Origin of the sequence: Streptomyces sp. NPDC088252 (genome assembly GCF_044740965.1) — a bacterium.
Classification (GTDB): Bacteria; Actinomycetota; Actinomycetes; order Streptomycetales; family Streptomycetaceae; genus Streptomyces.
Genome location: NZ_JBIURS010000003.1, coordinates 48,761 through 103,687 on the forward strand (window position 1 = coordinate 48,761; position 54,927 = coordinate 103,687).

Below are 54,927 nucleotides of genomic sequence, written 5' to 3' on the forward strand. Positions count from 1 at the left end.
TGGGGGCTGATTAATCACCGCTCCGGCTCAAACCTGCGGCCGCGCCGCCCATGGCCGCCGCGCCCGACTGTACGAGTACTGCGGGGTCTGCCTCTCAGGCCTTCTCGGACCCGAGAGCCTCCATCGCCCGCTCGGTCACCTCGGTGACCTTGCCGAGCGCGGAGATGGTGACCACCAGGTTCTGGGCCCTGTAGTAGTCGATGATCGGCTCGGTCTGCGTGTGGTAGACCTCCAGCCGGGTGCGGACCGTCTCCTCGGAGTCGTCGTCGCGCTGGTACAGCTCGCCGCCGCAGGTGTCGCAGACGCCTTCGGTCTTCGGCGGGTTGTACGTCACGTGGAAGACGTGCGCGCTGTCGTTGCGGCAGATCCGGCGACCCGCGATCCGCTTGACGACCTCGTCCTCGGGGACCTCCAGGTCGAGAACCGCGTCCAGCTTCACGCCCTCGTCCTCGAGCATCGCGTCAAGAGCCCCGGCCTGACCCACATTGCGCGGGAAGCCGTCCAGCAGGAAGCCGTTCACGGCGTCCGGCTGGGACATGCGGTCCTTGGCCATCGCGATGGTGACCTCGTCCGGCACCAGCTGCCCCGCGTCCATGTAGGCGCGGGCCTGCTTGCCAAGGTCGGTGCCCTGGCTGATGTTGGCGCGGAAGAGATCGCCCGTGGAGATGTGCGGAATCGACAGGTTCTTGGCAAGGTACGCAGCCTGCGTTCCCTTGCCGGCACCGGGCGGCCCGACGAGGACGATTCGCATCAGCGGAGGAACCCTTCGTAATTGCGCTGCTGGAGCTGACTCTCGATCTGCTTCACGGTCTCCAGACCCACACCCACGATGATGAGGATGCTCGTCCCACCGAACGGGAAGTTCTGGTTAGCGCCACCGAAGCCTGCCAACGCCATCGTCGGCACCAGAGCGATCAGACCCAGGTACAGCGAGCCCGGCCAAGTGATCCTGTTGAGCACGTAGCTCAGGTACTCGGCAGTAGGTCGACCAGCCCGGATACCCGGGATGAACCCACCATACTTCTTCATGTTGTCGGCGACTTCCTCGGGGTTGAACGAAATCGCCACGTAGAAGAAGGCGAAGAAGACGATCAACAGGAAGTACGCCGTGATGTAGTACGGGTGGTCGCCCTTGACGAAGTTGTCCTTGATCCAGGTCGCCCAGCCCGCGGTGGAGTTGGAGAACTGGACGATCAGGGCGGGGATGTAGAGCAGCGAAGAAGCGAAGATGACGGGAATCACACCCGCCTGATTCACCTTCAGCGGAATGTACGTCGAGGTACCGCCGTACGACCTGCGGCCGATCATGCGCTTCGCGTACTGCACCGGGATGCGGCGCTGGGCCTGCTCGACGAAGACGACGAGGCCCACCATCACGAAGCCGATCAGGATGACGGTGCCGAACTCGATCCAGCCGTCGGCCAGCTTGCCGCTGGTCTTGATGGCCCACAGGGCACCGGGGAAGCTGGCGGCGATCGAGATGAACATCAGGATCGACATGCCGTTGCCGATGCCACGGTCGGTGATGAGCTCACCGAGCCACATGACGGCGGCGGTGCCCGCGGTCATGGTGATCACCATGACGATGGTCGTGAAGATCGACTGGTTCGGCACGATCTGGTCGGCGACCGGGCAGCCGCTGAACAGCGCGCCACTGGTGGCGGTGGCCACCAGGCCGGTGCCCTGGAGGATGGCGAGCGCGACGGTCAGATAACGCGTGTACTGCGTGATCTTGGCCTGGCCGGACTGCCCCTCCTTCTTGAGCGCCTCGAGTCGGGGAATCACCACGGTCAGCAGCTGGAGAATGATGCTGGCCGTGATGTACGGCATGATGCCGAGCGCGAAGATCGTGATCTGCAGCAGTGCACCACCGCTGAACATGTTCACCAGGCCGAAGAGGCTGTTGTTGCCCTTGCTGGCCTGATCAACACAGGTCTGGACGTTCTCGTAGCTCACTCCCGGTACGGGGATGTGTGCCCCGAGCCGGTAGATCACGATGATGCCGAGCGTGAAGAGCAGCTTCTTGCGCAGGTCGGGCGTCTTGAACGCCCGGGCGAACGCGGTGAGCACGGTGCCTCCTGCGACCCCCGCGCAATGCGAAGAGGTGACGGTCTTGAGGATCGACGAATACGTAACAGTCAAAAGTCCCCGGGCGGGTGCCCGAGGGGGATACCACACAACAACGCACGCCACCTTACCGGCGACCATGCCCACCTAGGAACGACCAACCGGGGATGCCCCAAATGAGAGGCATCCCCGGTCGGATGTTCAGGCCATCGAGTTGTCTCAGACGAGCTCGGTGACGGTGCCGCCGGCGGCGGCGATCTTCTCCTTGGCGGAGCCGGAGACGGCGTCAACCGAAACCTGCAGAGCCACGGAGATCTCGCCCTGTCCGAGGACCTTGACGAGGTGGTTGTTGCGCACCGCACCCTTGGCGACCAGGTCGGCCACGGTGACCTCTCCACCCTCGGGGTAGAGCGTCGCGAGCTTGTCCAGGTTCACGACCTGGTACTCGGTGCGGAACGGGTTCTTGAAGCCCTTGAGCTTCGGGAGACGCATGTGGAGGGGCATCTGCCCACCCTCGAAGCGCTCCGGAACCTGGTAACGGGCCTTGGTGCCCTTGGTGCCACGACCGGCGGTCTTACCCTTGGACGCCTCACCACGACCCACACGGGTCTTGGCGGTCTTGGCGCCCGGGGCGGGCCGGAGGTCATGGGCCTTCAGCGGCTTGTTCTCCGCCATGTCAGTCGACCTCCTCAACCGTCACGAGGTGGCGGACGGTGTGCACCATTCCGCGGAACTCGGGGCGGTCCTCCTTGACAACCACGTCGTGCAGGCGCTTGAGCCCGAGCGAACGCAGGGTGTCGCGGTGGTTCTGCTTGCTACCGATGTACGACTTCGTCTGCGTGATCTTGAGGCGAGCCATTACGCACCCGCTCCCGCACGCGCACGAAGCAGGGCCGCGGGGGCGACGTCCTCGAGCGGCAGACCGCGGCGGGCCGCGATCTCCTCGGGACGCTGCAGGCCCTTGAGGGCCGCCACGGTCGCGTGCACGATGTTGATCGCGTTGTCGGAGCCGAGCGACTTCGACAGGATGTCGTGAACGCCGGCGCACTCCAGAACGGCGCGCACCGGGCCACCGGCGATAACACCGGTACCGGGGGAAGCAGGCTTCAGCAGGACGACGCCCGCAGCCTTCTCGCCCTGGATCGGGTGAGGAATGGTGCCCTGGATACGCGGAACCTTGAAGAAGTTCTTCTTGGCTTCTTCCACGCCCTTGGCGATGGCCGCGGGAACTTCCTTGGCCTTGCCGTAGCCGACACCGACGGTGCCGTCACCATCGCCCACCACGACCAGCGCGGTGAAGCTGAAGCGACGACCACCCTTCACAACCTTGGCGACGCGGTTGATCGCGACGACGCGCTCAACGTACGCGGTCTTCTCGGCGGCAGCTGCGCCGCCGTCACGGCCCTTCCGGTCCCGCCGCTCGCCGCCACCGGCACCGCTTCCGCGGCGCTGGGGTCCAGCCATTGGATTTACCTCTCTCTGTTACGTCCGCTGTGCGTAGGAACCGGGGCTTAGAACTTCAGCCCGGCTTCACGGGCGGCGTCAGCCAGAGCGGCAATCCGCCCGGCGTACTGGTTACCACCGCGGTCAAACACGACGGCCTCGACGCCTGCGGCCTTGGCGCGCTCAGCGACCAGGGCGCCGACCTGCTTGGCCTGGGTGCTCTTGTCGCCCTCGCCACCACGGATGGAGACGTCCAGGGTCGACGCCGACGCGAGCGTGTGGCCCGCGATGTCGTCGATGACCTGAGCCACCATGTGGCGGTTGGACCGCGTCACGACCAAGCGCGGACGCTCCGGCGAACCGGAGATGTGCTTGCGGACGCGGATGTGGCGACGCTTGAGGGCGGCACGCTTGTAGGCGTCGCCCTTGGCGATCTTCACGCCGTATGCCATGGCTACTTACCAGCCTTTCCGACCTTGCGGCGGATGACCTCGCCGGCGTACTTGACGCCCTTGGCCTTGTACGGGTCAGGCTTCCGCAGCTTGCGGATCTTGGCCGCGGTCTCGCCGACCTTCTGCTTGTCGATGCCCTCGACGGAGAACTTCGTGGGGGACTCCACCTTGAAGGTGATGCCCTCCGGGGCCTCGATCAGGATCGGGTGGCTGTAGCCCAGGGCGAACTCCAGGTTGGAGCCCTTCGCCTGGACGCGGTAACCGACACCGCTGATCTCGAGCGCCTTGGTGTATCCCTGGGTCACACCGGTGATCATGTTCGCCACCAGCGTGCGGGACAGGCCGTGAAGGGCCTTGTTCTGACGCTCGTCGTTCGGGCGGGTGACGCTGAGGAAGCCGTCCTCACCCTTGGTGACCTCGATCGGCGACGCGACGGTGTGCGTGAGGGTGCCCTTGGGGCCCTTCACCGCGACCGTGCGGCCATCGATGGTGACGTCCACACCGGCGGGAACCTGGATGGGGAGCTTGCCGATTCGCGACATGAGCTATTCCTCCGTTCCCGACTACCAGACGTAGGCGAGGACTTCCCCACCTACGCCCTTCTTCTGAGCCTGCTGGCCGGTCAGGAGACCGTGGGACGTGGAGATGATCGCCACGCCCAGGCCGCCGAGGACCTTCGGCAGATTGGTGGACTTTGCGTAGACACGCAGACCCGGCTTCGAGATGCGCTTGATGCCGGCGATCGAACGCTCGCGGTTCGGGCCGAACTTCAGCTCCAGGACGAGGTTCTTGCCGACCTCGGCGTCCTCGACCTTCCAGCCGGTGATGAAGCCCTCCTGCTGGAGGATCTCCGCGATGTGCGACTTGATCTTGCTGTGCGGCATCACGACGGAGTCGTGGTATGCCGAGTTCGCGTTACGCAGACGCGTGAGCATGTCTGCGATGGGATCAGTCATGGTCATGAATTGGCCTTCGGCCTCTCTCGCCGGGGTTTCCTGTATGCGCCATCCCTCTCCCCACTCAGAGGCAGGACGGGTGCGGTGCGGGGACCTACGGCGTAGTAAGTCGGTCTTGGGCGGCAGGCGCCCAACCCCACAAGCCTACGGCATGTGAGGCCGGGCCCCTGCCGACCAGATGCTTACCGAGAGCTTCCGTCAATTCCCAACGCCCGGAGGGCGAAGGAGAATTACCAGGAGCTCTTGGTCACGCCCGGCAGCTCGCCACGGTGAGCCATCTCACGAAGGCACACGCGGCACAGGCCGAACTTGCGGTAGACGGAGTGGGGCCGGCCGCAGCGCTGGCAGCGGGTGTACCCGCGAACGCCGAACTTCGGCTTACGGGCGGCCTTAGCGATCAGAGCCTTCTTCGCCACGGTCAGTTCTCCTTGAACGGGAAGCCGAGGTGACGAAGGAGGGCACGACCCTCGTCGTCATTGGTCGCCGTGGTGACCACGGTGATGTCCATGCCCCGGACCCGGTCGATCTTGTCCTGGTCGATCTCGTGGAACATGACCTGCTCCGTGAGACCGAAGGTGTAGTTGCCACGGCCGTCGAACTGCTTCGGCGACAGACCACGGAAGTCACGGATACGCGGCAGCGCGAGCGACAGCGTACGGTCCAGGAACTCCCACATCCGGTCACCACGGAGGGTGACGTGGCAGCCGATCGGCTGACCCTCACGCAGCTTGAACTGCGCGATGGACTTGCGGGCCTTGGTGACGGCAGGCTTCTGGCCGGTGATCGTGGTGAGGTCGCGCACGGCGCCGTCGATCAGCTTGGAGTCGCGGGCGGCGTCGCCCACACCCATGTTGACCACGATCTTGACCAGGCCGGGGATCTGCATGACGTTCTCGTAGGAGAACTCCTCACGCAGCTTGCCGGCGATTTCCTCGCGGTACTTCGTCTTCAGACGCGGAGTGGTGGTGGTAGCCATCAGATGTCCTCACCCGTCCGCTTGGCAACGCGGATCTTGTTGCCTTCGTCGTCGAAGCGGTAACCGACGCGCGTGACGACCTTGTTGCCGTCCTTCTCCACGACGAGCTGAACGTTGCTCACGTGGATGGGGGCCTCGGTCGTGACAATGCCACCGGTCTGCGAACCGCGAGCGGTCTGGCCGGCCTTGGTGTGCTTCTTGACCCGGTTGACACCCTCGACGAGGACGCGGTCCTGAGCGGGGTAGGCCACGATGACCTTGCCCTGCTTGCCCTTGTCCTTACCGGTGATGACCTGAACCAGGTCGCCCTTCTTGATCTTCATGCTTACAGCACCTCCGGCGCGAGCGAGATGATCTTCATGAACTTCTTCTCGCGCAGTTCCCGGCCCACCGGGCCGAAGATGCGGGTGCCGCGGGGGTCACCGTCGTTCTTCAGAATGACGGCGGCGTTCTCGTCGAAGCGGATGTACGAGCCATCCTGACGGCGACGCTCCTTGACGGTGCGAACGATGACGGCCTTGACGACGTCACCCTTCTTCACGTTGCCACCGGGGATCGCGTCCTTGACGGTGGCGACGATGACGTCACCGATGCCCGCGTAGCGGCGACCCGAACCACCGAGAACACGGATGGTGAGGATTTCCTTCGCACCCGTGTTGTCGGCGACGCGAAGTCGCGACTCCTGCTGGATCACGTCTATCTCCTGATCGTCTGCCGGTTCCCGGTGGGGGCCACTCCGTCACCGGAGCGGACCCCACCGAGCCTGGCGGAACCTGCCTGAGGGGAATGCCCCTCAGGAATTACTTGGCCTTCTCGAGGATCTCGACGACGCGCCACCGCTTCGTGGCGGACAGCGGCCGGGTCTCCATCAGGAGGACGCGGTCGCCGACGCCGGCGGCGTTCTGCTCGTCGTGCGCCTTGAGCTTGTTCGTACGGCGGATGACCTTGCCGTACAGCGCGTGCTTGACGCGGTCCTCGACAGCGACGACGACGGTCTTGTCCATCTTGTCGCTGACGACCAGACCCTCACGGGTCTTGCGGAAACCGCGGTCGGTGTTCGTCTCAGTCACAGTCTTCTCGCTCATCAGGCGCTCTCCACCGTCTCGATGCCCAGCTCACGCTCGCGCATCAGGGTGTAGATCCGGGCGATGTCCTTACGGACGGACTTGAGCCGGCCGTGGTTCTCGAGCTGCCCCGTCGCCGCCTGGAAGCGGAGGTTGAACAGCTCTTCCTTGGCCTCGCGGAGCTTGTTGAGGAGCTCCTCGTTGCCCAGCTCGCGCAGCTCGGACGCCTTGGTACCGGCCGACATCACGACTCACCTGCCTCGCGCCGAACGATCCGGCACTTCATCGGAAGCTTGTGAGCAGCGCGGGTGAGCGCCTCACGAGCAATCTTCTCGTTCGGGTAGGACAGCTCGAACATCACCCGACCCGGCTTGACGTTCGCGATCCACCACTCGGGAGAACCCTTACCGGAACCCATGCGGGTCTCGGCCGGCTTCTTCGTCAGGGGACGGTCCGGGTAGATGTTGATCCAGACCTTGCCGCCACGCTTGATGTGGCGGGTCATCGCGATACGAGCTGCCTCGATCTGGCGGTTCGTCACGTACGCCGGGGTCAGCGCCTGGATGCCGTACTCGCCGAACGCAACCTGCGTGCCACCCTTGGACATACCGCTGCGCTTCGGGTGGTGCTGCTTGCGGTGCTTGACCCTACGGGGGATCAGCATTTCGGTCAGGCCTCCGTTCCGGTGCTCTCGGCAGCCGGAGCGGCAGCGGCGGGAGCCTCGGCCTTGGGGGCCTCGGCAGCCGGAGCCGACTGCTGCTGCGGCTTGCGACCGCGACCGCCACGCTCGCCACCACGGCCACCACGGCCGGCCGGGCGGTCAGCGCCGCCACGGGCCGGGCGGTTGCCGGCGCGGGCAGCGGCGTTCTCGGCGCGGACCTCGGCGATGTTCTTGACGTCGCCCTTGTAGATCCAGACCTTCACGCCGATGCGGCCGAAGGTCGTCTTGGCCTCGAAGAAGCCGTAGTCGACGTTCGCGCGGAGCGTGTGCAGGGGCACACGGCCCTCGCGGTAGAACTCCGAGCGGGACATCTCGGCGCCGCCGAGGCGGCCACCGCACTGGATCTTGATGCCCTTGGCGCCGGCCTTCATCGAGCTCTGCATGCTCTTGCGCATGGCACGACGGAAGGAGACGCGGGAGGAGAGCTGCTCGGCGACGGCCTGGGCCACCAGCTGAGCGTCCACCTCGGGGTTCTTGACCTCAAGGATGTTCAGCTGGACCTGCTTGCCGGTCAGCTTCTCCAGCTCGCCACGGATGCGGTCGGCCTCGGCGCCGCGGCGACCGATGACGATGCCCGGGCGGGCGGTGTGGATGTCAACGCGGACGCGGTCGCGGGTGCGCTCGATCTCGACCTTCGAGATGCCGGCCCGCTCCATGCCCTTCGTCATCATGCGACGAATGGCGACGTCTTCCTTGACGTAGTCCTTGTACAGCTTGTCGGCGTACCAACGGGACTTGAAGTCCGTGGTAATGCCGAGCCGGAACCCGTGCGGGTTTACCTTCTGGCCCATTACCGGGTTCCTTCCTTGCTGCTGACGACCACGGTGATGTGGCTGGTCCGCTTACGGATCCGGTAGGCACGGCCCTGAGCACGCGGACGGAACCGCTTCAGGGTCGGGCCCTCGTCCACGTACGCCTCGCTGATGACCAGCGAAGAGGCGTCGGTGTGGTCGTAGTTGTGTGCGGCGTTGGCGATGGCGCTGTCCAGCACCTTGCCAACCGGCACGCTCGCGGCCTGCGGGGCGAAACGCAGGACCGCCTGAGCCTCCGTGGCGTCCATGCCACGGATGAGGTCCACCACGCGGCGGGCCTTCATGGGCGTGACGCGGATGTACCGCGCCTGGGCCCTGGCTTCCATGGTTGTCCCTTCGGTGTAAGTCATAGTCGTTTCCACCCCGCGGTTAGCGGCGCTTCGACTTCCGGTCGTCCTTGACGTGGCCGCGGAAGGTGCGAGTCGGCGAGAATTCGCCGAGCTTGTGGCCGACCATCGACTCGGTGACGAACACCGGGACGTGGATCTTGCCGTTGTGCACCGCGATGGTGTGACCCAGCATGGCCGGGACGATCATCGAGCGACGGGACCAGGTCTTGATGACGTTCTTGGTGCCTGCCTCGTTCTGTACGTCCACCTTCTTGATGAGGTGGCCGTCGACGAAGGGCCCCTTCTTGAGACTGCGCGGCATCTAAACCCGCTCCTAGCGCTTCTTGTTCGTCTTGCGGCGGCGGACGATGTACTTGCTCGATGCCTTCTTCGGCGAGCGAGTACGACCCTCCTTCTGACCCCACGGCGAGACCGGGTGGCGACCACCGGAGGTCTTGCCCTCACCACCACCGTGCGGGTGGTCAACCGGGTTCATCGCGACACCGCGGACGGTCGGGCGGACGCCCTTCCAGCGCATGCGGCCGGCCTTGCCCCAGTTGATGTTCGACTGCTCGGCGTTGCCGACCTCGCCGATCGTGGCGCGGCAGCGGGCGTCGACCAGGCGGATCTCACCCGACGGCATACGAAGGTGGGCCATGGTGCCCTCCTTCGCCAGCAGCTGCACGGAGGCACCCGCGGAACGGGCGAACTTCGCGCCGCCGCCGGGCCGCAGCTCGATGGCGTGGATGGTCGTACCGACCGGGATGTTGCGCAGCGCCAGGTTGTTGCCGGGCTTGATGTCGGCGGCCGGGCCGTTCTCGACACGGTCGCCCTGCGTCAGGCCACGCGGCGCGATGATGTAGCGCTTCTCGCCGTCCGCGTAGTGCAGGAGCGCGATGCGCGCGGTGCGGTTGGGGTCGTACTCGATGTGCGCGACCTTGGCCGGCACGCCGTCCTTGTCGTGACGACGGAAGTCGATCACTCGGTAGGCGCGCTTGTGGCCACCGCCCTGGTGGCGAACGGTCACACGACCGGCGTTGTTACGGCCGCCCTTGCTGTGCAGGGGGCGGACCAGCGACTTCTCCGGCGTGGACCGCGTGATCTCGACAAAGTCGGCGACGCTGGAGCCACGACGGCCCGGGGTCGTCGGCTTGTACTTGCGGATACCCATTTCTCAGTCCTCGTCCGATTCCGGACGATCCAGACCGCCCTCAGGCGGTCGGACCGCCGAAGATGTCGATACGGTCGCCCTCGGCGAGGGTCACGATGGCGCGCTTGGTGTCAGCACGCTTGCCGAAACCGGTGCGGGTGCGCTTGCGCTTGCCCTGCCGGTTGATCGTGTTGACCCCGGTGACCTTGACCGAGAAGACCGCTTCCACGGCCTGCTTGATCTGGGTCTTGTTGGAGCCGGGCGCGACGATGAACGTGTACTTGTTCTCGTCGAGCAGCGCGTAGCTCTTCTCGGAAACGACCGGCTTGACGAGAACGTCGCGCGGGTCCGAGTAGGTCTTGCTGGTAACGGTCGCCTCACTCATCAGGCGTCGCTCCCTTCGGTCTCAGCGGTCTGGGGGCCAGACACGAAGGACTCGAAGGCGGCCTGGGTGAAGACCACGTCGTCAGAGACGATCACGTCGTACGTGTTCAGCTGGCCCGGCTCCAGGATGTGCACCTGGGGCAGGTTGCGGGCGGACAGCCACGCGGCCTCGTCGGCACGGTCGACGACCAGGAGCAGGTTCTTGCGCTCCGAGATCTTGCCGAACAGCGTCTTGGCGGCCTTGGTGGAGACGGCACCCTCGACCACGCCGGTGACGACGTGGATGCGGGAGTGACGGGCCCGGTCCGAGAGGGCACCGCGCAGGGCGGCGGCCTTCATCTTCTTCGGGGTCCGCTGCGAGTAGTCACGCGGCTGCGGGCCGTGGACGACGCCACCGCCGGCGAACTGCGGCGCGCGGGTCGAACCCTGGCGCGCGCGGCCGGTGCCCTTCTGGCGGTACGGCTTGCGGCCACCGCCACGGACTTCGCCGCGGGTCTTGGTCTTGTGCGTGCCCTGGCGGGCAGCGGCCAGCTGTGCGACAACGACCTGGTGGATCAGCGGAACGCTGGTCTTGGCGTCGAAGATCTCCGCGGGGAGCTCGACGGTACCGGCCTTGTCGCCTGCCGGCGAAAGGATGTCAATGGTGCTCATTACCTCAAGCCCCCTTGGCCGCGGTACGGACCAGGACGAGGCCGCCGTTCGGACCGGGGACTGCGCCCTTGATGAGGAGCAGACCCTTCTCCGCGTCAACCGCGTGGATGGTCAGGTTCTGGGTGGTGACACGCTCGTTGCCCATGCGACCCGCCATGCGCATGCCCTTGAAGACACGGCCGGGGGTGGCACAGCCACCGATGGAGCCGGGCATGCGGTGCACACGGTGGGCACCGTGGGACGCCTTGCCACCCTTGAAGTTGTGACGCTTCATCACACCGGCGAAGCCCTTGCCCTTGCTCTTGCCCGTGACGTCGACCTTGACGCCGGATTCGAACACCTCGGCAGTGACTTCCTGGCCCAGCGTGTACTCGCTGGCGTCCGCGGTGCGGAGCTCCACCAGGTGGCGGCGCGGGGTCACGTCGGCCTTGGCGAAGTGACCCTTGAGGGGCTTGTTCACCTTGCGGGGGTCGATCTCGCCGAAGGCGATCTGGACTGCCTCGTAGCCGTCGTTGTCGTTGGTGCGGACCTGGGTGACGACGCAGGGCCCGGCCTTGACGACGGTCACCGGGACGACCCGGTTGTTCTCGTCCCAGACCTGGGTCATGCCGAGCTTCTCGCCCAGAACGCCCTTAATGTTCTTAGCCATCTCGCGCGTCACCTCAGAGCTTGATCTCGATGTCGACGCCCGCCGGCAGGTCGAGACGCATCAGCGAGTCAACCGTCTTCGGCGTGGGGTCGAGGATGTCGATGAGGCGCTTGTGCGTCCGCATCTCGAAGTGCTCGCGCGAGTCCTTGTACTTGTGCGGCGACTTGATGACGCAGTACACGTTCTTCTCAGTGGGCAGCGGCACCGGGCCCGCGACCGACGCACCAGTGCGCGTCACCGTCTCGACGATCTTCTTCGCCGAGGAGTCGATGACCTCGTGGTCGTAGGCCTTGAGCCGGATGCGGATCTTCTGTCCCGCCATGGCTACTAGTAGTCCTGTCTCTCATAACGCTCTGGAACCCGAGGGCTCTGGTAACTCCGTCTCCGACCCACGCGGTCGGGCGTGTCGCATCCCCTCTACGCAGAACTCCCGAAGGATTTCCCAACCAAGGGGGTGCGGGCCCGAGGACCGCGAGACCGGGGGCGGAACACCCACCGGGTGCCTGGCCGGCGCCCCACTGACGCTTCCCGGAAGATTCCCGTACGTCCGACCCGCAAGGGGTCGACGAGTACTGTGGGACTCGCTTCCGGTCCTCCCGGCGGGAGGCGCGCAGCATTGACACTCAACCGAGCAACCTGGTCAGTGTGCCATACGGGGTGTGAGCCTGGCCAATCGGGCCGAGGATCTTACCGCGCGCGGTCGCTCGGTCAAACGCGGGCGCGCAGCGGGAGCAATGCCGGGCGGCGCTCGCCGTAATTCGGTCGAGTGCCGTACGCCCCCGCCCCTACAGTGACCGGCCGGGCACGCCGTCGTCACCAGGGACACCGATCATGCGTACGCACTATCCACGTACCGCTCATCTGCCCTGGTCCCCTGGGGCCGCCTCGGACGACGTACGGATCGCGGATCTCTCCGGGCTGACCGGACGCGAGGTCGTCGTCACCGAGAAGCTGGACGGCGAGAACACCACCCTCTACGCCGACGGCCTGCACGCCCGCTCCCTCGATTCCGCCCACCACCCCTCGCGGGGCTGGGTGAAGGCGCTCCAGGGCCGGATCGGCGCCCGCATCCCCGAGGGGTGGCGGGTGTGCGGGGAGAACATGTTCGCGCGCCACTCCATCGCGTACCACCGGCTGGACTCCTTCTTCTACGGCTTCTCCGTCTGGGACGGGCGGCACTGCCTGGACTGGGACCCGACCGTATCGTTCCTGCGCGATCTGGGAATTCCGGTGCCGCCGGTGCTGTGGCGCGGAGTGTTCGACGCGCGGGCCGAGAAGACGCTGCGGGCGTTGCGGCCGGACACCGGACGGCAGGAGGGGTACGTCGTACGGACCGCGGACGGCTTCGACGCACCGGAGTTCGGGCGCCGGGTGGCGAAGTGGGTGCGGCCCGGCCACGTACAGACCGATACGCACTGGATGCACGCCCCCGTCGTGGAGAACGGGCTCGGTCCGGCCGCCGCCCTGTGGGCCGTACGCTCCGGGGCGCCCGTCGACTCGGCGGCACTGGCCGCCGCCGCGGGCACGGAGCCGGGGGATTCCGGGGCGGCCGTCGCGATGGGTGACACCCTCGACACGTCGGGGCGGACGGGCGACGACCGGCTGACCGGGGTACTGGCCGCGCTGCTGCACCGCGGACGGCGGACCGAGTTGGCGCCCGCTCTCGCACGGCCGCTGGGGATGCCGCTCGCCCGTCGCGTCGCGGACCTCGTCGGACTGCACCCCGCGCTGCACCGCCCGTACCCGGACGACGAGCGCCGGGCCGGACTGGCCCGGATGTCGTTCGCCGCCGATCTGTCGCTGCTGCACGCGCTGGCCGCCACGGTGGCGGAAACCGACGAGGCGCGCGAGCAGGTGGAGTGGTCGTCGCTGCACGCGCAGGAGGTACGGGAGCCGAACGGGCTGCGCGAGGCGTTCGCGGACCTGGAGCCGGCCGCTGCCGCCCGCTGCCGGGCACAGGCCCGCCAGGCCTACGCCGCGGGCCGGGTCGGCACCGCCGAGGAGGCCGTCGCGGCGACCTGGCGGTGGCGGGCCGGGGACTTCCCCCGCCTGGTCCATCTGGTCGGCCCCTCCGGCAGCGGCAAGAGCACCTTCGGCCGCGGGCTGCCCGGCGTCGACACGTATCTCTCGCTCGACGACCTGCGGCTGGCCCGGGGTTCACGCGCCGACCAGAAGGCCAACGGAGAAGTACTGCGCGAGGGCCTCGACCGGCTGGACACCGCGCTCGCCGCGGGTGGCACGGTCGTCTGGGACGCCACCTCGCTCAACGTGCACCAGCGTTCCCTGGTGCACGCCGTCGCCCGGCGCAGGGATGCTCTGCTGACCCACGCCGTGGCCCTGGTCGACGGGGCGGAACTCGTGCGCCGCAACGAACGCCGCACCCACCCGGTGCCCCCGGATGTGCTGACCTCGCAGCTGCACAGATTCGTGCCCCCGTACCCCGGCCAGGCCCACCGCACCTGGTACATCGGCGCGAGCGGAACCGTGGAGGACAGGGCGTAGGGCCTTCCGTCCGGGTCGGGCCGGATCGGAAAGCGGGGTCCGGTGGCGTGGATCGCAAGGCGGAGGAGGAAGTCGACGGGGGTCTCCCCCGCCCAAGCGGAGCCGAGAGCTTGGGGAAGGAGCCATGGCGAGCGACGACAACGCCGCGAGGCGCGGCACCGGGGCACGCGAGCCCGGCATGATCCAGACGGAAGGCCCTGAATGCGTACGAGCGAGGAGATCTACCACCGGGTCCGCTGGGACACCCGGTTCGACCCGGCGCGCTTCGTGATGGGCGTGTCGCAGCGCGGGGCCCCGCCCGAACGGATGCCACTGCCCCGGTTCACGCCCGGAGGGGAGATTCCCTGGCACCGGGTGCTGTTCTTCGAGGCGGACGGCGAGGTGGTGTGGGACCGGCCCTCGGGTGTGGACCGCATCGACGCGACGGACGCCGGGCGGGTACACGTCCCGCGCCGGCTGCCGTCCCCCTACTTCACCGCCCGCACGCCGCACATGTTCTCCGCGCCGAAGGACGTCTGGGCGCCCGTACCCGAGGGGGTCCCGGCATCCGTGCTGCCCGCTCCCTTGACGCTGCTGACCTGGAACACCCTCTGGGACCGCTACGACAGCGACCGCATCGACACCGCACGGCGCCGGCCGCTCCTCCTCGACGCCCTGCAGGCGGCGGACGCGGACGTCATCGCCCTCCAGGAGGCCGAGCCCGCCCTGCTCGGTCTGCTGTTGTCCACGCCCTGGGTCCGCGAGAGCTACACGTTCTGGGCCGATCCGGCCGGCCGGGACGTCGCCGACTGCGGTCTGCTGCTCCTCAGCAGACTCCCCGTGCGGGAGGCGGGCCTGCACGTCCTCGGCCCGCACAAGGCGGTCGCCGCCGTGGTCGTGGAGGGCGCGGAGGGACCCGTCACGGTCGCGGTCACCCATCTCAGCAGCGACCACTCGGCGAACGGCGCGGCCCGGCGCGAAGCCGAACTGACCGATCTGGCAACGGGGTTGGCGGCCATCGGGGGCGATGTGATGCTGCTCGGCGACTTCAACGACGGCGGGGACACCCCACAGGAGAGGCTGGGAATGCCCGATGCCTGGAGCCGGGTGCACGGCGCCGGCGACCGGACGCCGACCTTCGATCCGTCCGTCAACCCCCTGGCGGCCGTCTCCTCCCTGACGGGGCGGGCGTCCCGGCTCGACCGGGTGCTCGTCCGCCCGGGGCGGCTGCGTCCCGTGTCGGCGGCGCTGCTGGGCGACGTACCGACACCGGACGGGCTGTACGTGTCGGACCATTTCGGGGTGCGGGTGGAGCTGACCGGGGCGGCCGCGGCGGAGGCGGACGACGGCGGCACCGCGGCGGAGATCGTCCGCCGGGTGGCCGCCGCCCTGCCCGAGGGCCGCGTCCACCTGGTCGGTTCGCGACGGATGGGCTGTGCGCTGCCCGATGCCGACGTGGATCTGGTCGCGGCGCTCCCCGGGGACGGGGATCTCCCGGGGACACGGGAGCGGCTGAGCGCCGCCCTGCCGGACGCCGTCGACCTGCGCGAGGTGACCGGAGCCCGCGTGCCCGGACTGCGCCTCGGCCTCGCCGGCCTCCGGGTGGACCTGGTGACGGTCGCGACGGGCGGCCTCTCCCCCGCCGAGGCGGTCGCCCGCCGCACCGGACTGGGCGAGGCCGCGGCGACGGCGCTCGGCGCGGTGAGCGACGCGGACGCGGTGCTCGCGGCGGCGGACCCGCACCGGGACGCGTTCACCCGGCTCGCCCGCGAGGTCAAGGGATGGGCGCGGGCACGCGGCCTGGACTCCGCACCGTGCGGCGGACTGCCCGGCCTGGCGTGGACCGTGCTGGCGGCCCGTACCGCCCACGAGGCCGGGGATCTGCCGCCCCTGCCTCTCCTGCGGCACTTCTTCGCGACCTGGGCCGCGTGGGACTGGAACCGGCCGGTCGGCTCCGGTCCCACGCGGCCGGGCGGGTCCCCCCTCACCGTGCTGACCCCGACCGCCCCGGTCCGCTCCTGCACCGCGCAGGTCTCCCCCGCGGGCCGCGATCTCGTCGTCGAGGAGCTCTTCCGTGCCTGGGAGATCCTGGAGTCCGCCGCCGACACCGGGCCCGTACCGCACGCCCTGCTCTGTGCCCCGCCGCCGCTGCGTCTGCGGCATGCCGCCTGGGCGATCGTCTCCGTATCGCCCGGCCCCGACGAGGGACGCCTCCGGGGCCGGCTGCTGGCCCTGCTCGCCGCCCTCGCGGAAGCGGGCTCCCCGGACGCCCACGCCTGGCCCCGCCCGGTCACCGCCGACACCTCCCTCGTCCAGTACGCCATCGGCCTGGGCCGCACCCCGCCGGACGGGGCCCGGCTCGCGGAGATCGGCGCCCGGCTGCTGCGCGGCATCCCGGGAGCGGGGCTGCGCCGGGCCGGTGAGGCGGCCTCGCCGGAACTGCGGTGACGGGGACCGACGGCGGCCTGACTGCGAGAATCCTCCCGTGAACACGAGCACCACCGAGGCCTGGGCCCTGCGCCCGGCCGAGCCCGAGGACGTCGAGGTCATGGCCGAGCTGCGGGCCGTCGTGATGCGCCCCGACCTGGAGCGGCTCGGGCGCTACGACGATCACCGCGTACGGCAGCGGCTGCGGGACGTGTACGCACCGGAGCACACCTCCGTCATCCTCGCGGACGGCGCGTTCGCGGGCTGCGTCACCCTGCGACCGGTCGAGGGCGGGCTGTGGCTGGAGAACTTCTATCTCTCCCCCGCCCTCCAGGGACGCGGCATCGGCACCGGCGTGCTGCGCTCGCTGCTCGCGCGGGCCGACGAGGAAGGCGTGGCCGTACGCCTGGACGTGCTGCAGGGCAGCGCCGCCCGCGCGCTCTACGAGCGGCACGGCTTCACCGAGGAGCGGCAGGACCCGATCGACGTGTTCATGGTGCGCACCCCCGCGTACTGATCAAGGGGCGCCGGCGCCGTCCGGTGCCGCGCAGTCCGGCCCATACCCGCAGAAACCCAGGCAACCCGCTCTCCGGATTCCCCGTCTATCCCCCCGCGGCAGCGGCTCGCCCCCCTCCGCCGCCCGCATGGAACCGGCACGCAGCGCAGGGCCGCACAACCGCCCGCTGCGGGGGAAGTGGACGGAGCACGGTGTGACGGATCGACCTGCGTTGCGCACATCTCGTACGGAACTGTCGCGGCGCACCCTGCTGGCGGCGGCCGGTGCGATGGGCCTGACCACCTTCGCCGCCTGCACCGCCCCCGCACCGCCGCGCCGCCGCAGCCCCACCGCCGACCCGCTGCCCGGCCTGCCGATCAGCACCCCGCACCCTGCCCTGATGATGCAGGTCCTCGCACACCCGGACGACGATCTGTACTTCATGAACCCGGACACCCAGCAGGCCCTCGACGCCGGCACCCCGCTGGTCTGCGTCTATCTGACCGCGGGTGAGGACACCGGCGTCAACCGCGTCCCTGGCCGGCCGTTGCCCGCCCCCGACAAGGCGGCGTACTCCTCCTCACGTCACCAGGGGCTCCGCCAGGCGTACGCGACGCTGCTCGGCCTCGGCAGGTTCACCCGGTGGCAGAAGTCCGTCATCGAACTCCGTGGCAACCATCGCGCCGAGATCAACCGCCTGGGAAACGGCGACCACAGGGTCGAGCTGATCTTCATCAACACCGCCATGCACACCTCGTACGGGCGCCTCGGGCTGCCCAGTCTCTGGCAGGACCGGCGGCTCGTCCTGCCCACCGTCGTGGCCGACAACTCACCGCTCCAGAAGGCGGGTTCCTACACCTACGACGGGCTCGTCGACGTCCTGGACGGGCTGTTCGACCGTTATCGGCCGAGCATCGTGCACACCATGGACCCGGACCCCGACATCCAGCACAGCAGCGAGCTCGTCCGGCGACGGGACAGCGAGCAGAAGGGCTACTCCGACCACCCCGACCACACCGCGACGGCATTGTTCACCTGGACGGCGCTGATCCGGTGGGTGGCCCGGACCACCGCCGTGGGCGGCGGGGTGCCGAGCTTCGCCACCACGGCGTTCCGCGGCTACTACAACCGGCACTGGCCCAAGAACCTGCCGCCCGCCGTGCTGGCCGAGAAGGCGTCGAACCTGGTGCCGTACGGGGGCGCGGCCGACTGGCGGTGCGGCAATCCCGCGGGCTGCGGGGACTACAACGTGGGCGGCAACCGACCGCTGACCAACCGGAAGGGCTAGGTGCGGGCCACCCACTACCGCTACCCGGGCCCCCGACCCGTCGTCGCCACCGACACGGACGGCCGACTCGTCGCGTACGGGGTGCTGGGGCTGCGGGCGGTGCGCTGGCGCGAGAGCGCGCCGGGCAGCGGGATGTGGAACGCACCGGACGACCTCGGCGGCGGCCCGCTCGCACCGATCCTGGGCGGCGCGCTCCTGCCTGACGGGCGGCAACTGCTCTTCGGGCTGTGGTTCGCCGCGCTCAGCGGACACGGCGGGAACAACGAACGCGAGATCGTCGTGCTGGAACAACTCGCCCCCGCCGGCGACTTCCGTGCCTGGCAGGGGCTGGGCAACCCCGAGCGGAACGATGTGGACGGGCGCCGGATCGGCGTCCCGGTCGCGATCACCGCCCCCGACGGACGGGTCCACCTCTTCGTACGGAACGCGGAGAAGGGCCTCAGTACGCGGGTACGGGACACGGCCGGCCGGTGGAGCGGATGGCGGGACACGGGTGGCGGCGAGATCCAGGACGGGCTGAGTGCCGTGGCGGACGACGCGGGGTGTGTCCATGTGTTCGCGGCGGGCCGTTTCGCGGTGCACCACTGGACGCAGAACACGCCCGGGGACGCGGTCACCGCGCGCGCCCAGATCAGCGGCGTGCCGGTGCCCGGCGACGGCCCGGCCGCGCTGCCCGGGGCTGACGGGACCATCGAGCTGTACTACCGCGCGGCGGCGAAGTCCGGCCTGACGACCCTGCGGACCGGGGAGACGGCGGACGAGACCGGCATCGACGGGTTCGGACGGCTGATCACGGACCGGACGGGATTCGACGGGTACGGACCGGTCACCGCAGGCGGGTCGTCGCAACGCGCGGTACTGCTCGGCCGCACCGAGAAGGGCCTGATCCAGGTCCGCACCGCCGGAAAGCTCTTCGTACGACAGCGCGGCCCGGTGGCGCTGGACGGGCCCGCGCTGCACATCGGGAAGGGCGGGCGGCCGACGGTGGTGGCACTGGGAGCCGACGCCCACCCCTGGCTCTGGCACCCCCAGCAGGCCTGACGACGCGGGTCGGCGCATGCCGAAGGGCCCCGGCCCGCCGCGCAAGCGGTGGACCGGGGCCCTTCTTGGTGCTCTGTGCGGAGCAACCAGGTCAGACAGTCAGGTGATTACTTGACGATCTTGGTGACCTGGCCGGCGCCCACGGTCCGGCCACCCTCACGGATGGCGAACTTCAGGCCCTCTTCCATGGCGACCGGCTGGATCAGCGCGACGTTCATGACGGTGTTGTCGCCCGGCATGACCATCTCGGTGCCCTCGGGAAGGGTCACAACGCCCGTCACGTCCGTGGTACGGAAGTAGAACTGCGGGCGGTAGTTGTTGAAGAACGGGGTGTGACGGCCACCCTCGTCCTTCGACAGGATGTAGGCCTGGGCCTCGAACTCGGTGTGCGGCGTGACCGAACCGGGCTTGATGATGACCTGGCCGCGCTCGACGTCCTCGCGCTTGATGCCACGGAGGAGCAGACCGACGTTCTCACCGGCCTGGCCCTCGTCGAGCAGCTTGCGGAACATCTCGATGCCGGTGACCGTGGTGGTGGTCTTCTCGGTCTTGATACCGACGATGTCGACGGTCTCGTTGACCTTCAGGACACCACGCTCGATACGACCGGTGACGACGGTGCCACGACCGGTGATCGTGAAGACGTCCTCGATCGGCATCAGGAACGGCTTGTCGACGTCACGCTCGGGCTGCGGGATCGCCTCGTCGACGGCCTTCATCAGGTCGAGGACGGACTGGCCCCACTCCTTGTCGCCCTCAAGGGCCTTGAGCGCCGAGACCTTGACGACCGGAACGTCGTCGCCCGGGAACTCGTACTCGGAGAGGAGCTCACGGACCTCGAGCTCGACGAGCTCCAGGATCTCCTCGTCGTCCACCATGTCGGCCTTGTTCAGGGCGACGACGATGTACGGAACGCCGACCTGGCGGGCCAGGAGCACGTGCTCCTTGGTCTGCGGCATCGGGCCGTCGGTGGCGGCGACCACGAGGATGGCGCCGTCCATCTGCGCCGCACCCGTGATCATGTTCTTGATGTAGTCCGCGTGACCCGGGCAGTCGACGTGCGCGTAGTGACGCGACTCCGTCTGGTACTCGACGTGCGCGATCGAGATCGTGATACCGCGCTGGCGCTCCTCGGGAGCCTTGTCGATCTGGTCGAAGGCCGAGGCCTCGTTCAGGTCCGGGTACGCGTCGTGCAGCACCTTGGTAATGGCGGCCGTGAGGGTCGTCTTACCGTGGTCGATGTGACCGATGGTGCCGATGTTGACGTGCGGCTTAGTCCGCTCGAACTTCGCCTTCGCCACTGGGTCCTCCTGTGGAGTGGTTCTGTACGCCTTGCTTCATCGGCGCCAGGTGATCTTTGCTGGGATGCCGGGGCCGGGGGCAATCGCCGCATTGCTTGCGCTCCGCGACGAATGCCCCCCAGGCTCCGGTGACAAGCCTAAAGCGTGAGCTCGGGAGAGTTACTCGCCCTTGGCCTTCGCGATGATCTCCTCGGCGACGTTCCGCGGAACCTCGGCGTAGGAGTCGAACTGCATCGAGTAGCTTGCGCGACCCGAGGTCTTGCTGCGGAGGTCTCCGACGTAGCCGAACATCTCCGAAAGGGGCACGAGGCCCTTCACGACGCGAGCGCCGCTGCGCTCCTCCATGGCCTGGATCTGGCCACGGCGGGAGTTGATGTCACCGATGACATCGCCCATGTAGTCCTCGGGCGTGGTCACCTCGATGGCCATCATCGGCTCGAGGAGCACGGGGGACGCCTTGCGGGCACCCTCCTTGAACGCCTGCGAACCGGCGATCTTGAACGCCAGCTCGGAGGAGTCGACCTCGTGGTAACCACCGTCGAGAAGGATGACGCGGACGCCGACCATCTCGTAGCCGGCCAGGATGCCGAACTGCATGGCTTCCTGAGCACCCGCGTCCACCGAGGGGATGTACTCACGGGGGATGCGGCCACCGGTGACCTTGTTGACGAACTCGTACGAGGTCTCGCCGCTCTCGATGGGCTCGATCGCGATCTGCACCTTGGCGAACTGACCGGTACCACCGGTCTGCTTCTTGTGGGTGTAGTCGATGCGCTCGACGGCCTTGCGGATCGTCTCGCGGTACGCGACCTGGGGCTTGCCGACGTTGGCCTCGACGCGGAACTCGCGCTTCATGCGGTCGACGAGCACCTCGAGGTGGAGCTCACCCATACCACCGATGATGGTCTGGCCGGTCTCCTCGTCCGAGTGGACCTGGAAGGAGGGGTCCTCCTCCGAGAGACGCTGGATGGCGACACCCAGCTTCTCCTGGTCGCCCTTGGACTTGGGCTCGATGGCGACCTGGATGACCGGCGCCGGGAAGTCCATGGACTCCAGGATCACCGGGTTCTTGTCGTCGCACAGCGTCTCACCGGTGGTGGTCTGCTTCAGGCCCATGACGGCGATGATGTCGCCGGCGCCCACCGACTCGATCTCCTCACGCTTGTTCGCGTGCATGCGGTAGATCTTGCCGATGCGCTCCTTCTTGCCCTTGACGGAGTTCAGCACCGCAGTGCCGGACTCCAGGCGGCCCGAGTAGACCCGGACGAAGGTGAGCTTGCCGAGGTGCGGGTCGCTCATGATCTTGAACGCGAGGGCCGCGAGCGGCTCGTCGTCGGACGGCTTGCGCTTGACGACCTCCTCCGGGTCCTTGACGCTGTGGCCCTCGATGGCCTCGACGTCCAGGGGGGAGGGGAGGTAGCGCACGACGGCGTCGAGCAGGGGCTGGACGCCCTTGTTCTTGAACGCGGTGCCACAGAACACGGGGGTGACGGTCGTCTCGCCGCCCTTGCCCGAGTTGATGGTGATGCGACGGATGCCCTCGTAGAGCTGCTCCGCGGAAGGCTCTTCGCCCTCCAGGTAGAGCTCCATGAGCGCCTCGTCGTTCTCCGCGGCGGCCTCGATGAGCTTGGCGCGCCACTCGTCGGCAGCCTCGACCAGGTTGGCCGGGATGTCGACGATGTCGTACGCCTCGCCCTTGGTCGCCTCGGCGGGGTAGACGAACGCCTTCATCGTCACGAGGTCGACGACACCCGTGAAGTCGGCCTCGGCACCGATGGGGAGCTGCATCACGATCGGGGTCGCGCCGAGGCGGTCCGTGATCATGGTGACGCAGCGGAAGAAGTCGGCACCGGTGCGGTCGAGCTTGTTGACGAAGCAGATACGCGGCACGCCGTAGCGGTCCGCCTGACGCCAGACGGTCTCGGACTGCGGCTCGACGCCCGCCACACCGTCGAACACGGTGACGGCGCCGTCGAGGACGCGGAGCGAACGCTCCACCTCGACGGTGAAGTCGACGTGACCCGGGGTGTCGATGATGTTGATGGTGTGGTCAACATCATTGAGCGGCCAGTGGCAGGTCGTCGCGGCAGACGTGATCGTGATGCCGCGCTCCTGCTCCTGCTCCATCCAGTCCATCGTGGCAGCGCCGTCGTGGACCTCACCGATCTTGTACGAAACACCGGTGTAGAACAGGATCCGCTCAGTGGTGGTCGTCTTGCCCGCGTCGATGTGGGCCATGATCCCGATGTTGCGGACCTTGGCCAGGTCAAGCGAAGTGGTGGCCATAAGGCTCAATCTTCTCTCGGTCTCGATGTGGGTAGCGACTACCAGCGGTAGTGCGCGAAGGCCTTGTTGGACTCGGCCATCTTGTGGGTGTCCTCACGCTTCTTGACAGCAGCGCCAAGACCGTTGGAGGCGTCGAGCAGCTCGTTCATGAGGCGCTCGGTCATGGTCTTCTCGCGGCGGGCGCGGGAGTAACCCACGAGCCAGCGCAGCGCGAGGGTGGAGGCGCGACCGGGCTTGACCTCGATCGGCACCTGGTAGGTGGCGCCACCGACACGGCGGGACTTGACCTCGAGCGAGGGCTTGACGTTCTCAAGCGCGCGCTTCAGCGTGATGACCGGGTCGTTGCCGGTCTTCTCGCGGAGGCCTTCCATGGCGCCGTACACGATCCGCTCGGCGGTGGAGCGCTTGCCGTTGAGCAGGATCTTGTTGATCAGCGAGGTGACAAGAGGAGAACCGTAGACCGGGTCGATGATGACCGGGCGCTTCGGGGCGGGGCCCTTACGAGGCATTCTTACTTCTCCTTCTTGGCGCCGTAGCGGCTGCGGGCCTGCTTGCGGTTCTTGACACCCTGGGTGTCAAGGGAGCCGCGGATGATCTTGTAACGAACACCCGGCAGGTCCTTCACACGGCCACCACGCACGAGCACGATGGAGTGCTCCTGCAGGTTGTGTCCCTCACCCGGGATGTAGGCCGTGACCTCGATACCGGAGGTCAGACGCACACGCGCGACCTTACGGAGTGCCGAGTTCGGCTTCTTCGGGGTGGTCGTGAACACACGCGTGCAGACGCCGCGGCGCTGGGGCGAACCCTCAAGTGCGGGCGTCTTGTTCTTCTCGACCTTGTCCTGCCGGCCCTTCCGGACCAGCTGCTGGATCGTAGGCACTACTTCTCCGGTTTCTGTGTGCCGTTCGTGAAACTAACCTGGAACGTCACCGACCCACGCGGTCGGGTGTGTCGAATGCTGCAGGCTCCTGCCGCAAGGCAGAAGGGGGCGCAGATCGCGGTGGCCGTTTGGCGGACTCGCCATGCGGTTGAGGACACGCACACGAGCCCAGGCACACCCCAGGCACAAGGTCTGAGCGTACCTACCTCGTCGACTCCGGTCAAAACAAATCCTGTCCACGGCGACACGCCGTGCGGCGGCGGCCTCAGCGCGTGACGAGCACGGCTGCGATGAACCCTGCCAGGAGCAACGCCCAGCCGACGATCGAGACCCAGCCCAGCACGAGCCCGGCGACCGCCAGGCCGTCGCCCTGCTCGTCGCCGCGGCGTATCTCCTTGCGTGCCATATGCCCGAGAACCACCGCAGGCACGCCCGTCACCACAGTCACCGGAGCCAGTACGCCGAACATCAGCGCACCCTTGGCCTTGCCATTCGTCCTGGGCTGCGGTGCGGGCAGGAAGGTCGCCGGTACCGTGACGCCGGAATATCCGGCGGGCGCGGGCTGGGCGAACGCGGGACCCTGCGGCAGGTCTCCGACGAGAAGGGTCAACTCCCCCACCGTACGAGCCGCGTGGGCCCGCGCGACCCGCTTCTCCAACTCGTCGCTCTCAAGACGTCCCTCCGCGAAACCGGCCCGCAGCACATCGACGGCGCGCTCGCGCTCCGCGTGCGAGGCCAGCATCGACGGGCTCTGCCCGGACAGCCGGTCGGGCTGCCTCGACGGATACGACACAAACATCTCCCCCGGACGGTCGGAATCCCCCATGCTCCGTCACCCATGCGTGACGGGATCGACTTTACGCCTGCCCGCACACGCCGGAGGGCGGCCACCCCGTGCGTACGGGGTGGCCGCCCTCCGGTCGTTCAGGCGACTCGCTTACTGGTTGTACGGACCGTAGTCGTAGTCCTCCAGCGGAACGGCCTGGCCGGAGCCCGTGCCGAACGGCGAGTAGTCGATGTCGTCGTAGCCGACGGCCGAGTACATCGCGGCCTTGGCCTCCTCGGTCGGCTCGACCCGGATGTTGCGGTAGCGGGACAGGCCCGTACCGGCCGGGATGAGCTTACCGATGATGACGTTCTCCTTGAGGCCGATCAGGGAGTCCGACTTGGCGTTGATCGCCGCGTCGGTCAGAACCCTGGTCGTCTCCTGGAAGGACGCCGCCGACAGCCACGACTCGGTGGCGAGCGAGGCCTTGGTGATACCCATCAGCTGCGGACGGCCGGAGGCGGGGTGACCGCCCTCGGTGACCACACGACGGTTCTCGGTCTCGAACTTCGAGCGCTCGACGAGCTCGCCCGGCAGCAGTTCCGCGTCGCCGGACTCGATGATCGTCACACGGCGCAGCATCTGCCGGATGATGATCTCGATGTGCTTGTCGTGGATCGACACACCCTGCGAGTTGTAGACCTTCTGGACCTCGCCGACCAGGTGGACCTGGACGGCGCGCTGGCCGAGGATCCGCAGCACGTCGTGCGGGTTGGTGGCACCCACGGTGAGCTTCTGGCCCACCTCGACGTGGTCGCCCTCGCCCACCAGTAGACGGGCACGCTTCGAGATCGGGAACGCCGTCTCGTCGCTGCCGTCGTCCGGGGTGACGACGATCTTCTTGGTCTTCTCGGTCTCCTCGATACGGACGCGGCCGGCCGCCTCCGAGATCGGGGCGACACCCTTGGGCGTACGGGCTTCGAAGAGCTCGACGACTCGGGGCAGACCCTGGGTGATGTCGTCACCGGCCACACCACCGGTGTGGAAGGTACGCATCGTCAGCTGGGTACCGGGCTCACCGATGGACTGGGCGGCGATGATGCCGACCGCCTCACCGATGTCGACCAGCTTGCCGGTGGCGAGCGAGCGTCCGTAGCAGAAGGCACAGGTGCCGACCGCGGACTCACAGGTCAGGACCGAACGGGTCTTGACCTCCTCGACTCCGGCGCCCACCAGGGCGTCGATCAGGACGTCACCGAGGTCGACGTTGGCAGGCGCGATGACCTTGCCGTCGACGACGACGTCCTCGGCGAGCATGCGGGCGTAGACCGAGGTCTCGACGTCCTCCGTCTTGCGGAGCACGCCGTCCGCACCCTTGACGGCGATCTTCAGCTTCAGGCCGCGGTCGGTGCCGCAGTCCTCCTCGCGAATGATCACGTCCTGCGAGACGTCCACCAGACGACGGGTCAGGTAACCCGAGTCGGCGGTACGCAGGGCGGTGTCCGCCAGACCCTTACGGGCACCGTGCGTGGAGATGAAGTACTCCAGAACGGTGAGGCCCTCACGGAAGGACGCCTTGATGGGACGCGGGATCGTCTCGTTCTTGGCGTTGGACACCAGACCACGCATACCGGCGATCTGACGCATCTGCATCATGTTTCCTCGGGCACCCGAGTCAACCATCATGAAGATGGGGTTCGTCTTGGGGAAGTTCGCGTTCATCGCCTCGGCGACCTCATTGGTCGCCTTGGTCCAGATCGCGATGAGTTCCTGCGTGCGCTCGTCCTTGGTGATCAGACCGCGCTCGTACTGCTTCTGGACCTTCTCGTCCTGCGCCTCGTAGCCGGCGACGATCGCCTTCTTGGCCTCGGGGACCACGACGTCGGAGATGGCCACGGTGACACCGGAACGGGTCGCCCAGTAGAAGCCCGCCGCCTTCAGGTTGTCGAGCGTCGCCGCCACGATGACCTTGGGGTAGCGCTCGGCGAGGTCGTTGACGATCTCGGAGAGCTGCTTCTTGCCGACGGAGTAGTCGACGAACGGGTAGTCCTCGGGCAGCAGCTCGTTGAAGAGCGCGCGGCCCAGCGACGTACGCAGCCGGAACGTGTCGCCCTGCTGGTACTCCTGCTCGCCCTCCTCGGCGACCGGCGGCACCCAGCCGCGCGGCGGGATGGTGCCCACCGGGAAGCGGATGTCGACCTTCGCCTGGAGCGACAGCTCCCGGGCGTCGAAGGCCATGATCGCCTCGGCCGTGGAACCGAAGGAACGGCCCTGTCCGACGACGTTGCGCTCCTCCTCGTCCGTGGTGAGGAAGAACAGGCCCAGCACCATGTCCTGGGTCGGCATGGTGACCGGACGGCCGTCGGCCGGCTTCAGGATGTTGTTCGAGGACAGCATCAGGATGCGGGCCTCGGCCTGCGCCTCCGCGGAGAGCGGCAGGTGGACGGCCATCTGGTCACCGTCGAAGTCCGCGTTGAACGCGGTGCAGACGAGCGGGTGGATCTGGATGGCCTTGCCCTCGACCAGCTGCGGCTCGAAGGCCTGGATGCCGAGGCGGTGCAGGGTCGGTGCACGGTTCAGCAGCACCGGGTGCTCGGCGATGACCTCTTCGAGGACGTCGTACACCACGGTGCGGCCGCGCTCGACCATGCGCTTGGCCGACTTGATGTTCTGCGCGTGGTTCAGGTCGACGAGGCGCTTCATCACGAACGGCTTGAAGAGCTCCAGCGCCATGGCCTTCGGCAGACCGCACTGGTGCAGCTTGAGCTGCGGGCCGACGACGATCACGGAACGCGCGGAGTAGTCCACACGCTTACCGAGAAGGTTCTGACGGAATCGACCCTGCTTGCCCTTCAGCATGTCGCTGAGGGACTTGAGCGGGCGGTTGCCGGGACCGGTGACCGGGCGACCGCGGCGGCCGTTGTCGAACAGCGCGTCGACGGCCTCCTGCAGCATCCGCTTCTCGTTGTTCACGATGATCTCGGGGGCACCGAGGTCGAGAAGTCGCTTGAGGCGGTTGTTGCGGTTGATCACACGGCGGTACAGGTCGTTCAGGTCGGAGGTCGCGAAGCGGCCACCGTCCAGCTGCACCATCGGACGCAGGTCCGGCGGGATGACCGGCACGCAGTCGAGCACCATGCCCTTGGGCTTGTTGCTGGTCTGCAGGAACGCGGAGACGACCTTCAGGCGCTTGAGCGCACGGGTCTTCTTCTGGCCCTTGCCGGTACGGATGATCTCGCGGAGGCGCTCGGCCTCCTCGTCGAGGTCGAACGACTCCAGGCGCTTCTGCAGAGCGGCGGCGCCCATGCAGCCGTCGAAGTACGTGCCGAAGCGGTCACGCAGCTCGCGGTAGAGCAGCTCGTCGCCCTCCAGGTCCTGGACCTTGAGGTTCTTGAAGCGGCTCCACACCTCGTCGAGGCGGTCGATCTCGCGCTGCGCGCGGTCGCGCAGCTGCTTCATCTCACGCTCGGCGCCCTCGCGCACCTTGCGGCGCACATCGGCCTTGGCGCCCTCGGCCTCCAGCTCGGCCAGGTCGGTCTCGAGCTTCTTGGCGCGGGCCTCGAGGTCGGCGTCGCGGCGGTTCTCGATCTGCTGACGCTCGACGGAGACGTGCGCCTCCAGCGAGGGCAGGTCGCGCGTGCGGCGCTCCTCGTCCACGAACGTGATCATGTACGCGGCGAAGTAGATGACCTTCTCAAGGTCCTTCGGCGCGAGGTCGAGCAGGTAGCCCAGGCGCGACGGGACGCCCTTGAAGTACCAGATGTGGGTGACGGGAGCGGCAAGCTCGATGTGGCCCATGCGCTCACGGCGCACCTTGGCGCGCGTGACCTCGACGCCACAGCGCTCACAGATGATGCCCTTGAAGCGGACACGCTTGTACTTGCCGCAGTAGCACTCCCAGTCCCGGGTCGGACCGAAGATCTTCTCGCAGAAGAGTCCGTCCTTTTCGGGCTTGAGCGTGCGGTAGTTGATGGTCTCCGGCTTCTTCACTTCGCCGTGCGACCAGGTCCGGATGTCGTCCGCGGTGGCAAGGCCGATCCGCAGCTCGTCGAAGAAGTTGACGTCGAGCACTTGTCGTCAATCCCTCTTTCGGGGGTTCGAGCCCCCTCGCGTCACGCGAGAAAATGGGGCACTTCAGCAATGGTCTGAACGGGTCCGGGGAGAGCCGGCCGGATCACAGGGATCCGGCCGGCCAACCCGTCAGACCTCTTCGACGCTGCTCGGCTCGCGCCGGGACAGGTCGATACCGAGCTCCTCCGCCGCGCGGAAGACGTCCTCGTCCGTGTCGCGCATCTCGATGGACATGCCGTCCGAGGACAGCACCTCCACGTTGAGGCAGAGCGACTGCATTTCCTTGATGAGCACCTTGAAGGACTCAGGGATGCCCGGCTCGGGGATGTTCTCGCCCTTGACGATGGCCTCGTAGACCTTGACGCGGCCGGTCACGTCGTCGGACTTGATCGTCAGGAGTTCCTGGAGGGCGTATGCGGCGCCGTATGCCTCAAGGGCCCACACCTCCATCTCACCGAAGCGCTGACCACCGAACTGAGCCTTACCACCCAGCGGCTGCTGCGTGATCATGGAGTACGGGCCGGTCGAGCGCGCGTGGAGCTTGTCGTCGACCAGGTGGTGCAGCTTGAGGATGTACATGTACCCGACCGAGACCGGGTCCGGGAACGGCTCACCGGAGCGGCCGTCGAACAGCTGGGCCTTGCCGGAGGGCTGCACCAGCCGGTCGCCGTCGCGGTTGGGGATCGTGGCCTCGAAGAGACCGGAGATCTCGTCCTCGCGCGCACCGTCGAAGACGGGGGTGGCGACGTTGGTGCCGGGGGCGACCTGGTCGGCGCCGATGGCCTGCAGGCGCTTGGCCCACTCGTCACCGAGGCCGGAGACGTCCCAGCCGCGGCTGGCGAGCCAGCCGAGGTGGATCTCCAGGACCTGTCCCGGGTTCATTCGGGACGGGACACCCAGCGGGTTGAGGATGATGTCGACCGGGGTGCCGTCCTCCAGGAACGGCATGTCCTCGATCGGGAGGATCTTCGAGATGACGCCCTTGTTGCCGTGACGGCCGGCGAGCTTGTCACCATCGGTGATCTTGCGCTTCTGCGCGACGTAGACGCGGACCAGCTGGTTCACGCCCGGCGGCAGCTCGTCGCCCTCTTCGCGGTCGAAGACGCGGACGCCGATGACCTTGCCGATCTCACCGTGCGGCACCTTCAGCGAGGTGTCGCGCACCTCGCGCGCCTTCTCACCGAAGATCGCGCGGAGCAGACGCTCCTCGGGGGTCAGCTCGGTCTCACCCTTGGGCGTGACCTTGCCGACGAGGATGTCACCGGCGACGACCTCGGCACCGATACGGATGATGCCGCGCTCGTCGAGGTCGGCGAGGACCTCTTCGGAGACGTTCGGGATGTCCCGGGTGATCTCCTCGGGGCCGAGCTTGGTGTCACGGGCGTCGACCTCGTGCTCCTCGATGTGGATCGAGGAGAGGACGTCGTCCTGCACGAGGCGCTGCGACAGGATGATCGCGTCCTCGTAGTTGTGACCCTCCCACGGCATGAACGCCACGAGCAGGTTCTTGCCGAGGGCCATCTCACCGTTCTCGGTGGCCGGACCGTCGGCGAGGACCTGGTCGGCGACGACCCGGTCGCCCTCGGAGACGACGACCTTCTGGTTGACCGAGGTGCCCTGGTTGGAGCGCATGAACTTGGCGATGCGGTACGTGGTGTACGTGCCGTCGTCGTTGGTCACGGTGATGTAGTCCGCGGAGACCTCCTGGACCACACCGTCCTTCTCGGCCTTGAGCACGTCACCGGCGTCGGTGGCGCAGCGGTACTCCATGCCGGTGCCGACCAGCGGCGCCTCGGACTTGATCAGCGGCACCGCCTGGCGCATCATGTTCGCGCCCATGAGGGCACGGTTGGCGTCGTCGTGCTCCAGGAAGGGGATCATCGCGGTGGCGACGGACACCATCTGGCGCGGCGAGACGTCCATGTAGTCGACGTCGGCCGGCGGGACGTAGTCGACCTCGCCGCCACGGCGACGGACCAGCACGCGGGACTCGGCGAACCGGAGCTCGTCGTTCAGCGGCGCGTTGGCCTGCGCGATGACGAAGCGGTCCTCCTCGTCGGCGGTCAGGTAGTCGACCTCGTCGGTGACCTGGCCCTCGACGACCTTGCGGTACGGCGTCTCGATGAAGCCGAACGCGTTGATGCGACCGTACGAGGCCAGCGAACCGATCAGACCGATGTTCGGGCCTTCAGGCGTCTCGATCGGGCACATGCGGCCGTAGTGCGACGGGTGCACGTCACGGACCTCGAAGCCGGCCCGCTCACGGGAGAGACCGCCCGGGCCCAGCGCGTTGAGGCGACGCTTGTGCGTCAGGCCCGACAGCGGGTTGTTCTGGTCCATGAACTGGGACAGCTGGCTGGTGCCGAAGAACTCCTTGATGGAGGCGACGACCGGCCGGATGTTGATCAGGGTCTGGGGCGTGATCGCCTCGACGTCCTGAGTGGTCATGCGCTCGCGCACGACGCGCTCCATACGGGCGAGACCCGTACGGACCTGGTTCTGGATCAGCTCGCCGACGTTACGGATACGACGGTTGCCGAAGTGGTCGATGTCATCGGTCTCGACCATGATCGAGCGACCGGACTCGCCGACCGTCTCGGTCTCACCGGCGTGCAGCTTCACCAGGTACTTGATGGTGGCGATGACGTCGTCGGTGGTGAGAACCCCGGCGTCCAGCGGCTCGTTGGCGCCGAGCTTCTTGTTCACCTTGTAGCGGCCGACCTTCGCGAGGTCGTAGCGCTTCGGGTTGAAGTAGAGGTTCTCCAGCAGCGTCTGGGCGGCCTCACGCGTGGGCGGCTCACCCGGACGCAGCTTGCGGTAGATGTCGAGCAGCGCGTCGTCCTGGCCCTGGGTGTGGTCCTTCTCCAGGGTGGCGCGCATGGACTCGTACTCGCCGAACTCCTCCAGGATCTGCTCGGTCGTCCAACCGAGAGCCTTGAGCAGAACGGTCACGGACTGCTTGCGCTTGCGGTCGATGCGCACACCGACCATGTCGCGCTTGTCGATCTCCATCTCCAGCCAGGCACCCCGGGACGGGATGATCTTGGCGGAGAAGATGTCCTTGTCGGACGTCTTGTCGATGGAGGAGTCGAAGTAGACACCGGGCGAACGGACGAGCTGCGACACCACGACACGCTCGGTGCCGTTGATGACGAAGGTGCCCTTGTTCGTCATGAGCGGGAAGTCGCCCATGAAGACCGTCTGAGACTTGATCTCACCGGTCTCGTTGTTGGTGAACTCGGCCGTGACGAAGAGCGGGGCGGCGAACGTGAAGTCGCGCTCCTTGCACTCGTCGATCGAGTTCTTCGGGGGCTCGAAGCGGTGGTCGCGGAACGTAAGCGACATCGACCCGGAGAAGTCCTCGATCGGTGAAATCTCCTCGAAGATTTCCTCCAGGCCGGACTTGGTGGGGACGTCTTGTCCACTGTCCAGAGCAGCCTCGACGCGAGCCTTCCAGGCGGCATTGCCGAGGAGCCAGTCAAAGCTCTCGGTCTGCAGCGCGAGGAGGTTCGGAACCTCGAGGGGCTCCTTGATCTTTGCAAAGGAGATGCGCAGCGGGGCGGTGCTGGCACCGTTGTTCGTATTCGCGGTCGAGGCGTTGCGCGAGGCGGCCAAGAGGGGGTCCTTCCGAGGGCTCGGACTCACTACGCGCGTACCGGTCCCAAGCTGGACACGGAGACAGAAATCCCAGGTCAGAGACGTTCGGTCATCGATGCTCAAGCGTGGGCATGCCCCTGGTGACGGGCAGGAGGCAGCTAACAGGCAGCGCAAAGGGTCAGTGTAGCCAAACGGCACACTGATGTCCAGTCGGGGTTCTCAGAGACCCACGTAACTCTCAACAGCTGTTCTCAACACCTATGACTAGCCCTTGCGCGCGGTGCGCTCTTCTTTACTGCCCGCTTCGCCCACGATCCATGCCTCGGATTCGGATCGATGTGACGACGCGTCCTGAGAATTGCGCGCCGCGTGCGGTTCGTCAAGGCCCCCCTGCCGGGACGAACGCCCCGAGGTCCTCACCCGGCCACCTTCCGGCATCCGCCGGCCGGCCCCGAGAGGCAACGGCGATGATCACCATACTCGTCGCCGCCGGAAGAGCAAGGCAGCCGCCGCCGGTACGACGAAGGGCGACCACCCGGATGGGTGATCGCCCTTCGTCGTTTGACGTCCGTGCCGTGCGGCACGGGCAGTCAGAAGGAGTCAGCGGACTCCTTGAGTCACTTGACCTCGACGGAAGCGCCGGCGGCCTTGAGGGACTCGGCAGCCTTCTCGGCGGCCTCCTTGGCGACCTTCTCGAGGACCGGCTTCGGGGTGCCGTCGACGAGGTCCTTGGCCTCCTTCAGACCCAGCGAGGTCAGCTCACGCACGACCTTGATGACCTGGATCTTCTTCTCGCCGGCGCCGGTGAGGATGACGTCGAACTCGTCCTGCTCCTCGGCGGCAGCGGCGTCGCCGCCACCCTGGGCCGGGCCGGCGGCAACGGCGACCGCAGCGGCGGCGGTGACGTCGAACTTCTCCTCGAAGGCCTTCACGAACTCGGAGAGCTCGATGAGGGTCATCTCTTCGAACTGCGCGAGCAGGTCGTCCTGGGACAGCTTCGCCATGATGGCGTCCTTCCACTAATTCGGCAGGTGCCGGAGTTACATGTAGGCGGGCGTACATTCGGCCCGCTGCGACCGTCGCCCTAGAGGGCGGCGATCATTGCGCGAGCCGAATTACTCGGCACCGCCCTGCTCGGCCTGCTTGGCACGAAGCGCCTCCGCGGTGCGGACGAACTTCGACGGGAGCGCCTGGAAGACCTGAGCAGCCTGAGTCTGCTTGCCCTTCATGGCGCCCGCCAGCTTGGCGAGCAGAACCTCGCGGGACTCGAGGTCCGCGAGCTTCTTGATCTCATCCGCGGTCAGTGCCTTACCGTCAAGGACACCGCCCTTGATGATGAGGTTCGGGTTCTCCTTGGCGAAGTCACGAAGACCCTTCGCCGACTCCACCGGGTCACCGGTGATGAAGGCAACCGCCGTCGGACCAGTGAACTGGTCGTCCAGCGAAGTGATCCCGGCCTCGTTGGCCGCAATCTTGGTCAGCGTGTTCTTCACCACGGCGTACTGGGCGTTCTCACCGAGCGAACGACGCAGCGTCTTGAGCTGCGCCACGGTGAGACCCCGGTACTCGGTCAGCACAGCGGCGTTCGAGCTGCGGAACTGGTCCGTCAGCTCGGCTACCGCGGCAGCCTTGTCGGGCCTTGCCATGAGCGTCGGCCTCCTTCCGGGTGATGAGGACCGCTCAGAAGGGGCCGGGAAAGACGAAACGCCCCGGCGCGGGCGCCAGGGCGTAGCTCGACCGAACGAGGTCCGGGAGCTTTCCACAGTCACCTGCGCAGGTCGCCCGTACTCAACGGATCCTTCGGTCGCTGTTCCCTCTTCCGAGAGCACAGCAACGACCAGCGGTCTTTGGCTTCTGTAGGAGGCTACGCGACCGGGGCTGCGTCGAGCAAATCCGTCCCGAAGCGGACGACGCGCCCGGGTCGTACGAGGGCTCAGGCTGCGCCGTCGGCGCCCTTCATCATCTCGGCCAGGTCCATGGTCTCGGAGGCCGGCGGGGCCTTGACCGTGACCGGCTTGTTGAAGTCCACGAACGTGATGGTCAGGTCGAGCCGGCCCTTGTCGGTCGTGGACCGGGTGCGGAACTGCTTGGTGTGGTCGCTGCCGTCGATCCACATGTCCATCGAGAGCTTCTCGATGCCCATGTCCTCGTACTTCTTCAGTGCCTGTGTGCGTCGCTCGCGGGTCTCCGCGTCCTCGTCCGCGAGGGACGCACGCACGTCGGCCAGGGTGACCGTGCCGGTGTAGTGCGTCGTCCGGACGCCGTCCACGGTGGCCGGCCCGACCTTCTTGAGGTCCCTGGCGGCGCTCATCGAAGCGGACTCCTCCGCGGGATTACGGTCGGCCTGACTGGACAGACCACCCAGCGGGTCCTGCCCCGTGGACTTCTTGAGCTCGGCCATGTCCAGCTTGAGCCAGGACTTGCCGTCCATCTCGGCGGCCGCCTCCGCGCCACCGTTGATGTACATGGCATCGCCGGTGAGCCGCAGTTCGACCTCGCCGGCCTCCCCCGCGGAACCGCCCTTCATGTGCATCCGCATGGCCGGCGGCTTCATGGACATCGCCGCGGTCCCCTCCATGGTCTGCCCCTGGACCTCACCGCTCATCCGGTACGTGAGCGACGTGATCCGACGGCTGTTGTCGGCGGCCTTCCGCACGGCCGCGGCAGGTGTCACCTCGATCGGCTTCTGCCCCGCCCGCCCGCCGTTCTCGCCGACAGCGGCCGGGCCGCTCTTCTCTCCCGTACACGCTGCCGTTCCGCACAGCAGCACTCCGGCCAGAACAGCGACAGCGGTCCTTCTGTAAACCGAACGCATGATCCCCCCACGGGACGTCAAAATATTAGTCAAGTCCCATGACCATATCGGCCGGCGCTGACAGCGCGCAGTCAATAAACGTGGCTGACACAACGAACGGGCCCCGCACCTTCCTCTTCCGAGGTGCGGGGCCCGTTCGTCGCGCCTGTCCGCGGCCGGCGGGTGTGCGCCGACGCGCAGAGCGGTCGGAGCGGAGGCTCAGGATGCTCCCGCGCCGCTCTTCTGCTGCTGCTTCACGAGATCGGTGAAGTCGACCGTGTCGCCGACCGGGGGCTTCTCGACCGAGACCTTCGTGCCGTAGTCGCTGTAGTACACGGTCGAATTGAGCTCGCCGGTCTTCATCTGGCCGCGCTCGGTCTTCTTGACCAGCAGATTGTTCTCGTCGACCCAGATGTCGACCGTCTCCGTGGTGATCCCGGCGTCGCTCAGCTGCTTCTTCAGCTGGTCGAGCTGGTCGGCGTCGAGTGCGGAGTTCTTCGCGGTCAGTTCGGCGACGTCGACGGTGCCGGAGTAGTGCGTGGCGGAGACCCCGCGCACATCCTCCTGGCCGACCTTCTTCACGTCACCGGAGGCCAACAGGGACTGCACGCCCTGGTCGGGGGTGGTGTTCTGCATCTGCTGCTTCATCGCCTCGCCGGAGGCACCCGCGATCTTGGCGAGGTCGGCGTAGCCGTAGTTGATCCAGTGCTTGCCGCCGGCCTGCCTGGCGAACGCGTCGCCCATGTTGACGACGTAGCCGTCCTTGAAATAGCGGGCCTGCATGGTGCCCGTGCCACCGTTCTGCTTCATGGCGTCCGCCATGCTGCCGCCGGTGTACGTGATCTCCATGGCGCCGGTGAGACCGTCGGTCCAGTCGATGGTGCCGGTCTGCTTCATGGACATGGTGGTGCCCATCCGGGTGGTGCCCTCGACCTTCGCCGACTTCTCCCCGCCGGTCTTCTTCTGCACATCGCGCAGCGCGGCTATCGGGTCGGCCTTCACGACGCCACTGCCGCGGCTGTCGTCCTTGCCCCTGTCCGACCCCCCGCAGGCCGCGACCGACGTAAGCGCCGCTGCCGTTGCCACCGACAGACACACGCGTCGCACGGTACTGGTCCTCATGTCAGCTTCCACCCCTCGTTCGGCTCAGTCGGATCCTCACGCTAACGCACGGCTCCGACACAGCCATCGGTTCCATACGGATACGAGGACGGGCCCCGCACCTCGAAAGGTTGCGGGGCCCGTCCATGTCACACGTGACGCGGCCTGATGCCGAGCGCGGGGGCTCAGACGGCGGCCGGGTCCTCCTCGACGAGGAGGTTGCGGGTGCGGTTGGCGTCCAGCGGGATGCCGGGGCCCATCGTGGTGGCCAGCGCGGCCTTCTTGATGTAGCGGCCCTTGGCGGCGGACGGCTTCAGACGGAGGACTTCCTCCAGCGCCGCGGCGTAGTTCTCGACCAGCTTGGTGTCATCGAAGGAGACCTTGCCGATGATGAAGTGCAGGTTCGAGTGCTTGTCGACGCGGAACTCGATCTTGCCGCCCTTGATGTCGTTGACAGCCTTCGCGACATCGGGGGTGACCGTACCGGTCTTCGGGTTCGGCATCAGACCACGCGGACCGAGCACGCGGCCGAGGCGGCCGACCTTGCCCATGAGGTCCGGGGTCGCGACGACGGCGTCGAAGTCCAGACGGCCCTTCGCCACCTCGTCGATGAGCTCGTCGGCGCCGACGATGTCGGCGCCCGCGGCTTCCGCGGCCGCAGCACGGTCACCGGTCGCGAAGACCAGGACCCGGGCGGTCTTGCCGGTGCCGTGCGGGAGGTTCACGGTGCCACGGACCATCTGGTCGGCCTTGCGCGGGTCGACACCCAGACGGAAGGCGACCTCGACAGTGCCGTCGAACTTGGTGGTCGCGGTCTCCTTGGCGAGACGGACGGCCTCAAGCGGGGCGTAGAGGCGCTCCCGGTCGATCTTGGCGTCCGCAGCCCGGAGGTTCTTGCTGCGCTTCACTTCTACTCCTGTGGTTTCAGGGTGTGGAGTCGTGGTGCGGGCCAGCGCTTGGCCCTACCACTGAGGACGTGAGGGGCTGAATCAGCCTTCGACCGTGATGCCCATGGAACGGGCGGTGCCAGCGATGATCTTCGACGCGGCGTCGAGGTCGTTGGCGTTCAGGTCGGGGAGCTTCGTCGTGGCGATCTCACGGACCTGGGCCGCCGTCAGCTTGGCGACCTTGGTCTTGTGGGGCTCGCCGGAGCCCTTCTCCACGCCCGCGGCCTTGAGGATCAGCTTCGCGGCCGGCGGAGTCTTGGTGACGAAGGTGAAGGAACGGTCCTCGTAGACCGTGATCTCCACCGGCACGACCATGCCACGCTGCGACTCGGTCGCGGCGTTGTAGGCCTTGCAGAACTCCATGATGTTGACGCCGTGCTGGCCGAGCGCGGGGCCGACCGGCGGGGCCGGGTTGGCCGCACCGGCGTTGATCTGGAGCTTGATAAGCCCCGTGACCTTCTTCTTCTTGGGAGGCATTGCTCTCTCCGGGTCCTAGTGAGAGTGTTTCGCCGCCTTCCGGTCATCCGGATGGAGGCATACCGCACAACGATAACGGGTATAGCTGCGCGACCAAAAACCAAGCAGGTCAGACGGGCTTCGCAGCCGATCTGACCTGCTCGGTAGGCATGTGTCCGAAAACTGGCGGGAAGCCGCTAGTTCTTCTGGATCTGGTCGAAGCTGAGCTCGACCGGGGTCTCGCGGCCGAAGATCTCGACGAGACCCTTGACCTTCTTCGAGTCGGCGTTGATCTCGTTGATCGTCGCCTGCAGCGTCGCGAACGGGCCGTCGGTGACGGTGACCGAGTCGCCCACCTCGAAGTCGAGCACCTGCACCTCGACCTTGCGGGACGGAACCGGCTTGCCCTCGGCCTCGGCGGCTTCGCGGGCGGCCTTCTCCTCGGCCTCCGGGGCGAGCATCTTGACGATCTCGTCCAGCGTCAGCGGGTACGGGTCGTAGGCGTTGCCCACGAAGCCGGTGACACCCGGGGTGTTACGGACGACGCCCCAGGACTCGTTCGTCAGATCCATGCGCACCAGGACGTAACCCGGGAGCTTGTTCTGGCGGACGTTCTTGCGCTCGCCGTTCTTGATCTGGACGATCTCTTCCTCGGGCACTTCGGCCTGGTAGATGAACTCCTCGACGTTGAGCGAGACGGCGCGCTGTTCGAGGTTGGCCTTCACGCGCTTCTCGTAACCGGCGTACGTGTGGATGACGTACCACTCGCCGGGAAGGCCGCGAAGCTCCTCGCGCAGGGCGGTGACGGCGTCGACCGGGGCGGCCGGCTCGGTCTCTTCCCCGGCTTCCTCGTCGGCCTCGGCGGGCTCGTCGTCGTTCTCGTCGCCCTCGGAACCGGCGTCGGCCTCGGCGGCCTCGTCCTCGCCCTCGGTGTGCACGGCGTCCTGCTCGGCGGGCTCACCTGCGGCGGCGTCGGCAGCTTCGGCCTGGTCCGGCTCCTCGGCGTCCGCCCCCTCGACGATGTCGAGCTCGTCCTCGGCGGACTCGAAGGCGCCCGCCGTCGGCTCGACGGCGTCGTTCAGGTTCGGGTCAGACACGGTGGCTGCTTCTTCCTGGATACAAATGGGTGGAACATGCGAAAGGGGCGCCCATGAGGCGCCCTCCGCGGGATCAGCCGAAGACGTACTTGACGACCCGCTGGAATCCGAAGTCAATCACGGTCACCAGACCAATCATGACGACGACGAAGACAATCACCACCGAGGTGTACGTCGTCAGCTGGCTGCGAGTCGGCCAGACGACCTTGCGCAGCTCGGCGACAATTTGGCGGTAGAACAGCGCGAGGCGGCCCAGAGGACCCTTCTTACCGCGCTTGCCGCCCTTCCGGGTCTTCTTCTTCGACTCCGATACTTCATCCTCGGCATCAGGCATGTCGATGGAGCCCACGGCGTCCGTCACGCTACTCACCTGATTCCGGGTCATGGCCGTGCCGCGCCCGGTGGAGCCGCACGGCGGTGCATTGAAGTACGTACATGCGCACACATCCTGGCGAAGGAGTGTGTAGCAGGGCCGGAGGGACTTGAACCCCCAACCGCTGGTTTTGGAGACCAGTGCTCTACCAATTGAGCTACGACCCTTTGTGGTTTCCACCAACCTACCGCATCTTCCCGGATGTCCGGGTGCGAGAACGGTGCGGCGAGTGAAGGCCAACGACAGGTGAGTGTACGTGTTCAGCGGCCCGGCGTCGAACAGATAGCTCCCGACCACCCCTGGTCACATGTTGTCCGCATGGTGTCCGAGTCCTGTCCGGTCCCTGAAACCCCTGCGCCGACAGGGATCACGGTCTGGGACCATGGGGGTCATGAGCGCTGCAACTTCTCCGTCCGAGCGCCGGGTCTCCGCCCGCATCGGTGCCATCTCCGAGTCCGCCACCCTCGCCGTCGACGCCAAGGCCAAGGCCCTCAAGGCCGCCGGCCGTCCGGTGATCGGTTTCGGGGCCGGTGAGCCCGACTTCCCGACCCCCGGCTACATCGTCGAGGCCGCGGTCGAGGCCTGCCGCAACCCCAAGTACCACCGCTACACCCCGGCGGGAGGGCTCCCGGAGCTCAAGGCCGCCATCGCGGAGAAGACGCTGCGCGACTCCGGCTACGAGGTCGACGCCTCCCAGATCCTGGTGACGAACGGCGGCAAGCAGGCCATCTACGAGGCGTTCGCCGCGATCCTCGACCCGGGTGACGAGGTCATCGTCCCGGCCCCGTACTGGACCACCTACCCCGAGTCGATCCGGCTGGCCGGCGGTGTCCCGGTGGAGGTCGTGGCCGACGAGACCACCGGTTACCGGGTCTCCGTCGAGCAGCTGGAGGCGGCGCGCACCGAGCGTACGAAGGTCGTCCTGTTCGTCTCCCCGTCGAACCCGACCGGCGCCGTGTACAGCGAGGCCGACGCCGAGGCGATCGGCCGCTGGGCCGTCGAGCACGGCCTGTGGGTGCTGACCGACGAGATCTACGAGCACCTCGTGTACGGCGACGCGAAGTTCACCTCGCTGCCCGCGATCGTGCCCGAGCTGCGCGACAAGTGCATCGTGGTCAACGGCGTCGCCAAGACGTACGCGATGACCGGCTGGCGGGTGGGCTGGATCGTCGGCCCGAAGGACGTCGTCAAGGCCGCGACCAACCTGCAGTCGCACGCCACGTCCAACGTCTCCAACGTGGCCCAGGTCGCCGCGCTGGCCGCGGTCTCCGGCAGCCTGGACGCGGTCGCCGAGATGCGGACCGCGTTCGACCGGCGCCGGCAGACCATCGTCCGGATGCTCAACGAGATCGACGGCGTGCTCTGCCCCGAGCCCGAGGGCGCGTTCTACGCCTACCCCTCGGTGAAGGAACTGCTCGGCAAGGAGATCCGCGGCAAGCGCCCGGCCACTTCGGTCGAGCTGGCGGCGCTGATCCTGGACGAGGCCGAGGTCGCGGTCGTACCGGGCGAGGCCTTCGGTACGCCGGGCTACCTGCGGCTCTCGTACGCCCTGGGCGACGACGACCTCGTCGAGGGCGTCTCGCGGCTCCAGAAGCTGCTGGGCGAGGCCAAGGCCTGACGCGCCCTGATCCCAGAAAGCGACCCCCCGGCTCCGGCCGGGGGGTCGCTTTCTTGTTCGGTGGCCAACTCGATAGGAAAAGCGGCTACCGCTGGACCCCAGGCGTGCGGCAGGATCTTGGAATGGAGCGTGATGTACGGCTGTTGCCCAAGGCCCACCTGCACCTGCATTTCACCGGGTCGATGCGGCCCACGACCCTGCTCGAACTCGCCGACAAGTACGGCGTGCATCTGCCGGAGGCCCTGACCGGCGGCGAGCCGCCCAGGCTGCGGGCCACGGACGAGCGCGGGTGGTTCCGCTTCCAGCGGCTCTACGACATCGCCCGGTCGTGCCTGAGGTCCGCCGAGGACATCCAGCGGCTCGTGCGTGAGACGGCCCAGGAGGACGCCGCGGACGGCTCGGGCTGGCTGGAGATCCAGGTCGACCCCACTTCGTACGCCCCGCTGCTCGGTGGCCTGATCCCGGCGATCGAGATCATCCTGGACGCGGTGGACAGCGCGTCGCGGGAGACCGGTCTGCCGATCCGGGTGGTGATCGCGGCGAACCGGATGAAGCATCCACTGGACGCCCGGACGCTCGCCCGGCTCGCCGTGCGGTACGCGGACCGGGGGGTGGTCGGATTCGGGCTCTCCAACGACGAGCGGCGCGGGATGGCCCGGGACTTCGACCGGGCCTTCGCCATCGCCCGCGACGGCGGGCTGCTGGCGGCCCCGCACGGCGGCGAACTGGCCGGTCCTTCGAGCGTGCGGGACTGTCTGGACGATCTCGACGCGGCCCGGATCGGGCACGGTGTCCGGGCCGCAGAGGACCCGCGGCTGCTGCGCAGGCTGGCGGAGCGCGGGGTGACCTGCGAGGTGTGCCCGGCGTCGAACGTGGCACTGGGCGTCTACGAGAAGCCCGCCGACGTCCCCCTGCGCACACTGTTCGAGGCCGGGGTGCCGATGGCCCTGGGCGCGGACGACCCACTGCTCTTCGGCTCCCGGCTGGCCGCGCAGTACGACCTCGTACGGCGCCACCACGCGTTCACGGACGAGGAGCTGGCGGAACTGGCCCGGCAGTCCGTGCAGGGCTCCGCGGCCCCGGCCGCGGTCCGGACGGAACTCCTGACCGGCATCGACGACTGGCTTTCGAAGCCGGCGGGTGGATCCATCCAGGGCCTCTCGACAGCGAGCCCGGCGTGATCGGCATGATCCGAACGAGCGGCCCCGGCGCCTCCGGTTCCGGTGCCGCAGCATCCGGCCCGGCCTACATGCCCACCCCTCGCATCAGCACCCCGGCCACGGACGCGGCGAAGTCGTCGAGGGACTGCGGCGGTGCTCCGGCCTCCGTGGCCTCGTAAGCGAACGCCCGCTGCGCACAGGCACCCAGGAGCAGTGAGGCGGCCGCGTACGTGTCCGCGTCGGCTCGTACCCGTCCGGCGGCCTGCTCGGAGCGCAGATAGGCGTCCAGGCCGCGGATGGGCATGTGCGGGCCGGTGCCCAGCTCCCGCATCGCCGCGTTGTGGCGTTCCTTGAGCGTGGGCTCCGCGTACAGCGAGGCGGCGATCGGGAAACTCTGCTCGTAGAAGAGGGCCGCCTGGCGGGCGATCTCGGTGAGGTTCTGCTCGACGGTCCGCTCCCCCGCCCCCGGGCTCGCGATGAGCCGCTTCAGCAGCGGGTTGAGTCTGGGCAGCCGTTCCTTGAGCACGGCCACGAACAGTTCCTCCTTGCTCGGGAAGTGCTTGTAGAGCGCGGCCTCCGAGCAGCCGGCGGCTCTGGCGATCTCCTTGGTGGTGGCGCGGGCCAGGCCGATGGTGAGCATCAGCTGATGGGCGGCGTCGACGATGCGGACGCGGGCCGGCTTCTGCTCCATGTGGACTCCAGTGAAGCTTGACGAGGTGGTGAGTATCCGCTCACCCTAGGGGTGAGTGAATACTTACTCACCCCCAGGAGGGTGCGCAATGAGGATCACAGTGTTCGGCGCGACGGGCGGCGTCGGTCAGGAGATCGTCCGCCAGGCGGTGGCGGCGGGGCACGAGGTGACGGCGGTGGTGCGCGATCCGGCGCGGCTGCAGGTCCCGCTCTCCCACGTACAGGTCCACACGGCGGCGCGCATCGACGATCCGGAAGCACTGCGCGAGACGGTCGCGGGCCGGGACGCGGTGCTCTCCGGACTCGGTTCGCGCGGCAGGAGGGCCGACGGCGTCGCGGAACGGCTCACCGGGTCGGTGCTGCGGGCGATGGAGGCCGAGGGGACGCGGCGGCTGGTCGTGGTCAGCGCCGCCCCGGTCGGACCCCGGCCCGCCGACGACCCGCTGCCGGACCGGCTGGTCCGCAAGGTGGTCGGAGCGATCCTCAAGGAGGTCTACGAGGACCTGACGCTGATGGAGGCCGCGCTGGCCCGGAGCGCGACGGACTGGACGTCCGTACGGCCGCCGAGGCTCACCGACGGGCCCCTGACGGGGAAGTACCGGACCGTCGTCGGCGGCAGTCCGCGCGGTGGCCGGACCATCTCACGGGCCGATGTGGCGCACGCGATGCTGGCGCTGATCGACGATCCGGCCGCGGTGAAGCAGGGCGTGGGCGTGGCGTACTGAGCGGCGGGGCGGCGCACCGGGCGGGCGAGGCCGGAACGATCCGGACGGGAGGCTCCGGCTGGTGCTGTGACCGGAGAGGTTTGCCGGGAGGCTCGCGGCGTCCGGTGCGGTACGTCGCAAGGCGGAGGATCGCCCTCGTGCCGGACGCACTCGGGTGATGCGACAACGCGGCGAGGTGCCGTGCCGGGCGTCGCGAGCCGGTGAGCCTTCCGGTCACGGCCCTACAGGCTCACGCCGACCGTCACGGGTTCATTGACGAGCGTGACGCCGAAGGCCTCGTGGACCCCGGCGACGACCTCACGGGCGAGCGCGAGCAGGTCCTCGGTGGTCGCGCCGCCGCGGTTGGTGAGCGCGAGGGTGTGCTTGGTGGAGATACGGGCCGGTCCTGTGCCGTATCCCTTGGTGAAGCCGGCCTTGTCGATGAGCCAGGCCGCGGAGGTCTTGGTGCGCCCTCCGTCCGCAGGGAAGGCGGGGGGCGTCACCTCATGACCGAGCCGGTCCTTGGCGCGGGCGAGGAACGTCTCGTACTCCGCCTGCTCCAGGATCGGATTGGTGAAGAAGGAGCCGGCCGACCAGGAGTCGTGGTCCTCGGGGTCCAGCACCATGCCCTTGCCGGCGCGGAGCCTGAGCACCGTTTCGCGGGCGGCCGCGACGGGCACGCGCTCGCCCTGCTCGACGCCCATGACACGGGCCGTTTCGGGGTACTTCAGGGGCGCGGACAAACCGCCTGCGTCTTCCAGTTCGAAGCGGACACGCAGCACCACGAAACGGTCGGGTTCAGCCTTGAAGCGACTGTGCCGGTACGAGAACGCGCACTCGGCGTTCGGAACGGTGACCGTTTCACGGGCGCAGCGGTCGTAGGCGACGACCTCGGTGATCGTGGAGGACACTTCCTGGCCGTAGGCGCCGACGTTCTGGATCGGCGTCGCCCCTGCGGATCCCGGAATTCCGGCCAGACACTCGATGCCGGCGAGACCTGCTTCGACGGTGCGCGCCACGGCGTCCGTCCAGATCTCTCCGGCGGCCAGTTCCAGCGTCGCGCCGTCCAGGGCGAAGCCCTTGGTCGCGATGCGCAGAGCCGTACCGTCGAAGCCCTTGTCGCCGATCACCAGATTGCTGCCGCCGCCGATGACGAGGAGCGGGGTGCCGCTGTCGTCGGCCTCGCGCACGGCTTCGATCACCTCGGCGTCGGTCGTCGCCGTGAGGAGGCGGGCGGCGGGGCCGCCGAGCCGGAAGGTGGTCAGGGGGGCGAGGGGGGCGTCGTGGAGTTCCTGCACGGGGACAAGAGTACGGTCCGTGGCCCCGCCGCTCGGGCGGGGCCACGACCGTACGCACGGGACCGCGGTTCAGGCAGCCACGGGGACACGCTCCCCGGCGGCCTCGGGCTCCGGGGCCGGGGCGTTGCGGCGGCCCGGTATCAGCAGGGCGACGAGGGCGGCCAGCGCCACCGCGCCGGCACCGATCCATACCGCCGGAACGGTCCCGTCCGTGAAGGACCGCGCCGAGTCGTAACCGCCCTGCGAGGAGAAGACCGTGGCGAGCACGGCGACCCCGAGGGCTCCGCCGACCTCGCGCAGGGCGTTGTTGGCGCCGGAGGCGATGCCCTGCTCGGCGGGGCGGACGCTGGACATCACGAGGCTGGCGGCGGGTGCGAAGTACAGGGCCATGCCGACGCCGCCGACCATCAGGCCGGGCAACTGCGAGACGTACGAGGTGTCGGGTCCGATGACCATCGCGAAGAAGGCCAGACCGATCGCCTGGAGCGCGAGCCCGGCCACGACGACCGGCCGGCCGCCGAACCGGTCGGAGAGTGCCCCCGCGACGGGGGCGACCAGCATCGGCATTCCGGTCCAGGGCAGCATCCGCAGGCCGGCCTCGGTGGGCGTGTAGCCCAGTACGCCCTGGAAGTACTGACTGAGCAGGAAGATCGACCCGAACATCCCGAGGAACATCAGCAGACCGGCCATGTTGATCCCGAAGAACGCGCGGCCACGGAAGAGCCGCATGGGCAGCATCGGGTTCTTCGCACGGAATCCGTGGTGGATGAACCCGCCGATGAGCGCGGCGCCCACGAGCAGCGCGGTGAGGACGGTGGCGCTGGTCCAGCCGTCGGTGTTGGCGTTGACCAGGCCGTAGACGATACCGAAGAGCCCGCCGCTGACCAGGAGTGTGCCGGGGACGTCGAGCCGCGAGTCCGGCGCGTACGACTCCGCCAGGCGCAGTCGCGCCAGCGGCAGCAGGACCAGGCCGATCGGAACGTTCAGCCAGAAGATCCACTGCCAGGACAGGTGCTCGGTGAGGCTGCCGCCGATCAGCGGTCCGCTGGCCACGGCCAGTCCGGTGACGGCACTGAAGATGCCGAGCGCGGCGCCGCGGCGGGCGGCCGGCACGGCGGCCGTGAGCAGTGTGAGCGTCAGCGGCATCATGATCGCCGCGCCCACGCCCTGGACGGCCCGGAAGGCGATGAGTTCATTGATGCCGGGTGAGAGGGCGGCCGCGGCGGAGGCCCCGGTGAAGACGGAGAGCCCGGTGAGGAAGAGCCGGCGTCGGCCGAACCGGTCACCGAGCGCCGCCCCGAGCATCAGCAGCACGGCGAAGGTGAGGGTGTACGCGTTCACGGTCCATTCGAGCTCCGCCAGTTCACCGCCGAGACTCTCGCGGACGGAGGGCAGGGCGGTGGTGACGACGAGGTTGTCGAGAGCCGCCATGAATCCGGCGACGCTGGTGATGGCGAGGGCCCAGACCGCTCCTGAGCGGCCTGTCGTGTGCTGGCTCACTGTTCCCCCTGGGGATTAGTTATCAATGACTAACTTGTCCGGGCAGAAAACCGGGCGGAACCCGGGTCGCACTGTTCAGGCGGCCGGCCTGGCCGAGTCGTAGAACCCCGACCAGACCCGGTCACCGGCCGGGAAGCCGAGCGAGGCGAGGGTGTTGACGAGCATGCCGTACGCAAAGAACGTCGTCGTCTCACCGAGATCGGCACCGAGCGCCAGATGGACCTCGTCCCACATCTGCAGCCAGCCCGCACGGACCGACTCGCCGAACTCGTGATCCCCCGACGCCTCGGCCGCCGCGACGGCCGCGTACATCTGCATCTGCATCAGCAGCTTGTCCGGGTCGCCGACGATCAGGCGCTGGTACGCCTCGGCCATGGCATGCAGCGCCTCGTCGCCCTCAAGACCCTCGGCCGCCTCCGAGAAGACCTTCCGGGTGTCCACGAGGCAGCGCTCGGCGGCGGCCAGGAACATGGCCTTCTTGTTGGGGAAGAGGCGGAAGAGGTACGGCTGCGAGACCCCCACCCGCCTGGCGATCGCCTCGGTGGAGGTGGCGTCGTATCCGCCGCGGGCGAACTCGGTGACCGCCGCGCGGATGACGCTCTCGCGCCGCTCTTCTGCACTCATCCTTGCCATGCCATTAAGTTAGTACTTAATCACTAACTTGGTCAAGCGCGGGGTCCGGGCCGCGACGGGCGCATGGGCGGGACGGGCGCATGCGTGAGGGGCACCGCCCCATGGACGGCGCCCCTCACACCACATTCGGCGGCCTCAGCCGAGCTGCACCACGGCGCGGGACATGCCCAGCACCTTCTTGCCCTCGCTCATGACCGTCAGATCCACCCGCACCCGCTTGTCGTCCAGCAGGGCGGCCACCTTGCCCCCGACCTCGATCAGGGCGCCCTCGTCGTCGTTCGGGACGACGACCGGCTTGGTGAAGCGGACCCCGTACTCGACGACCGCGCCCGGATCGCCGGCCCAGTCCGTGACCACCCGGATCGCCTCGGCCATGGTGAACATGCCGTGCGCGATCACGTCCGGCAGTCCGACCTCACGGGCGAACTTCTCGTTCCAGTGAATCGGGTTGAAGTCACCGGAAGCGCCCGCGTACTGCACCAGCGTGGCCCGGGTCACCGGGAAGGACCGCGCCGGCAGCTCCGTACCGACCTCGACCGACTCGTAAGCAACCTTCGCCGTCATCACGCCTCCTCGGCGGCGCGCGCCACCAGCTTCGTCCACGCGGTCACGACGTGCTCACCGGACTCGTCGTGGACCTCGCCACGGATGTCCAGGATGTCGTTGCCCGCCAAGGACTTGACGTCCTCGATCGTCGAGGTGACCGTCAGCCGGTCCCCCGCCCGAACGGGACGCGTGTAGACGAACTTCTGGTCGCCGTGCACGACGCGGCTGTAGTCCAGACCCAGCTGCGGGTCCTGCACCACCTGCCCCGCGGCCTTGAAGGTGATCGAGAAGACGAACGTCGGCGGCGCGATCACATCGCTGTGACCGAGCGCCTTGGCGGCTTCGGGGTCGACGTACACCGGATTGGCGTCGCCCACCGCCTCGGCGAACTCGCGAATCTTCTCCCGGCCGACCTCGTACGGCGGAGTGGGCGGATAGGTCCGCCCCACGAAGGAATGGTCGAGCGCCATGTGCTCGCTACCTCCTGATGAAAGATGAAAAGACCGAGGGACAGCCCCATACAACGACACGAGGCCGCCCCCGGTGGGGACGGCCTCGTGTACGAGCCTTTTTCAGCGCGTTTCGCGGTGCGCCGTGTGCGAGTTGCAGCGCGGGCAGTGCTTCTTCATCTCAAGACGGTCCGGGTTGTTGCGCCGGTTCTTCTTGGTGATGTAGTTCCGCTCCTTGCACTCCACGCAGGCCAGCGTGATCTTCGGGCGGACGTCGGTGGCAGCCACGTGAGTGCTCCTTGGACGGACGGATGGACGGATGAACGCAAAAAAGAGTAGCCGATCGAAGGACCGACCCCACAATCGGCTACCGTAAGTAGCGGTGACCGGACTTGAACCGGTGACACAGCGATTATGAGCCGCTTGCTCTACCGACTGAGCTACACCGCTTTGATGAAGAGTCCCCCCGCCGAAGCGGGGTTTCCCGATCACCAGAGCCCCAATGCGGAATCGAACCGCAGACCTTCTCCTTACCATGGAGACGCTCTACCGACTGAGCTATTGGGGCGAGCGATGAAGACATTACACGGTTGGTCGCCGATCGCCCAAATCCGTTTCGAAGCCCCGTCCGGCGACGGTGACCGGCACCCGGCCGATCCCTTGATCGACCCCTTTCCGGCCCGCCCATCAGCGGCTTGAGCAGCGCCTCGGCGACCACATGGGCCGCCTCGGCCCCAGCAGCACACCCGTGCCCCGGATCCCTCTCGGGGGCCACACCGGTACGACTATTTCGCTCCTCCTCGAACCGGACCGAACACGCCCCTAGGCTCGTCTCACTCTGCGTGATCTTGTCCCCCTTCCCAGGAGCGCGATGCCCGACAGCCAGCCGTGGCAGCCGGACGACGACGCCGCCGACGCGGCCGATGCGACCAGCAGCCCCGACACCGCCGAGACCGGCACCCTGGTGCTCTGCGGCGCCCGGCTCACCGACGGCCGCGTCGTGGACGTACGGCTCGGTGGCGGGCGCATCGAGGCCGTCGGCACCGCGGGCAGCCTGACCGCCTCCGGCCCGCGGGTGGACCTGCGCGGTCATCTGCTGCTCCCCGCCCCCGCCGAACCGCACGCCCACAGCGACACCGCGCTCACCGCCGGCGGTACGGGCCCCGACACCCCGGGCCCCGTGTCGCACCGCCCCGAGGACATCCAGCGCCGCGCCACCGAGGCCGCCCTGCTGCAGCTCGGCCACGGCGCCACCGCGCTGCGCGCGCACGTACGGATCGGTTCCGTCCAGGGCCTCGCCTCCCTGGAGGCGGTACTGCGGGCCCGCGATTCGCTGCGCGGACTGGCCGAGCTGACCCCCGTCGCCGTGCCCCGGCTGCTCACCGGCGTCGCGGGCGCCGACAATCTCGCCATGCTGCGTGAGGCGGTGAAGATGGGGGTCGGCGCGGTCGGCGGCTGCCCCGACCTCGATCCGGACCCGGCGGGGTACGTGGAAGCCGTCCTGGAGATCGCCGCCGAACAGGGCTGCCCCGTCGATCTGCACACGGACGGTGACGATCCGGCCCGGCTCGGCCGACTGGCCGCCATGTCCGGCGGACTGCGGCCGGGCGTCTCCATCGGTCCGTGCGCCGGCCTCTCCCTGCTCCCTTCCCAGTCCTCGGCCCGAGCCGCCGACCAGCTCGCCGCGGCCGGGGTGACCGTGATCTGTCTCCCCCAGGGCGGCTGCAGCGGGGTGGAGGGCCGGGGCACCGCGCCGGTACGGCTGCTGCGCGCGGCCGGCGTCCGGGTCGCGGCGGGCAGCGGGGCGCTGCGGGACGTCGCGAACCCGGTGGGCCGCGGGGACCCGCTGGAGGCCGCCTACCTGCTGGCCTCACAGAGCGGCTTGCGCGCCGACGAGGCCTACGAGGCGGTGTCCTCGGCCGCCAGGAGGGCGATGGGGCTGCCCGAGGTCCGGGTCGAGGCGGGCTTCCCCGCCGAGCTCCTCGCCGTGCGCGGGGAGCAGCTCTCGGGCGCGCTGTCGCTCGCCTACAGCCGGGTCGTGGTGCACCGCGGCCGGGTGGTGGCACGGACGAGCGCGGTGCGCGAGTACTGCGACTCGGAGACCGTCGTCGCCCTCGGCCTGCCGCGCCAGGGCCGACCGGATTCCGGCCCCTGCAGCGGGCCCTGAGCGCGGCGGCCCGCGGCGGCGTACGGTCGTGAGCATGCGCATTGTCATCGCAGGTGGACATGGTCAGATCGCGCTTCGGCTGGAGCGGCTGCTCGCTGCGGGCGGGTACGAGGCCGTCGGCGTCATCCGTAATCCGGAACAGAGCCAGGACGTCCGGGCGGCAGGCGCCGAACCGGTCGTCCTGGATCTGGAATCCGCCTCCGTCGAGCAGGTGGCGGAGGTGCTGCGCGGCGCCGACGCGGCGGTCTTCGCGGCCGGTGCGGGCCCGGACAGCGGCGCGGCACGCAAGGAGACGGTGGATCGCGGTGCGGCCGTCCTGTTCGCGGACGCGGCGGAACGGGCGGGCGTACGGCGCTACGTCGTGGTCTCGTCGATGGGCGCCGATCCCGACCACCCGGGGGACGAGGTCTTCGACGCGTATCTGCGGGCGAAGGGCGCCGCGGACGCCTATGTGCGCTCCAGGAGCGCACTCGACTGGACGATCCTGCGCCCTGGGATGCTGACGAACGACGCGGGCACGGGAATGGTCCTCCTGGCCGCTTCGGCGGGCCGGGGACCGGTGCCGCGCGACGACGTGGCGGCGGCACTGGTGGAGTTGCTGGAGACGCCGGCGACGGCGGGCCTCACCCTGGAGCTCATCTCGGGGAGTGTGCCGGTGGCGGTCGCGGTGAAGGACGTGGCGGGGAACTGAGCCGTTGATTCGGCTCTCCGGGGCCGCGCCTCACCCCGGTCGGCGGCCCGCCCCTTCGGTTCAGCCGCCCGGCGCCGGGCGGACCGTGATGCCGTGGCGCTCCAGCAGGGCGGCGGTGACGCCGTCGCCCTCGCGGAGCTCGCCCGCGAACGTGCCGTCATAGACGCTGCCGCGCCCGCAGGAAGGGCTGCGGGCCATCAGCAGCGCCTCGGTGCACCCGGCCCGCCGGGCGGCCTCCAGCGCGCGTCGGGCGCCGTCCACGAACTGCTCCGTGACGTCGTGCCCGGTGTCGTCGACGACCCGGGCGCTGCCGTCGAGGACGTCGTGGCCGTCGCCGCCGACGATCTCGGCGGGGCGACGCGGGGTGGGCAGTCCGGCGGCGACCTCGGGGCAGAAGACGACGGGGCGTCGGTCCCCGAGGGACTCGGCCACGGCGGCGGAGGTCTTGGCGCGGCCGTCGAAGCGGCAGGGCACACCGTACAGACAGGCGCTGACCAGCACAGGTTCCATGTTCACGACCTTCCCGGCAGAAACGGCCCTCGCCGCAGGAACACTCCTCGCGGCAGACACAAAGAAGGCCCCCGTCCTAGGACAGGGGCCTTTCCATGTGGCGGCGCCAGGGTTCGAACCTGGGTAGGCTGAGCCGGCAGATTTACAGTCTGCTCCCTTTGGCCACTCGGGCACACCGCCAGGGATTGCTGCCGTGAGAACCGCTTTTCGGCGGTGCTCCTTGGCAACGACGTAAACGATACCCGATGCCCAGGGGTGCTCCGCCACTGGATTGATCAGCGACCCGATCGGGCGCGGGTGACCGAGGACTGTTCCCGGATTCCCTGGTGGACCGGTGCGCGGCGTCGGCCCGCCGGGTCGCGGGCCGACGGGCGCCTTCGCGCCGGGCGCATTCGGGCGATACGGCGACGCGGCGGACTGTCGTGGCTGTCGTCGCGCGCCCGCCGGGGACCGCGGGACAGCCCTTAGGCTTTGATCGGCGACGCGGGGCCGGCAGGCCCGCCGACGCCCGTATTGCACCCCGTTCCCAGCACCCCCGATACAAGGAGCCACACGTCATGGCCGACTCCAGTTTCGACATCGTCTCGAAGGTCGAGCGGCAGGAGGTCGACAACGCCCTCAACCAGGCCGCCAAGGAAATCTCGCAGCGTTACGACTTCAAGGGCACCGGCGCCTCGATCTCCTGGTCCGGCGAGAAGATCCTCATGGAGGCCAACGGCGAGGAGCGGGTCAAGGCGATCCTCGACATCTTCCAGTCCAAGCTGATCAAGCGCGGCATCTCGCTGAAGTCGCTGGACGCGGGCGAGCCGCAGCTGTCCGGCAAGGAGTACAAGATCTTCGCGACGATCGAGGAGGGCATCTCCCAGGAGAATGCCAAGAAGGTGGCGAAGACCATCCGCGACGAGGGCCCGAAGGGCGTCAAGGCGCAGGTCCAGGGCGACGAGCTCCGGGTCAGCTCGAAGAGCCGGGACGATCTGCAGGCCGTGCAGGCGCTGCTGAAGGGCAAGGACTTCGACTTCGCCCTGCAGTTCGTGAACTACCGGTAGGTCTTCGGCAGGTCGTGCGCCTTCCGGGTGCGGGGTGGCGCGGAGCGGGATGCGCCGCTCCGGCCCGCACCCGGGACGCGATGTCCGAATACCGCCGGTCGCGTCGGAGCGGGGGACGCAGACTTGTCCGTACCGGACGACGATCCTGTCGATTTCCGGCCGCGACGGGCAAGGAGAGGGACGAGTCATGACCATGTACGCAACGGTCGACAGCCCGCTGGGTGAACTGCTACTGGTCGGCGAGGAAGCCCCCGGCGCGGCCGGCGGGGTCGCCCTCGCCTCGCTCTCGCTTCCCGGCCGGAAGGGCGCCGCGGTCGTCCAGGACGGGTGGGTTCACGCACCGGAGGTCTTCGCCGGGATCGCCGCACAGCTCCGGGAGTACTTCGAGGGACGGCTGACCCGTTTCGACATCGTCCTCGCGGACGGGCTCGGCACCGATTTCCAGCGACGCGTCTGGGCCGCCCTGGACACCGTCCCGTACGGGGAGACCGTGTCGTACGGACAGATCGCGGAACAAATCGGTACGCCGAGGGCGGGTGTACGTGCCGTGGGGACGGCGATCGGGCGCAATCCCCTACTGGTCGTACGGCCATGCCATCGGGTGATCGGCGCCGACGGGACGCTGCGGGGTTACGCGGGTGGTGTGGAGCGCAAGGAACAGCTTCTGGGGCTGGAAGGCGCCCTGGCGGTGCGCTGACATGTCCGGGCTCTTCCCGAGGCCGCGGGCCGTCGTCGCGCCCGGGGCCGTGCATGTGCCCGAGTGGCTGTCGCCGCAGCGCCAACGGGAGCTGGTGGCGGCCTGCCGGGAATGGGCGCGGGGGCCCGTGCCCCTGCGGCACACCGTGCTGCCGGGTGGCGGGGTGATGTCCGTGCAGACGGTCTGCCTGGGGTGGCACTGGCAGCCGTACCGGTACTCACGTACGGCTGACGACGTGAACGGGGCACGGGTCGCCGAACTGCCCGAGTGGCTCGCGGAGTTGGGACGGGAGGCCCTGCGGGAGGCGTACGGGGGCGGGGGCCCGGTGCGGACGTACGCGCCGGACACCGCTCTCATCAACTTCTACGACGGCACGGCACGGATGGGCATGCACCAGGACAAGGAGGAGCGGTCCGCCGCTCCGGTGGTGTCGCTCAGCGTCGGCGACACGTGCGTCTTCCGCTTCGGGAACACCGAGAATCGGGGAAGGCCCTACACGGACGTGGAATTGGCCTCCGGCGACCTGTTCGTCTTCGGCGGACCTTCACGCTTCGCGTTCCACGGTGTACCGAAGGTCTACCCCGGGACGGCCGATCCGGCGACGGGATTGAGTCGTGGCCGGCTCAATCTGACTCTGCGCGAGACCGGGCTGGGTGCTCCTGGGCGCTGACGGACGTCAGCGGCGTTCGCGGGAGTTCCCGAAGAGCAGCCGGTAGAGGATCAGCAGGACCAGCGAACCGCCGATGGCCGCGACCCAGGTGGCCGTGTCGTAGAAGTCGTTGGAGATGGGGCGGTCGAGGAAACGCGAGGATATCCAGCCGCCGAGGAAGGCACCGATGATCCCGATGAGGGTGGTGCCGACCAGGCCGCCCGGGTCGCGGCCCGGGAGCAGGACCTTGGCGATGGCGCCGGCAAGCAGTCCGAGAATGATCCAACCAATAATGCTCATGCGTGCGAACCTACCCGTCACTCGGTCTTGGAATCCAAGACGTTCCTGCCGGTCGGACGGTTGCGAACGGGCGGTCGCGGTCGGCGGCCGGGCCCTGCCCCCGCTCGCCCGCGGGTCATACGCGGGCGCTGAAATCCGGCCAGGGCGCCATCTCTGCCCCTTCGTCCTCGGACTCCTCGCAGTACCATGCGGTGCCGTCCAGCCAGCCGCGCAGCCACTGGGCGAGATCGGGCTGATCCACGTACCAGGCGCGCTCCGGCTCGTCGGCGTTCGGCTCGAAGAGCAGCACCGTGGTGCGTTCGCTGCGGCAGTCCACGCAGGAATACATCCCGCATCCCAGGCTGCATATCGGCAGGACGCCCTCGGGCCACGGCCGGCCGTCCTCCTCGGCCGCGGCTCGACGGTGGGCGAGGTACTGCGCGACGGCGGATTCCTCCCCGTCCGCGGCCCGGTCGCCGATCAGCGGGAGCAGGCCGTACTCCGGCCCGAAGCCCCCGTTGGCGATCCGGGTGTACAGCGCGGTGAGCAAGGGCGGCAGCGTGAACCCCAGGGCGGCTTCGGCACGCGCGACGGCCTCGGCGGGCAGGGGCGCCGGAAGGGGGTTCTTCTCCCAGCGCGGGGTGGTGCGCGCGGTCTTCTCCGCGACTGCCAGCAACTGCTCGGTGTCGGTCATGGGTTCATGGTGAACGACGGCACTGACAATCGGCCGGGGCCGTCGGCGCGTGCGGCTCCCGACGGCGCGCTCGTGGTTCCCGACGGCGCTCGCGGCGTCCGCACCGGCGCCGGGGTCCCCGTCCCGGCCCTTCTCCCGTCGGGGCCTCTCCCGTCGACGGATACATACCGGCGTCCTACCAGCCGGCGAACTGCTGGTCCGTCCGGACGATCTCCTTGCCGAAGGGCATCAGGGATACGGGGATCAGCTTGAAATTGGCGATGCCGAGCGGGATGCCGATGATCGTGATGCACAGCGCGATGCCGGTGGTGATGTGTCCGAGGGCGAGCCACCAGCCCGCGAGGATCAGCCACAGGACGTTGCCCGCGCAGGAGGGCGCGCCCGCGTCCCGGCGGTCGACGACGGTGTAGCCGAAGGGCCACAGGGCGTAGACGCCGATGCGGAAGGCGGCGAGGCCGAACGGGATGCCGATGACCGTGATGCACAGCAGGAGGCCTGCGGCCATGTAGCCGAGGAACATCCAGAAGCCGCACAGGA

60 protein-coding genes, 4 tRNA genes and 1 pseudogene (1 of these 65 running past the window's edge) are annotated in these 54,927 nt (G+C 68.3%); 12 read left to right on the forward strand and 53 right to left on the reverse strand.

The window, feature by feature from the left end:
- Window positions 1-94: 94 nt before the first annotated feature.
- The 23 genes from ACIOHC_RS07110 to rpsJ all read right to left on the reverse strand — a co-directional run bounded on the left by ACIOHC_RS07110 (window position 95) and on the right by rpsJ (window position 11,976).
- Window positions 95-751, reverse strand: a complete 657-nt coding sequence (locus ACIOHC_RS07110) for an adenylate kinase (protein WP_351078023.1) — start codon at window positions 749-751, stop codon at window positions 95-97.
- Window positions 751-2,070: a preprotein translocase subunit SecY gene (gene secY, locus ACIOHC_RS07115; protein ID WP_351078026.1), complete on the reverse strand. Its 1,320-nt coding sequence runs from the start codon at window positions 2,068-2,070 to the stop codon at window positions 751-753. The genes ACIOHC_RS07110 and secY overlap by 1 nt, the downstream gene beginning before the upstream one ends.
- A gap of 216 nt (window positions 2,071-2,286) precedes the next feature.
- Window positions 2,287-2,742, reverse strand: coding sequence for a 50S ribosomal protein L15 (gene rplO, locus ACIOHC_RS07120; RefSeq protein WP_018550610.1), 456 nt, complete (start codon window positions 2,740-2,742; stop codon window positions 2,287-2,289).
- Window position 2,743: 1 nt separating this feature from the next.
- A complete protein-coding gene (gene rpmD, locus ACIOHC_RS07125; protein ID WP_018550611.1) occupies window positions 2,744-2,926 on the reverse strand; it encodes a 50S ribosomal protein L30 in 183 nt (60 codons plus the stop codon).
- Window positions 2,926-3,531, reverse strand: coding sequence for a 30S ribosomal protein S5 (rpsE, locus tag ACIOHC_RS07130; RefSeq protein WP_030914151.1), 606 nt, complete (start codon window positions 3,529-3,531; stop codon window positions 2,926-2,928). The genes rpmD and rpsE overlap by 1 nt, the downstream gene beginning before the upstream one ends.
- A gap of 47 nt (window positions 3,532-3,578) precedes the next feature.
- Complete coding sequence (gene rplR, locus ACIOHC_RS07135; protein ID WP_093540756.1) at window positions 3,579-3,962, reverse strand: 50S ribosomal protein L18; 384 nt, start codon at window positions 3,960-3,962, stop codon at window positions 3,579-3,581.
- Between the two features lie 2 nt (window positions 3,963-3,964).
- Window positions 3,965-4,504, reverse strand: coding sequence for a 50S ribosomal protein L6 (gene rplF, locus ACIOHC_RS07140; RefSeq protein ID WP_266747962.1), 540 nt, complete (start codon window positions 4,502-4,504; stop codon window positions 3,965-3,967).
- 21 nt (window positions 4,505-4,525) lie between these two features.
- Window positions 4,526-4,924 carry a 30S ribosomal protein S8 gene (rpsH, locus tag ACIOHC_RS07145; RefSeq protein ID WP_005313538.1) on the reverse strand — a complete coding sequence of 133 codons (399 nt, stop codon included), beginning with the start codon at window positions 4,922-4,924 and terminating at the stop codon, window positions 4,526-4,528.
- Window positions 4,925-5,148: 224 nt separating this feature from the next.
- On the reverse strand, window positions 5,149-5,334 hold the full coding sequence (locus ACIOHC_RS07150) for a type Z 30S ribosomal protein S14 (protein ID WP_003948630.1): 186 nt from the start codon (window positions 5,332-5,334) through the stop codon (window positions 5,149-5,151).
- Window positions 5,335-5,336: 2 nt separating this feature from the next.
- Entirely contained in the window at window positions 5,337-5,894 is a 558-nt protein-coding gene (rplE, locus tag ACIOHC_RS07155) for a 50S ribosomal protein L5 (RefSeq protein ID WP_189544134.1), read from the reverse strand.
- Window positions 5,894-6,217, reverse strand: coding sequence for a 50S ribosomal protein L24 (gene rplX, locus ACIOHC_RS07160; RefSeq protein WP_003966949.1), 324 nt, complete (start codon window positions 6,215-6,217; stop codon window positions 5,894-5,896). The genes rplE and rplX overlap by 1 nt, the downstream gene beginning before the upstream one ends.
- A 2-nt stretch (window positions 6,218-6,219) precedes the next feature.
- Window positions 6,220-6,588, reverse strand: a complete 369-nt coding sequence (gene rplN, locus ACIOHC_RS07165; RefSeq protein ID WP_003966950.1) for a 50S ribosomal protein L14 — start codon at window positions 6,586-6,588, stop codon at window positions 6,220-6,222.
- 106 nt (window positions 6,589-6,694) lie between these two features.
- Window positions 6,695-6,979 carry a 30S ribosomal protein S17 gene (rpsQ, locus tag ACIOHC_RS07170; RefSeq protein ID WP_030977953.1) on the reverse strand — a complete coding sequence of 95 codons (285 nt, stop codon included), beginning with the start codon at window positions 6,977-6,979 and terminating at the stop codon, window positions 6,695-6,697.
- Entirely contained in the window at window positions 6,979-7,203 is a 225-nt protein-coding gene (gene rpmC, locus ACIOHC_RS07175; protein ID WP_015035581.1) for a 50S ribosomal protein L29, read from the reverse strand. The genes rpsQ and rpmC overlap by 1 nt, the downstream gene beginning before the upstream one ends.
- Window positions 7,203-7,622, reverse strand: a complete 420-nt coding sequence (gene rplP, locus ACIOHC_RS07180; protein ID WP_014047785.1) for a 50S ribosomal protein L16 — start codon at window positions 7,620-7,622, stop codon at window positions 7,203-7,205. Before rplP ends, rpmC begins: the two co-directional genes overlap by 1 nt.
- Window positions 7,623-7,627: 5 nt before the next feature.
- Window positions 7,628-8,470, reverse strand: coding sequence for a 30S ribosomal protein S3 (gene rpsC / locus ACIOHC_RS07185; RefSeq protein ID WP_093540760.1), 843 nt, complete (start codon window positions 8,468-8,470; stop codon window positions 7,628-7,630).
- Entirely contained in the window at window positions 8,470-8,817 is a 348-nt protein-coding gene (gene rplV, locus ACIOHC_RS07190) for a 50S ribosomal protein L22 (RefSeq protein WP_004571827.1), read from the reverse strand. Before rplV ends, rpsC begins: the two co-directional genes overlap by 1 nt.
- A 43-nt stretch (window positions 8,818-8,860) precedes the next feature.
- On the reverse strand, window positions 8,861-9,142 hold the full coding sequence (rpsS, locus tag ACIOHC_RS07195) for a 30S ribosomal protein S19 (protein WP_003966956.1): 282 nt from the start codon (window positions 9,140-9,142) through the stop codon (window positions 8,861-8,863).
- 12 nt (window positions 9,143-9,154) lie between these two features.
- Window positions 9,155-9,991, reverse strand: a complete 837-nt coding sequence (gene rplB, locus ACIOHC_RS07200) for a 50S ribosomal protein L2 (RefSeq protein ID WP_093773282.1) — start codon at window positions 9,989-9,991, stop codon at window positions 9,155-9,157.
- 40 nt (window positions 9,992-10,031) lie between these two features.
- Window positions 10,032-10,355 carry a 50S ribosomal protein L23 gene (gene rplW, locus ACIOHC_RS07205; RefSeq protein WP_189544130.1) on the reverse strand — a complete coding sequence of 108 codons (324 nt, stop codon included), beginning with the start codon at window positions 10,353-10,355 and terminating at the stop codon, window positions 10,032-10,034.
- The gene (rplD, locus tag ACIOHC_RS07210) at window positions 10,355-11,005 is read right to left on the reverse strand and encodes a 50S ribosomal protein L4 (protein ID WP_327369309.1); all 651 of its coding nucleotides are present in this window, start codon (window positions 11,003-11,005) and stop codon (window positions 10,355-10,357) included. Before rplD ends, rplW begins: the two co-directional genes overlap by 1 nt.
- A gap of 4 nt (window positions 11,006-11,009) precedes the next feature.
- The gene (rplC, locus tag ACIOHC_RS07215; protein ID WP_351078032.1) at window positions 11,010-11,654 is read right to left on the reverse strand and encodes a 50S ribosomal protein L3; all 645 of its coding nucleotides are present in this window, start codon (window positions 11,652-11,654) and stop codon (window positions 11,010-11,012) included.
- A 13-nt stretch (window positions 11,655-11,667) separates the two neighbouring features.
- Entirely contained in the window at window positions 11,668-11,976 is a 309-nt protein-coding gene (rpsJ, locus tag ACIOHC_RS07220; RefSeq protein ID WP_003948644.1) for a 30S ribosomal protein S10, read from the reverse strand.
- A 509-nt stretch (window positions 11,977-12,485) separates the two neighbouring features.
- Here rpsJ and ACIOHC_RS07225 point away from each other — a divergent pair.
- From ACIOHC_RS07225 to ACIOHC_RS07240, 4 genes and pseudogenes are all read left to right on the forward strand, one after another.
- The gene (locus tag ACIOHC_RS07225; RefSeq protein ID WP_351078034.1) at window positions 12,486-14,156 is read left to right on the forward strand and encodes an RNA ligase family protein; all 1,671 of its coding nucleotides are present in this window, start codon (window positions 12,486-12,488) and stop codon (window positions 14,154-14,156) included.
- 201 nt (window positions 14,157-14,357) lie between these two features.
- Window positions 14,358-16,583, forward strand: a complete 2,226-nt coding sequence (locus ACIOHC_RS07230; protein WP_401841829.1) for a poly(A) polymerase — start codon at window positions 14,358-14,360, stop codon at window positions 16,581-16,583.
- 100 nt (window positions 16,584-16,683) lie between these two features.
- Entirely contained in the window at window positions 16,684-17,079 is a 396-nt protein-coding gene (locus ACIOHC_RS07235) for a GNAT family N-acetyltransferase (RefSeq protein WP_401842176.1), read from the forward strand.
- Between the two features lie 268 nt (window positions 17,080-17,347).
- Window positions 17,348-19,387: pseudogene (locus ACIOHC_RS07240) on the forward strand (PIG-L family deacetylase).
- Between the two features lie 107 nt (window positions 19,388-19,494).
- On the opposite strand, the gene tuf reads toward ACIOHC_RS07240, so the two are convergent.
- The 16 genes from tuf to ACIOHC_RS07320 form a co-directional block, all read right to left on the reverse strand.
- Window positions 19,495-20,688 (reverse strand): elongation factor Tu, encoded by a 1,194-nt coding sequence (gene tuf / locus ACIOHC_RS07245; protein WP_351078042.1) that lies wholly within the window; start codon window positions 20,686-20,688, stop codon window positions 19,495-19,497.
- Window positions 20,689-20,847: 159 nt separating this feature from the next.
- Complete coding sequence (gene fusA, locus ACIOHC_RS07250) at window positions 20,848-22,974, reverse strand: elongation factor G (protein WP_351078044.1); 2,127 nt, start codon at window positions 22,972-22,974, stop codon at window positions 20,848-20,850.
- Window positions 22,975-23,012: 38 nt separating this feature from the next.
- Window positions 23,013-23,483 carry a 30S ribosomal protein S7 gene (gene rpsG / locus ACIOHC_RS07255; protein WP_093897234.1) on the reverse strand — a complete coding sequence of 157 codons (471 nt, stop codon included), beginning with the start codon at window positions 23,481-23,483 and terminating at the stop codon, window positions 23,013-23,015.
- A 2-nt stretch (window positions 23,484-23,485) separates the two neighbouring features.
- Window positions 23,486-23,857 carry a 30S ribosomal protein S12 gene (gene rpsL / locus ACIOHC_RS07260; RefSeq protein WP_003948652.1) on the reverse strand — a complete coding sequence of 124 codons (372 nt, stop codon included), beginning with the start codon at window positions 23,855-23,857 and terminating at the stop codon, window positions 23,486-23,488.
- A 265-nt stretch (window positions 23,858-24,122) separates the two neighbouring features.
- Window positions 24,123-24,656, reverse strand: a complete 534-nt coding sequence (locus ACIOHC_RS07265; RefSeq protein WP_351078089.1) for a DUF1707 and DUF4190 domain-containing protein — start codon at window positions 24,654-24,656, stop codon at window positions 24,123-24,125.
- Between the two features lie 138 nt (window positions 24,657-24,794).
- Complete coding sequence (locus ACIOHC_RS07270; protein ID WP_351078048.1) at window positions 24,795-28,694, reverse strand: DNA-directed RNA polymerase subunit beta'; 3,900 nt, start codon at window positions 28,692-28,694, stop codon at window positions 24,795-24,797.
- Between the two features lie 129 nt (window positions 28,695-28,823).
- Window positions 28,824-32,309: a DNA-directed RNA polymerase subunit beta gene (gene rpoB, locus ACIOHC_RS07275; protein WP_351078051.1), complete on the reverse strand. Its 3,486-nt coding sequence runs from the start codon at window positions 32,307-32,309 to the stop codon at window positions 28,824-28,826.
- 599 nt (window positions 32,310-32,908) lie between these two features.
- Window positions 32,909-33,295 (reverse strand): 50S ribosomal protein L7/L12, encoded by a 387-nt coding sequence (rplL, locus tag ACIOHC_RS07280; RefSeq protein ID WP_351078053.1) that lies wholly within the window; start codon window positions 33,293-33,295, stop codon window positions 32,909-32,911.
- Between the two features lie 111 nt (window positions 33,296-33,406).
- Complete coding sequence (gene rplJ / locus ACIOHC_RS07285; protein ID WP_266415516.1) at window positions 33,407-33,937, reverse strand: 50S ribosomal protein L10; 531 nt, start codon at window positions 33,935-33,937, stop codon at window positions 33,407-33,409.
- 287 nt (window positions 33,938-34,224) lie between these two features.
- Window positions 34,225-35,106, reverse strand: a complete 882-nt coding sequence (locus ACIOHC_RS07290) for a DUF1396 domain-containing protein (protein WP_365690038.1) — start codon at window positions 35,104-35,106, stop codon at window positions 34,225-34,227.
- Between the two features lie 198 nt (window positions 35,107-35,304).
- Complete coding sequence (locus ACIOHC_RS07295; RefSeq protein ID WP_365690039.1) at window positions 35,305-36,207, reverse strand: hypothetical protein; 903 nt, start codon at window positions 36,205-36,207, stop codon at window positions 35,305-35,307.
- A gap of 164 nt (window positions 36,208-36,371) precedes the next feature.
- Complete coding sequence (rplA, locus tag ACIOHC_RS07300) at window positions 36,372-37,094, reverse strand: 50S ribosomal protein L1 (RefSeq protein ID WP_093897228.1); 723 nt, start codon at window positions 37,092-37,094, stop codon at window positions 36,372-36,374.
- 81 nt (window positions 37,095-37,175) lie between these two features.
- Window positions 37,176-37,610, reverse strand: a complete 435-nt coding sequence (gene rplK, locus ACIOHC_RS07305; protein ID WP_006126872.1) for a 50S ribosomal protein L11 — start codon at window positions 37,608-37,610, stop codon at window positions 37,176-37,178.
- A gap of 176 nt (window positions 37,611-37,786) precedes the next feature.
- The gene (gene nusG / locus ACIOHC_RS07310) at window positions 37,787-38,686 is read right to left on the reverse strand and encodes a transcription termination/antitermination protein NusG (RefSeq protein ID WP_365690040.1); all 900 of its coding nucleotides are present in this window, start codon (window positions 38,684-38,686) and stop codon (window positions 37,787-37,789) included.
- Between the two features lie 73 nt (window positions 38,687-38,759).
- On the reverse strand, window positions 38,760-39,047 hold the full coding sequence (gene secE, locus ACIOHC_RS07315) for a preprotein translocase subunit SecE (protein WP_365690041.1): 288 nt from the start codon (window positions 39,045-39,047) through the stop codon (window positions 38,760-38,762).
- Window positions 39,048-39,153: 106 nt separating this feature from the next.
- A tRNA-Trp gene (locus tag ACIOHC_RS07320) sits at window positions 39,154-39,226 on the reverse strand.
- A gap of 224 nt (window positions 39,227-39,450) precedes the next feature.
- On the opposite strand from ACIOHC_RS07320, the gene ACIOHC_RS07325 reads away from it, so the two are divergent.
- Together ACIOHC_RS07325 and ACIOHC_RS07330 are read left to right on the forward strand one after the other, a co-directional pair.
- Window positions 39,451-40,677: a pyridoxal phosphate-dependent aminotransferase gene (locus ACIOHC_RS07325; protein ID WP_351078066.1), complete on the forward strand. Its 1,227-nt coding sequence runs from the start codon at window positions 39,451-39,453 to the stop codon at window positions 40,675-40,677.
- Window positions 40,678-40,799: 122 nt separating this feature from the next.
- Window positions 40,800-41,858: an adenosine deaminase gene (locus ACIOHC_RS07330; protein WP_351078069.1), complete on the forward strand. Its 1,059-nt coding sequence runs from the start codon at window positions 40,800-40,802 to the stop codon at window positions 41,856-41,858.
- 64 nt (window positions 41,859-41,922) lie between these two features.
- Here the strand turns inward: ACIOHC_RS07330 and ACIOHC_RS07335 are convergent, their stop codons facing one another.
- Window positions 41,923-42,528 (reverse strand): helix-turn-helix domain-containing protein, encoded by a 606-nt coding sequence (locus tag ACIOHC_RS07335; RefSeq protein WP_351078071.1) that lies wholly within the window; start codon window positions 42,526-42,528, stop codon window positions 41,923-41,925.
- Window positions 42,529-42,616: 88 nt separating this feature from the next.
- Between ACIOHC_RS07335 and ACIOHC_RS07340 the strand changes: the two genes are divergently transcribed.
- Window positions 42,617-43,252, forward strand: a complete 636-nt coding sequence (locus ACIOHC_RS07340) for an NAD(P)H-binding protein (RefSeq protein WP_365690042.1) — start codon at window positions 42,617-42,619, stop codon at window positions 43,250-43,252.
- 221 nt (window positions 43,253-43,473) lie between these two features.
- On the opposite strand, the gene ACIOHC_RS07345 is transcribed toward ACIOHC_RS07340, so the two are convergent.
- The 8 genes from ACIOHC_RS07345 to ACIOHC_RS07380 form a co-directional block, all read right to left on the reverse strand.
- Complete coding sequence (locus tag ACIOHC_RS07345) at window positions 43,474-44,529, reverse strand: UDP-N-acetylmuramate dehydrogenase (protein WP_365690043.1); 1,056 nt, start codon at window positions 44,527-44,529, stop codon at window positions 43,474-43,476.
- Between the two features lie 69 nt (window positions 44,530-44,598).
- Window positions 44,599-46,029, reverse strand: a complete 1,431-nt coding sequence (locus ACIOHC_RS07350; protein ID WP_365694164.1) for an MFS transporter — start codon at window positions 46,027-46,029, stop codon at window positions 44,599-44,601.
- A gap of 75 nt (window positions 46,030-46,104) precedes the next feature.
- Complete coding sequence (locus ACIOHC_RS07355) at window positions 46,105-46,653, reverse strand: helix-turn-helix domain-containing protein (RefSeq protein ID WP_351085033.1); 549 nt, start codon at window positions 46,651-46,653, stop codon at window positions 46,105-46,107.
- A gap of 144 nt (window positions 46,654-46,797) precedes the next feature.
- Complete coding sequence (locus ACIOHC_RS07360) at window positions 46,798-47,226, reverse strand: MaoC family dehydratase (protein ID WP_351085030.1); 429 nt, start codon at window positions 47,224-47,226, stop codon at window positions 46,798-46,800.
- On the reverse strand, window positions 47,226-47,678 hold the full coding sequence (locus ACIOHC_RS07365; RefSeq protein WP_351085028.1) for a MaoC family dehydratase N-terminal domain-containing protein: 453 nt from the start codon (window positions 47,676-47,678) through the stop codon (window positions 47,226-47,228). Before ACIOHC_RS07365 ends, ACIOHC_RS07360 begins: the two co-directional genes overlap by 1 nt.
- A gap of 102 nt (window positions 47,679-47,780) precedes the next feature.
- Window positions 47,781-47,945 carry a 50S ribosomal protein L33 gene (gene rpmG, locus ACIOHC_RS07370; protein WP_003956487.1) on the reverse strand — a complete coding sequence of 55 codons (165 nt, stop codon included), beginning with the start codon at window positions 47,943-47,945 and terminating at the stop codon, window positions 47,781-47,783.
- An 89-nt stretch (window positions 47,946-48,034) separates the two neighbouring features.
- Window positions 48,035-48,107: transfer RNA gene (locus ACIOHC_RS07375), tRNA-Met, on the reverse strand.
- A gap of 45 nt (window positions 48,108-48,152) precedes the next feature.
- Window positions 48,153-48,225: transfer RNA gene (locus ACIOHC_RS07380), tRNA-Thr, on the reverse strand.
- Between the two features lie 303 nt (window positions 48,226-48,528).
- Between ACIOHC_RS07380 and ACIOHC_RS07385 the strand changes: the two genes are divergently transcribed.
- Both ACIOHC_RS07385 and ACIOHC_RS07390 read left to right on the forward strand, forming a co-directional pair.
- Entirely contained in the window at window positions 48,529-49,824 is a 1,296-nt protein-coding gene (locus tag ACIOHC_RS07385; RefSeq protein ID WP_351085026.1) for an amidohydrolase family protein, read from the forward strand.
- Window positions 49,825-49,858: 34 nt separating this feature from the next.
- Window positions 49,859-50,515 (forward strand): SDR family oxidoreductase, encoded by a 657-nt coding sequence (locus ACIOHC_RS07390; RefSeq protein WP_351085024.1) that lies wholly within the window; start codon window positions 49,859-49,861, stop codon window positions 50,513-50,515.
- Window positions 50,516-50,575: 60 nt separating this feature from the next.
- Here ACIOHC_RS07390 and ACIOHC_RS07395 read toward each other — a convergent pair whose 3' ends face one another.
- Both ACIOHC_RS07395 and ACIOHC_RS07400 read right to left on the reverse strand, forming a co-directional pair.
- Window positions 50,576-51,025: a DUF523 domain-containing protein gene (locus ACIOHC_RS07395; RefSeq protein WP_351085023.1), complete on the reverse strand. Its 450-nt coding sequence runs from the start codon at window positions 51,023-51,025 to the stop codon at window positions 50,576-50,578.
- A 98-nt stretch (window positions 51,026-51,123) separates the two neighbouring features.
- Window positions 51,124-51,205, reverse strand: a tRNA-Tyr gene (locus ACIOHC_RS07400).
- Window positions 51,206-51,582: 377 nt separating this feature from the next.
- Between ACIOHC_RS07400 and ACIOHC_RS07405 the strand changes: the two genes are divergently transcribed.
- The 3 genes from ACIOHC_RS07405 (at window position 51,583) to ACIOHC_RS07415 (ending at window position 53,438) form a co-directional block, all read left to right on the forward strand.
- Window positions 51,583-52,071, forward strand: coding sequence for a YajQ family cyclic di-GMP-binding protein (locus ACIOHC_RS07405; protein WP_351085021.1), 489 nt, complete (start codon window positions 51,583-51,585; stop codon window positions 52,069-52,071).
- 187 nt (window positions 52,072-52,258) lie between these two features.
- A complete protein-coding gene (locus ACIOHC_RS07410; protein ID WP_365694161.1) occupies window positions 52,259-52,768 on the forward strand; it encodes a methylated-DNA--[protein]-cysteine S-methyltransferase in 510 nt (169 codons plus the stop codon).
- Window position 52,769: 1 nt separating this feature from the next.
- Entirely contained in the window at window positions 52,770-53,438 is a 669-nt protein-coding gene (locus tag ACIOHC_RS07415) for an alpha-ketoglutarate-dependent dioxygenase AlkB (RefSeq protein ID WP_351085017.1), read from the forward strand.
- A 6-nt stretch (window positions 53,439-53,444) separates the two neighbouring features.
- Here ACIOHC_RS07415 and ACIOHC_RS07420 read toward each other — a convergent pair whose 3' ends face one another.
- The 3 genes from ACIOHC_RS07420 to ACIOHC_RS07430 form a co-directional block, all read right to left on the reverse strand.
- Window positions 53,445-53,717: a GlsB/YeaQ/YmgE family stress response membrane protein gene (locus ACIOHC_RS07420; protein ID WP_351085015.1), complete on the reverse strand. Its 273-nt coding sequence runs from the start codon at window positions 53,715-53,717 to the stop codon at window positions 53,445-53,447.
- 115 nt (window positions 53,718-53,832) lie between these two features.
- Window positions 53,833-54,390 carry an SMI1/KNR4 family protein gene (locus tag ACIOHC_RS07425; RefSeq protein WP_351085012.1) on the reverse strand — a complete coding sequence of 186 codons (558 nt, stop codon included), beginning with the start codon at window positions 54,388-54,390 and terminating at the stop codon, window positions 53,833-53,835.
- A gap of 175 nt (window positions 54,391-54,565) precedes the next feature.
- Window positions 54,566-54,927, reverse strand: the 3' portion of a protein-coding gene (locus ACIOHC_RS07430; RefSeq protein ID WP_351085010.1) for a YccF domain-containing protein. Its footprint extends 31 nt past the window's final position; only the last 362 of its 393 coding nucleotides appear in the window; its start codon lies off the right edge, out of view; its stop codon occupies window positions 54,566-54,568.

Coding starts and splice junctions, on each gene's coding strand:
- rpsG (WP_093897234.1), bottom strand. CDS start 23,483: ATGCCTCGTAAGGGCCCCGCCCCGAAGCGCCCGGTCATCATCGACCCG.
- rplB (WP_093773282.1), bottom strand. CDS start 9,991: ATGGGTATCCGCAAGTACAAGCCGACGACCCCGGGCCGTCGTGGCTCC.
- ACIOHC_RS07325 (WP_351078066.1), top strand. CDS start 39,451: ATGAGCGCTGCAACTTCTCCGTCCGAGCGCCGGGTCTCCGCCCGCATC.
- rplE (WP_189544134.1), bottom strand. CDS start 5,894: ATGGCTACCACCACCACTCCGCGTCTGAAGACGAAGTACCGCGAGGAA.
- ACIOHC_RS07395 (WP_351085023.1), bottom strand. CDS start 51,025: ATGGAACCTGTGCTGGTCAGCGCCTGTCTGTACGGTGTGCCCTGCCGC.
- rplP (WP_014047785.1), bottom strand. CDS start 7,622: ATGCTGATCCCCCGTAGGGTCAAGCACCGCAAGCAGCACCACCCGAAG.
- rplR (WP_093540756.1), bottom strand. CDS start 3,962: ATGGCATACGGCGTGAAGATCGCCAAGGGCGACGCCTACAAGCGTGCC.
- rplC (WP_351078032.1), bottom strand. CDS start 11,654: ATGGCTAAGAACATTAAGGGCGTTCTGGGCGAGAAGCTCGGCATGACC.
- rpsJ (WP_003948644.1), bottom strand. CDS start 11,976: ATGGCGGGACAGAAGATCCGCATCCGGCTCAAGGCCTACGACCACGAG.
- ACIOHC_RS07415 (WP_351085017.1), top strand. CDS start 52,770: ATGTCCGGGCTCTTCCCGAGGCCGCGGGCCGTCGTCGCGCCCGGGGCC.
- ACIOHC_RS07410 (WP_365694161.1), top strand. CDS start 52,259: ATGACCATGTACGCAACGGTCGACAGCCCGCTGGGTGAACTGCTACTG.
- rplV (WP_004571827.1), bottom strand. CDS start 8,817: ATGGAAGCCAGGGCCCAGGCGCGGTACATCCGCGTCACGCCCATGAAG.
- ACIOHC_RS07290 (WP_365690038.1), bottom strand. CDS start 35,106: ATGCGTTCGGTTTACAGAAGGACCGCTGTCGCTGTTCTGGCCGGAGTG.
- ACIOHC_RS07265 (WP_351078089.1), bottom strand. CDS start 24,656: ATGTTTGTGTCGTATCCGTCGAGGCAGCCCGACCGGCTGTCCGGGCAG.
- rpsS (WP_003966956.1), bottom strand. CDS start 9,142: ATGCCGCGCAGTCTCAAGAAGGGGCCCTTCGTCGACGGCCACCTCATC.
- ACIOHC_RS07335 (WP_351078071.1), bottom strand. CDS start 42,528: ATGGAGCAGAAGCCGGCCCGCGTCCGCATCGTCGACGCCGCCCATCAG.
- ACIOHC_RS07420 (WP_351085015.1), bottom strand. CDS start 53,717: ATGAGCATTATTGGTTGGATCATTCTCGGACTGCTTGCCGGCGCCATC.
- rpsC (WP_093540760.1), bottom strand. CDS start 8,470: ATGGGCCAGAAGGTAAACCCGCACGGGTTCCGGCTCGGCATTACCACG.
- ACIOHC_RS07405 (WP_351085021.1), top strand. CDS start 51,583: ATGGCCGACTCCAGTTTCGACATCGTCTCGAAGGTCGAGCGGCAGGAG.
- rpsQ (WP_030977953.1), bottom strand. CDS start 6,979: ATGAGCGAGAAGACTGTGACTGAGACGAACACCGACCGCGGTTTCCGC.
- fusA (WP_351078044.1), bottom strand. CDS start 22,974: ATGGCCACCACTTCGCTTGACCTGGCCAAGGTCCGCAACATCGGGATC.
- ACIOHC_RS07340 (WP_365690042.1), top strand. CDS start 42,617: ATGAGGATCACAGTGTTCGGCGCGACGGGCGGCGTCGGTCAGGAGATC.
- rpsH (WP_005313538.1), bottom strand. CDS start 4,924: ATGACCATGACTGATCCCATCGCAGACATGCTCACGCGTCTGCGTAAC.
- rplD (WP_327369309.1), bottom strand. CDS start 11,005: ATGAGCACCATTGACATCCTTTCGCCGGCAGGCGACAAGGCCGGTACC.
- ACIOHC_RS07230 (WP_401841829.1), top strand. CDS start 14,358: ATGCGTACGAGCGAGGAGATCTACCACCGGGTCCGCTGGGACACCCGG.
- rpsE (WP_030914151.1), bottom strand. CDS start 3,531: ATGGCTGGACCCCAGCGCCGCGGAAGCGGTGCCGGTGGCGGCGAGCGG.
- ACIOHC_RS07425 (WP_351085012.1), bottom strand. CDS start 54,390: ATGACCGACACCGAGCAGTTGCTGGCAGTCGCGGAGAAGACCGCGCGC.
- rplX (WP_003966949.1), bottom strand. CDS start 6,217: ATGAAGATCAAGAAGGGCGACCTGGTTCAGGTCATCACCGGTAAGGAC.
- rplW (WP_189544130.1), bottom strand. CDS start 10,355: ATGAGTGAGGCGACCGTTACCAGCAAGACCTACTCGGACCCGCGCGAC.
- rpmD (WP_018550611.1), bottom strand. CDS start 2,926: ATGGCTCGCCTCAAGATCACGCAGACGAAGTCGTACATCGGTAGCAAG.
- ACIOHC_RS07360 (WP_351085030.1), bottom strand. CDS start 47,226: ATGACGGCGAAGGTTGCTTACGAGTCGGTCGAGGTCGGTACGGAGCTG.
- ACIOHC_RS07235 (WP_401842176.1), top strand. CDS start 16,684: ATGGCCGAGCTGCGGGCCGTCGTGATGCGCCCCGACCTGGAGCGGCTC.
- rplO (WP_018550610.1), bottom strand. CDS start 2,742: ATGGCGGAGAACAAGCCGCTGAAGGCCCATGACCTCCGGCCCGCCCCG.
- rpmC (WP_015035581.1), bottom strand. CDS start 7,203: ATGTCGGCCGGTACCAAGGCGTCCGAGCTGCGCGAGCTGGGCAACGAG.
- ACIOHC_RS07365 (WP_351085028.1), bottom strand. CDS start 47,678: ATGGCGCTCGACCATTCCTTCGTGGGGCGGACCTATCCGCCCACTCCG.
- ACIOHC_RS07225 (WP_351078034.1), top strand. CDS start 12,486: ATGCGTACGCACTATCCACGTACCGCTCATCTGCCCTGGTCCCCTGGG.
- ACIOHC_RS07295 (WP_365690039.1), bottom strand. CDS start 36,207: ATGAGGACCAGTACCGTGCGACGCGTGTGTCTGTCGGTGGCAACGGCA.
- rplJ (WP_266415516.1), bottom strand. CDS start 33,937: ATGGCAAGGCCCGACAAGGCTGCCGCGGTAGCCGAGCTGACGGACCAG.
- ACIOHC_RS07390 (WP_351085024.1), top strand. CDS start 49,859: ATGCGCATTGTCATCGCAGGTGGACATGGTCAGATCGCGCTTCGGCTG.
- ACIOHC_RS07355 (WP_351085033.1), bottom strand. CDS start 46,653: ATGAGTGCAGAAGAGCGGCGCGAGAGCGTCATCCGCGCGGCGGTCACC.
- rplK (WP_006126872.1), bottom strand. CDS start 37,610: ATGCCTCCCAAGAAGAAGAAGGTCACGGGGCTTATCAAGCTCCAGATC.
- rplL (WP_351078053.1), bottom strand. CDS start 33,295: ATGGCGAAGCTGTCCCAGGACGACCTGCTCGCGCAGTTCGAAGAGATG.
- ACIOHC_RS07330 (WP_351078069.1), top strand. CDS start 40,800: ATGGAGCGTGATGTACGGCTGTTGCCCAAGGCCCACCTGCACCTGCAT.
- ACIOHC_RS07110 (WP_351078023.1), bottom strand. CDS start 751: ATGCGAATCGTCCTCGTCGGGCCGCCCGGTGCCGGCAAGGGAACGCAG.
- ACIOHC_RS07385 (WP_351085026.1), top strand. CDS start 48,529: ATGCCCGACAGCCAGCCGTGGCAGCCGGACGACGACGCCGCCGACGCG.
- rplF (WP_266747962.1), bottom strand. CDS start 4,504: ATGTCGCGAATCGGCAAGCTCCCCATCCAGGTTCCCGCCGGTGTGGAC.